This window comes from Altererythrobacter chaiwopuensis (assembly GCF_054957755.1).
Map to the genome: position 1 here is coordinate 1,991,017 of NZ_JBTXJG010000001.1, position 57,005 is coordinate 2,048,021.

At 61.6% G+C, this 57,005-nt stretch carries 52 protein-coding genes (2 of these 52 only partly in view); 19 read left to right on the top strand and 33 right to left on the bottom strand.

All coding sequences use genetic code 11. The features are described from left to right. Both ACX2DJ_RS09825 and ACX2DJ_RS09830 read left to right on the top strand, forming a co-directional pair. Positions 1-463, top strand: the final stretch of a protein-coding gene (locus ACX2DJ_RS09825; protein WP_462572335.1) for a lytic transglycosylase domain-containing protein. 1,307 nt of this gene lie to the left of the window's left edge; the window shows 463 of its 1,770 coding nt (coding positions 1,308-1,770); its start codon lies beyond the left edge, outside the window; its stop codon occupies positions 461-463. A gap of 86 nt (positions 464-549) precedes the next feature. Then, a complete protein-coding gene (locus tag ACX2DJ_RS09830; protein WP_462572336.1) occupies positions 550-1,635 on the top strand; it encodes a PA0069 family radical SAM protein in 1,086 nt (361 codons plus the stop codon). Positions 1,636-2,170: 535 nt separating this feature from the next. Here the strand turns inward: ACX2DJ_RS09830 and ACX2DJ_RS09835 are convergent. From ACX2DJ_RS09835 to ACX2DJ_RS09870, 8 genes are all read right to left on the bottom strand, one after another. Then, positions 2,171-2,605, bottom strand: coding sequence for a DUF1330 domain-containing protein (locus ACX2DJ_RS09835; protein WP_462572337.1), 435 nt, complete (start codon positions 2,603-2,605; stop codon positions 2,171-2,173). Positions 2,606-2,607: 2 nt separating this feature from the next. Continuing rightward, positions 2,608-4,206: a long-chain fatty acid--CoA ligase gene (locus ACX2DJ_RS09840; RefSeq protein ID WP_462572338.1), complete on the bottom strand. Its 1,599-nt coding sequence runs from the start codon at positions 4,204-4,206 to the stop codon at positions 2,608-2,610. 140 nt (positions 4,207-4,346) lie between these two features. Further along, positions 4,347-5,168, bottom strand: coding sequence for a DUF4019 domain-containing protein (locus tag ACX2DJ_RS09845; RefSeq protein ID WP_462572339.1), 822 nt, complete (start codon positions 5,166-5,168; stop codon positions 4,347-4,349). Further along, positions 5,165-8,653, bottom strand: coding sequence for a DNA polymerase III subunit alpha (dnaE, locus tag ACX2DJ_RS09850; protein WP_462572341.1), 3,489 nt, complete (start codon positions 8,651-8,653; stop codon positions 5,165-5,167). Before dnaE ends, ACX2DJ_RS09845 begins: the two co-directional genes overlap by 4 nt. 148 nt (positions 8,654-8,801) lie before the next feature. Continuing rightward, positions 8,802-9,281 carry a glutathione peroxidase gene (locus ACX2DJ_RS09855; RefSeq protein WP_462572343.1) on the bottom strand — a complete coding sequence of 160 codons (480 nt, stop codon included), beginning with the start codon at positions 9,279-9,281 and terminating at the stop codon, positions 8,802-8,804. Continuing rightward, positions 9,278-9,820, bottom strand: coding sequence for a hypothetical protein (locus ACX2DJ_RS09860; protein ID WP_462572344.1), 543 nt, complete (start codon positions 9,818-9,820; stop codon positions 9,278-9,280). The genes ACX2DJ_RS09855 and ACX2DJ_RS09860 overlap by 4 nt, the downstream gene beginning before the upstream one ends. 96 nt (positions 9,821-9,916) lie before the next feature. After that, a complete protein-coding gene (locus ACX2DJ_RS09865; protein ID WP_462572345.1) occupies positions 9,917-10,603 on the bottom strand; it encodes an ABC transporter ATP-binding protein in 687 nt (228 codons plus the stop codon). Continuing rightward, the gene (locus ACX2DJ_RS09870; RefSeq protein ID WP_462572346.1) at positions 10,596-11,837 is read right to left on the bottom strand and encodes a lipoprotein-releasing ABC transporter permease subunit; all 1,242 of its coding nucleotides are present in this window, start codon (positions 11,835-11,837) and stop codon (positions 10,596-10,598) included. Before ACX2DJ_RS09870 ends, ACX2DJ_RS09865 begins: the two co-directional genes overlap by 8 nt. A gap of 217 nt (positions 11,838-12,054) precedes the next feature. Here ACX2DJ_RS09870 and purF point away from each other — a divergent pair, with 217 nt between their 5' ends. The 3 genes from purF (at position 12,055) to ACX2DJ_RS09885 (ending at position 14,764) form a co-directional block, all read left to right on the top strand. Next, positions 12,055-13,527, top strand: coding sequence for an amidophosphoribosyltransferase (gene purF, locus ACX2DJ_RS09875; protein ID WP_462572585.1), 1,473 nt, complete (start codon positions 12,055-12,057; stop codon positions 13,525-13,527). Positions 13,528-13,530: 3 nt separating this feature from the next. After that, a complete protein-coding gene (locus ACX2DJ_RS09880; RefSeq protein ID WP_462572347.1) occupies positions 13,531-14,247 on the top strand; it encodes an SDR family NAD(P)-dependent oxidoreductase in 717 nt (238 codons plus the stop codon). Positions 14,248-14,416: 169 nt separating this feature from the next. Further along, entirely contained in the window at positions 14,417-14,764 is a 348-nt protein-coding gene (locus ACX2DJ_RS09885) for a PilZ domain-containing protein (RefSeq protein WP_462572348.1), read from the top strand. 47 nt (positions 14,765-14,811) lie between these two features. Here ACX2DJ_RS09885 and ACX2DJ_RS09890 read toward each other — a convergent pair whose 3' ends face one another. The 5 genes from ACX2DJ_RS09890 to ACX2DJ_RS09910 form a co-directional block, all read right to left on the bottom strand. After that, complete coding sequence (locus ACX2DJ_RS09890; protein WP_462572349.1) at positions 14,812-15,999, bottom strand: serine hydrolase domain-containing protein; 1,188 nt, start codon at positions 15,997-15,999, stop codon at positions 14,812-14,814. A 61-nt stretch (positions 16,000-16,060) separates the two neighbouring features. After that, entirely contained in the window at positions 16,061-17,446 is a 1,386-nt protein-coding gene (locus ACX2DJ_RS09895; protein ID WP_462572350.1) for a cryptochrome/photolyase family protein, read from the bottom strand. Positions 17,447-17,561: 115 nt separating this feature from the next. Beyond that, positions 17,562-18,464 carry a metal-dependent hydrolase gene (locus tag ACX2DJ_RS09900; RefSeq protein ID WP_462572351.1) on the bottom strand — a complete coding sequence of 301 codons (903 nt, stop codon included), beginning with the start codon at positions 18,462-18,464 and terminating at the stop codon, positions 17,562-17,564. Between the two features lie 15 nt (positions 18,465-18,479). After that, positions 18,480-19,514: a 2-oxoacid:ferredoxin oxidoreductase subunit beta gene (locus tag ACX2DJ_RS09905; protein WP_462572352.1), complete on the bottom strand. Its 1,035-nt coding sequence runs from the start codon at positions 19,512-19,514 to the stop codon at positions 18,480-18,482. Beyond that, complete coding sequence (locus ACX2DJ_RS09910) at positions 19,511-21,397, bottom strand: 2-oxoacid:acceptor oxidoreductase subunit alpha (RefSeq protein WP_462572353.1); 1,887 nt, start codon at positions 21,395-21,397, stop codon at positions 19,511-19,513. The genes ACX2DJ_RS09905 and ACX2DJ_RS09910 overlap by 4 nt, the downstream gene beginning before the upstream one ends. A gap of 173 nt (positions 21,398-21,570) precedes the next feature. Between ACX2DJ_RS09910 and ACX2DJ_RS09915 the strand changes: the two genes are divergently transcribed. Next, a complete protein-coding gene (locus ACX2DJ_RS09915; RefSeq protein WP_462572354.1) occupies positions 21,571-22,533 on the top strand; it encodes an alpha/beta hydrolase in 963 nt (320 codons plus the stop codon). Then, on the top strand, positions 22,530-23,003 hold the full coding sequence (locus ACX2DJ_RS09920) for an RNA pyrophosphohydrolase (RefSeq protein WP_462572355.1): 474 nt from the start codon (positions 22,530-22,532) through the stop codon (positions 23,001-23,003). The genes ACX2DJ_RS09915 and ACX2DJ_RS09920 overlap by 4 nt, the downstream gene beginning before the upstream one ends. Positions 23,004-23,026: 23 nt before the next feature. Here the strand turns inward: ACX2DJ_RS09920 and ACX2DJ_RS09925 are convergent, their stop codons facing one another. The 5 genes from ACX2DJ_RS09925 to ACX2DJ_RS09945 all read right to left on the bottom strand — a co-directional run bounded on the left by ACX2DJ_RS09925 (position 23,027) and on the right by ACX2DJ_RS09945 (position 28,675). Further along, entirely contained in the window at positions 23,027-23,569 is a 543-nt protein-coding gene (locus ACX2DJ_RS09925) for a tetratricopeptide repeat protein (protein ID WP_462572356.1), read from the bottom strand. 11 nt (positions 23,570-23,580) lie between these two features. After that, positions 23,581-24,765 carry an RsmB/NOP family class I SAM-dependent RNA methyltransferase gene (locus tag ACX2DJ_RS09930; protein WP_462572357.1) on the bottom strand — a complete coding sequence of 395 codons (1,185 nt, stop codon included), beginning with the start codon at positions 24,763-24,765 and terminating at the stop codon, positions 23,581-23,583. A 105-nt stretch (positions 24,766-24,870) separates the two neighbouring features. Then, positions 24,871-26,325 (bottom strand): IMP dehydrogenase, encoded by a 1,455-nt coding sequence (gene guaB / locus ACX2DJ_RS09935; RefSeq protein ID WP_462572586.1) that lies wholly within the window; start codon positions 26,323-26,325, stop codon positions 24,871-24,873. Positions 26,326-26,429: 104 nt separating this feature from the next. Continuing rightward, positions 26,430-27,923: a M28 family peptidase gene (locus ACX2DJ_RS09940; protein WP_462572358.1), complete on the bottom strand. Its 1,494-nt coding sequence runs from the start codon at positions 27,921-27,923 to the stop codon at positions 26,430-26,432. Continuing rightward, positions 27,920-28,675 carry a 3-hydroxybutyrate dehydrogenase gene (locus ACX2DJ_RS09945; RefSeq protein WP_462572359.1) on the bottom strand — a complete coding sequence of 252 codons (756 nt, stop codon included), beginning with the start codon at positions 28,673-28,675 and terminating at the stop codon, positions 27,920-27,922. The genes ACX2DJ_RS09940 and ACX2DJ_RS09945 overlap by 4 nt, the downstream gene beginning before the upstream one ends. Before the next feature lie 158 nt (positions 28,676-28,833). Here ACX2DJ_RS09945 and ACX2DJ_RS09950 point away from each other — a divergent pair, with 158 nt between their 5' ends. Together ACX2DJ_RS09950 and ypfJ are read left to right on the top strand one after the other, a co-directional pair. Further along, positions 28,834-29,436, top strand: coding sequence for a hypothetical protein (locus ACX2DJ_RS09950; RefSeq protein ID WP_462572360.1), 603 nt, complete (start codon positions 28,834-28,836; stop codon positions 29,434-29,436). Between the two features lie 73 nt (positions 29,437-29,509). Next, on the top strand, positions 29,510-30,373 hold the full coding sequence (gene ypfJ / locus ACX2DJ_RS09955; protein WP_462572361.1) for a KPN_02809 family neutral zinc metallopeptidase: 864 nt from the start codon (positions 29,510-29,512) through the stop codon (positions 30,371-30,373). 71 nt (positions 30,374-30,444) lie between these two features. Here the strand turns inward: ypfJ and ACX2DJ_RS09960 are convergent, their stop codons facing one another. Both ACX2DJ_RS09960 and ACX2DJ_RS09965 read right to left on the bottom strand, forming a co-directional pair. Continuing rightward, the gene (locus tag ACX2DJ_RS09960) at positions 30,445-31,986 is read right to left on the bottom strand and encodes a M56 family metallopeptidase (protein ID WP_462572362.1); all 1,542 of its coding nucleotides are present in this window, start codon (positions 31,984-31,986) and stop codon (positions 30,445-30,447) included. Then, on the bottom strand, positions 31,983-32,372 hold the full coding sequence (locus tag ACX2DJ_RS09965; RefSeq protein WP_462572363.1) for a BlaI/MecI/CopY family transcriptional regulator: 390 nt from the start codon (positions 32,370-32,372) through the stop codon (positions 31,983-31,985). Before ACX2DJ_RS09965 ends, ACX2DJ_RS09960 begins: the two co-directional genes overlap by 4 nt. A 137-nt stretch (positions 32,373-32,509) precedes the next feature. Here ACX2DJ_RS09965 and ACX2DJ_RS09970 point away from each other — a divergent pair, with 137 nt between their 5' ends. Continuing rightward, positions 32,510-34,039 (top strand): esterase-like activity of phytase family protein, encoded by a 1,530-nt coding sequence (locus tag ACX2DJ_RS09970; protein ID WP_462572364.1) that lies wholly within the window; start codon positions 32,510-32,512, stop codon positions 34,037-34,039. Here ACX2DJ_RS09970 and ACX2DJ_RS09975 read toward each other — a convergent pair. Continuing rightward, a complete protein-coding gene (locus ACX2DJ_RS09975) occupies positions 34,036-34,485 on the bottom strand; it encodes a hypothetical protein (RefSeq protein ID WP_462572365.1) in 450 nt (149 codons plus the stop codon). The two genes, ACX2DJ_RS09970 and ACX2DJ_RS09975, sit on opposite strands and share 4 nt — an antisense overlap. Further along, positions 34,478-34,963: a group III truncated hemoglobin gene (locus ACX2DJ_RS09980; RefSeq protein ID WP_462572366.1), complete on the bottom strand. Its 486-nt coding sequence runs from the start codon at positions 34,961-34,963 to the stop codon at positions 34,478-34,480. Before ACX2DJ_RS09980 ends, ACX2DJ_RS09975 begins: the two co-directional genes overlap by 8 nt. 82 nt (positions 34,964-35,045) lie before the next feature. On the opposite strand from ACX2DJ_RS09980, the gene ACX2DJ_RS09985 reads away from it, so the two are divergent. Continuing rightward, a complete protein-coding gene (locus ACX2DJ_RS09985) occupies positions 35,046-35,477 on the top strand; it encodes an RrF2 family transcriptional regulator (protein ID WP_462572367.1) in 432 nt (143 codons plus the stop codon). Positions 35,478-35,589: 112 nt separating this feature from the next. Here the strand turns inward: ACX2DJ_RS09985 and sdhA are convergent, their stop codons facing one another. From sdhA to sdhC, 3 genes are read right to left on the bottom strand one after another with little or no spacing between them, the layout of a single operon-like run. After that, positions 35,590-37,410: a succinate dehydrogenase flavoprotein subunit gene (gene sdhA / locus ACX2DJ_RS09990; RefSeq protein ID WP_462572368.1), complete on the bottom strand. Its 1,821-nt coding sequence runs from the start codon at positions 37,408-37,410 to the stop codon at positions 35,590-35,592. Then, the gene (gene sdhD / locus ACX2DJ_RS09995) at positions 37,410-37,796 is read right to left on the bottom strand and encodes a succinate dehydrogenase, hydrophobic membrane anchor protein (protein ID WP_462572369.1); all 387 of its coding nucleotides are present in this window, start codon (positions 37,794-37,796) and stop codon (positions 37,410-37,412) included. The genes sdhA and sdhD overlap by 1 nt, the downstream gene beginning before the upstream one ends. An 11-nt stretch (positions 37,797-37,807) precedes the next feature. Next, a complete protein-coding gene (gene sdhC / locus ACX2DJ_RS10000) occupies positions 37,808-38,200 on the bottom strand; it encodes a succinate dehydrogenase, cytochrome b556 subunit (RefSeq protein ID WP_462572370.1) in 393 nt (130 codons plus the stop codon). A gap of 118 nt (positions 38,201-38,318) precedes the next feature. Here sdhC and ACX2DJ_RS10005 point away from each other — a divergent pair, with 118 nt between their 5' ends. The 4 genes from ACX2DJ_RS10005 to ACX2DJ_RS10020 are packed head-to-tail and all read left to right on the top strand — an operon-like array spanning position 38,319 to position 41,488. Beyond that, positions 38,319-39,029: an SDR family NAD(P)-dependent oxidoreductase gene (locus ACX2DJ_RS10005; RefSeq protein WP_462572371.1), complete on the top strand. Its 711-nt coding sequence runs from the start codon at positions 38,319-38,321 to the stop codon at positions 39,027-39,029. Beyond that, a complete protein-coding gene (gene bla, locus ACX2DJ_RS10010) occupies positions 39,019-39,930 on the top strand; it encodes a subclass B3 metallo-beta-lactamase (RefSeq protein ID WP_462572372.1) in 912 nt (303 codons plus the stop codon). Before ACX2DJ_RS10005 ends, bla begins: the two co-directional genes overlap by 11 nt. Continuing rightward, positions 39,927-40,823 carry a 50S ribosomal protein L11 methyltransferase gene (locus ACX2DJ_RS10015; RefSeq protein WP_462572373.1) on the top strand — a complete coding sequence of 299 codons (897 nt, stop codon included), beginning with the start codon at positions 39,927-39,929 and terminating at the stop codon, positions 40,821-40,823. Before bla ends, ACX2DJ_RS10015 begins: the two co-directional genes overlap by 4 nt. Continuing rightward, positions 40,802-41,488, top strand: a complete 687-nt coding sequence (locus ACX2DJ_RS10020) for a DUF2459 domain-containing protein (RefSeq protein ID WP_462572374.1) — start codon at positions 40,802-40,804, stop codon at positions 41,486-41,488. Before ACX2DJ_RS10015 ends, ACX2DJ_RS10020 begins: the two co-directional genes overlap by 22 nt. Here the strand turns inward: ACX2DJ_RS10020 and ACX2DJ_RS10025 are convergent. Both ACX2DJ_RS10025 and ligA read right to left on the bottom strand, forming a co-directional pair. Then, a complete protein-coding gene (locus ACX2DJ_RS10025) occupies positions 41,485-41,976 on the bottom strand; it encodes a CinA family protein (RefSeq protein ID WP_462572375.1) in 492 nt (163 codons plus the stop codon). The two genes, ACX2DJ_RS10020 and ACX2DJ_RS10025, sit on opposite strands and share 4 nt — an antisense overlap. A gap of 4 nt (positions 41,977-41,980) precedes the next feature. Continuing rightward, positions 41,981-44,047, bottom strand: coding sequence for an NAD-dependent DNA ligase LigA (ligA, locus tag ACX2DJ_RS10030; RefSeq protein ID WP_462572376.1), 2,067 nt, complete (start codon positions 44,045-44,047; stop codon positions 41,981-41,983). Positions 44,048-44,134: 87 nt separating this feature from the next. Between ligA and ACX2DJ_RS10035 the strand changes: the two genes are divergently transcribed. Further along, the gene (locus ACX2DJ_RS10035; protein ID WP_462572377.1) at positions 44,135-44,620 is read left to right on the top strand and encodes a DUF2165 family protein; all 486 of its coding nucleotides are present in this window, start codon (positions 44,135-44,137) and stop codon (positions 44,618-44,620) included. Positions 44,621-44,706: 86 nt separating this feature from the next. Beyond that, positions 44,707-45,006, top strand: coding sequence for a GIY-YIG nuclease family protein (locus ACX2DJ_RS10040; protein ID WP_462572378.1), 300 nt, complete (start codon positions 44,707-44,709; stop codon positions 45,004-45,006). 81 nt (positions 45,007-45,087) lie between these two features. On the opposite strand, the gene recN is transcribed toward ACX2DJ_RS10040, so the two are convergent. Next, on the bottom strand, positions 45,088-46,752 hold the full coding sequence (gene recN / locus ACX2DJ_RS10045; RefSeq protein ID WP_462572379.1) for a DNA repair protein RecN: 1,665 nt from the start codon (positions 46,750-46,752) through the stop codon (positions 45,088-45,090). A 100-nt stretch (positions 46,753-46,852) separates the two neighbouring features. After that, the gene (locus tag ACX2DJ_RS10050) at positions 46,853-47,668 is read right to left on the bottom strand and encodes an outer membrane protein assembly factor BamD (protein WP_462572380.1); all 816 of its coding nucleotides are present in this window, start codon (positions 47,666-47,668) and stop codon (positions 46,853-46,855) included. A gap of 207 nt (positions 47,669-47,875) precedes the next feature. On the opposite strand from ACX2DJ_RS10050, the gene ACX2DJ_RS10055 reads away from it, so the two are divergent. After that, a complete protein-coding gene (locus ACX2DJ_RS10055) occupies positions 47,876-48,046 on the top strand; it encodes a Flp family type IVb pilin (protein WP_462572381.1) in 171 nt (56 codons plus the stop codon). Positions 48,047-48,113: 67 nt separating this feature from the next. Next, a complete protein-coding gene (locus tag ACX2DJ_RS10060) occupies positions 48,114-49,028 on the top strand; it encodes a hypothetical protein (protein WP_462572383.1) in 915 nt (304 codons plus the stop codon). Between the two features lie 1,046 nt (positions 49,029-50,074). Here the strand turns inward: ACX2DJ_RS10060 and ACX2DJ_RS10065 are convergent. From ACX2DJ_RS10065 to ACX2DJ_RS10080, 4 genes are all read right to left on the bottom strand, one after another. Further along, positions 50,075-51,118, bottom strand: coding sequence for a GmrSD restriction endonuclease domain-containing protein (locus ACX2DJ_RS10065; RefSeq protein ID WP_462572384.1), 1,044 nt, complete (start codon positions 51,116-51,118; stop codon positions 50,075-50,077). Positions 51,119-51,549: 431 nt separating this feature from the next. Next, entirely contained in the window at positions 51,550-53,367 is a 1,818-nt protein-coding gene (lepA, locus tag ACX2DJ_RS10070; protein ID WP_462572385.1) for a translation elongation factor 4, read from the bottom strand. A gap of 84 nt (positions 53,368-53,451) precedes the next feature. Beyond that, positions 53,452-55,683, bottom strand: coding sequence for an EAL domain-containing protein (locus ACX2DJ_RS10075; protein ID WP_462572386.1), 2,232 nt, complete (start codon positions 55,681-55,683; stop codon positions 53,452-53,454). A 114-nt stretch (positions 55,684-55,797) separates the two neighbouring features. Then, positions 55,798-57,005 carry the 3' portion of a putative bifunctional diguanylate cyclase/phosphodiesterase gene (locus tag ACX2DJ_RS10080; RefSeq protein ID WP_462572387.1) on the bottom strand. The gene runs 1,009 nt beyond the window's last position, so only the last 1,208 of its 2,217 coding nucleotides appear in the window; its start codon lies off the right edge, out of view; the stop codon is at positions 55,798-55,800.

A 57,005-nucleotide genomic window follows, 5' to 3' on the forward strand; every position in this document is an offset into this window, starting at 1 on the left:
AACCAAGGCGGTAAGCCCGGCCAACGCCCGCGGCCTCATGCAGATCACGCCGATTACCGTGCAGCAGCACGCGCCGCGGCTGGAAATGAACGCCAGCTACGTCAATCTCAATGATCCCGAGGTCAACCTAGCTTTCGGTCAACGCAATCTCGAGATGCTGCGCGACAGCCGCGCAACCCAAGGGCTGCTGCCCAAGATCATGGCCGCCTACAACGCAGGTCTCACGCCGGTCACTCGCTGGAATAGCGAAGTCCGCGACCAGGGCGATCCGCTGCTTTATATGGAGAGCATCCCCTATTGGGAAACGCGCGAATATGTGAACATCGTAATGCGCAATTACTGGATGTATGAGCGGCAGTCGGGCGCCCCTTCGGCAAGCCGCCTGGCGCTGGCACAAGGCATGTGGCCGGCGTTCCCTGAAAGCGGCGGCCCCAGCGGGGTGCGGCTGACCCGTTCGAACTAGGTGATGCAAGCCGATCAAGCTGGCACCACGACTTAAAGCGCAATAAACGCTTCCACAACGGCTTTGTTCTATATATGTTCTGGACCATGTTGGCCGAGAACAGAAAGATAGCGCGTGGTCGCGGGGCGCAGTCTGCCTCGACTCCCACGCGTTTCGGCCTCGCCGAACGTGAGGTGGACGCCGACTGGCGTGACGCGTTGGAAAATGTCGATGGCCAGCCGGTGAAACTGCGCACCGCGGTGGCCGAGGAACACCCCAGGACTATTATCAGCTTCAATCGTTCGCCCGACATTCCGTTTGACCGCTCGATCAACGCCTATCGCGGGTGCGAGCATGGCTGCGTCTATTGCTATGCCCGCCCGACACATGCCTTTCATGACCTTTCGCCGGGGCTGGACTTCGAGACGCGGCTGTTTGCCAAGCCTGATGCGGCGGAATTGTTGCGCGAAACGCTGGCGAAACCCAAATACCGCCCTGCCCCGATCGCCATGGGCACCAATACAGATCCCTACCAACCGATCGAGCGGCGCTACCGGATCACGCGGCAGGTGCTGGAAGTGTGCCTGGAAACACGCCACCCGGTAACGATCACTACCAAGTCTGACCGCGTGCTGGATGATCTGGACCTTCTGGCAGAGATGGCGCGGCACAAGCTGGTGGCGGTGGCAATCTCGGTAACCAGCCTTGATGCAAAGCTATCGGGCAAGCTCGAACCGCGCGCTGCTTCACCTGCCAAGCGGCTTGCAGCATTGGAAAAATTGGTCGAAGCGGGCGTCCCGGCGCATGTTTCGGTCGCGCCGATCATCCCGGCCATCACCGATGAGTTCATGGAGCGCATTTTGGAGGAAGCAGCAGTGCGCGGTGTGCGCTCGGCCAGCTGGATCATGCTGCGCCTGCCGCATGAGGTCGCCCCGCTGTTTCGCGAATGGCTCGAAGTGCACTACCCGGATCGTGCAGGCAAGGTGATGCACATTGTCCAGTCGATGCGCGGCGGGAAGGACAATGACGGACGCTTCTTCGAACGGATGAAGCCGCATGGTGTGTGGGCCGAACTGTTCCGCGCCCGCTTTCACAAGGCGCGGGCGCGTTACGGCATCGACAATCCCGAGTTAGAGCTCGGTTGTTCGCAGTTCATACCGCCGGAAGTCGGCGGGCAGTTGCGGCTGCTTTAGGAAACCACTGCTTTCTTCGTCCGAAATTCAGGGTAATCCTTGCGGAAGCATCGCTGTCCTTCTGCGAGTGGGCGGTCAACAACCTCGCGCACCTTTACTAGTCCGGCTGCCTTGAGTTCGCGCTCTTCCGCAGTGAGGCATTGCTCGAACAAGGCCCGCATCGCTTCGCCGTCCAAATAGGTGAGGTGCCATAATCCTTTGCCTGCTATTGCCGCCATCTCCTTGCTCGACCCGTGCTCAAGAAGACTTTGAATGATCGCAGCCCTGTACCCACTGTAGATGTCGGTTCGAACAAGCTCGTAACTAAGACAATCGACTGATTGGCTCGCCTCGCACTCCTTTCGAGCCGATCCAAGGTATGCTTCCGCTGCCAGGACGCAATGCTCCGAGCGCTCGGCATGCGTCCATTGAACGTCTTGCATGCAGCGGACAACATCCTCTTTGATCGTCCCAAGCTGAGGCGGGACATAACTGAGTTCTCGGCTATCACCGCAAGCGGTAAGTACGAGAAGCGAGCCCCAAAAAGCGAGGATTCTCAACCAAACCCCCCGCCCGCTTCTCCCGGCTTGAAGCGGATCAGGCGGCTATCGACCAAGGCAGCGGTGCGGTTTACGACGGCGAGCTGGTATTCAGGGTCCTTGATCATTTCGAAAAAGGCCCCGGCATGGGGATATTGCGCGATAAAGCCATCATGCCATTGCTTGTCGGTCGGCCCGGTCACCATCGTCTGGAACGCGCCGCGCCACACGATGCTGCCGCCCACCCGGCGGAAGATCGGGCCGCTGGTCTTGCCATATTCCTCATAGGCCCGCCGCCCGCTCCAGCCATTGCCGTGGTGCTCATGCCCTTCGGGATATTCGGCAAGCTCGCGATAAAGCAGCAGGTTGAGCATGTGGATCGGCTCATCGCGCGGCAGGGCCTTGAACGCTGCGAAATTGGCTGGCGAAGGATCGATATAGATTTCGCTCACGCTTATACCTCCAGCTTGTAGTCCGCGAACTGGTCCCGCAAATTCTTCTTGCTGATCTTGCCGGTTGCGGTGTGCGGGATCTCGTCGATGAATTCGACCGCATCGGGCAACCACCATTTGGCGATCTTGTCAGTGAGGAAATCGAGCACATCCTGAGCGGTCAAATTGGCACCCTCCTTCTTGACCACGAACAGCACCGGGCGCTCGTCCCACTTCGGGTGGTACATGCCTACCGCGGCCGCCTCCGCAATATCGGGATGGCCCATTGCCGCGTTTTCGAGCTCGACCGAGCTGATCCATTCGCCGCCGGATTTGATCACGTCCTTGGTCCGGTCGGTGAGTTGCAACGTGCCATCCGGGTGGAGGATGCCCACGTCACCCGTGTCAAACCAGCCTTCGTTGTTCGCCGCGTCCTTCTCGGCCTTGAAATAGCGCTTGATGATCCACGGCCCGCGGATTTGCAGCGCGCCTGACGATTTGCCATCGCGCGGCAGCTCGGTCATCATGTCGTCAAGATCCACAGTGCGCAACTCTACACCGAAGATCGGGCGCCCCTGCATCGCGGTCTTTGCGACTTTCTCTTCGAAGCTGAGTTGATCCCAATCCCAGGTTGGCCCGCCAACCGTGCCAATCGGCGAAGTTTCGGTCATGCCCCATGCGTGCTGCACGCGCGTGCCGTTCTTCATCAGTCGCTCGATCATGAACTTCGGGCAAGCCGAGCCCCCGATGGTCGCGGCCCTCAAGGGGGGCAGTTCGATGCCTTCCCTGTCGCAATACTGGAAATGCGCCAGCCAGACTGTGGGCACGCCCGCGCTCTCGGTTACACCTTCGCGGATCATCAGCTCATGCAGCACCGCCGGATCGTTGACTGCGGAAAATACGAACTTGATCCCTGCCATCGCGCCGGCATAGGGCAGGCCCCAGCTCGCAGCGTGGAACATCGGCACCACCGGCAGCATTACCGAGGAACTGCTGAAGTTGAACGCGGCGGGCTGCAACCCCGCCATGGCGTGCATCATGGTTGAACGATGTTCGTACTGCACACCCTTGGGATTGCCGGTGGTTCCCGAGGTATAGCAGATCATGCAGGGATCGGTTTCACTGCCCGTAACCCATTCGAAACCGCCGTCCTGCTCGCCGATCCAGTCTTCGAAGGCTGGCGAATGTTCGCCCGAATCGTAACAGATATAGTGCTCGACCGTGGTCCAGCGGGACCGCATCCGGTCAACGATAGGCTGGAATGCCGCGTCATAGCACAGCACCCGGTCTTCGGCGTGGTTGACGATATATTCGAGCTGATCGTCGAACAGGCGCGGATTCACCGTGTGGAGCACCCCGCCCATGCCCGCAACGCCATACCAGCTGACCAGATGCCGCGAATGGTTCATTGCCAGGCTGGCGACGCGATCGCCCTTTTTGATACCCATCGCCTGGAGCGCCTGAGCCATCTTGAGCGCGTCACGCCGGATGCCAGCCCAGTTCGTGCGCGTCTCGCTGCCATCGGCCCACCGGGTCACGATCTCGCGTGTACCCGCTTCGCGCGCCGCGTGATCGATCACGTGGGTAATGCGCATGGTCCAATCCTGCATGGCTCCGAGCATCGGTTCTCTCTCCTCCTACCGATCGATATTTCCCCCTCATGCCGAGGGTTGCCGCGCTTGGCAATCACTCAAAAATGCGGCTGGCAAACTGAAAAAGGGGGCAGATCGCTCCGCCCCCAAGTCCATAGACTTATGGTTGCTTATTGCGGCGAGTTTGCATGGCTGTTGACGAAATATCCGACGACCTCCCAGCCATCTTGCCCCCACAACATCACCACCGTTTCCACTACAATCCCTTCGCGACCGGTAAACTCGGTCTGGAATTGCAGGAACTGGTAATCACCTTCAGGTGCGCCGGGCACTGTGCTCGCGCGCTGGACCGTGGTGAGCCGTCGTTCAACCACCTTGCCCAGCGGTGTGCGCACCGGATCGACAACGCTGGCCCATTCCTCGGCGCTGGCCTGTGACTGGAAGTAAGCTCCTGCAGTTTCCCAGCTACCTTGCCAATCGCCGGCATCGACGTATTTCAGGAATTCTTCCGCGCGGCCAAGCGCAACGGGATCATCCGCGCTGGCTTTTGCAGCCGTTTCGCTGCCCGCTTGGGCCGGTGGATGCGACGCAGTCGTGCCGCCATCCCCAAGGTAAACGACGCCGACAATGGCGGCTGCGATCAAAACAGACATGATAAGCATTCCTCCTGCAAACCACGTGAGGCCAAATGGTCCACGCGGCTGTTGATTGGTGAGGTCTGCATTGTCTGTCTCAGCACCCGATATGGGTATCCCGAAAGATGTGTGTGCAGGATATTGCGGGGTCGCTTCCTCAGCATCTCCCAAAATTCTTGCGGCCTCACGGCTGCTCGACACACCCAATTTGCGGCGTGCATTGCGCAGGCGGTCATTGACGGTATGGACCGAAATATCGAGCTCGATTGCACTCGACTTGGCATCGTGGCCTGCCAAAAGCAGGCGCAGCACTTCCTTCTCCTTGTCGGTAAGATCGGCGATCTGTTCGCTTATCATGCGACCAGCCGCAGGTTCGCACGGCCCCGCACAGGCTGAAGCTGGACGTTTTCGATGCCCTCGATCGCCGTGAGCCGCTCTGCCAGTTCGCCATCCAGCGCAAAGTGATGCCCCAACCGGACACTGGCAAATTCTTCCTGGCTAATCAGCAGCCTTGCAATGGCCTCGCCCTGCCCCTCATCCCCCGGCGCCAGTTCAAGCCGCAGATCGGCCAGCGCCTCGCGGCTGAGCACGTCAAGCGTCAGCATCATCCGCGTACCGCCCTTCACCTCGTCAAGCGGGCGGGCCCCTCGCACGGTAATGCGCGGCGGCTCGCTGGGATTGGGAGAATCCAGCTCTACCTGCAGCAGCAGGCAGGTGGCCTCGGCCGCCCAACGCTCGAACTGGGGCACCAGGCTCTCTTCGAAGCAGGCCGCTGAAAACTGGCCCGACGCATCGGAGAAATCCCCGCGGATGAATTCTGCCCCGCGCTTGGTGCGGCCCTTGCTGAAACCTTCAACCATCGCCGCCATAACCGCAGGTGCGCGGCCCCCAGCGGGCGCACCGGCTTCCATGATGCTTTGATAACTGCGCGCACCATTGGCCGAGGCAAGGTGCCAATATTGCTGCACCGGATGGGCGGCGAAATAGAAGCCGAAATTTTCGCGCTCCTTCGCCATCTGCTCGATGCGCGACCATCGCGGGGTATCCACAAGGTGCAGGCTCTCTTCCGAGGCATCTTCGCCGCCGAACAATGCGGCCTGCCCGCTGGATCGCTCGCGCTCCGCCGCATCCGCCACCGCCAGCAGCATATCGGCATTTGCGAATAATTTCGCACGGTTGTCATCCAGGCAATCGAGCGCTCCCGCGCAGATCAGCCCTTCGAGCTGACGCGAATTCATCGCCCCCTTGGGCATGCGTTCGAACAGGTCCTTGAGGCTGGTAAACGGGCCTGCATTTTCACGCTCGGCCACCACGGCTTCCATCGCCTTGTCGCCGACATTGCGGATGCCGGCCAGCGCATAGCGCACACCGTAGCCGCGATCGGTCTGTTCCACCGTAAAGCGCGATTCCGAATGGTTGATACAAGGAGGCAGCACCTCCACACCGCCATGCGCGCCGGGATAGCGCCGCGCATCGTCGACAAATACGGCGAGCTTTTCCGACTGGTGCATGTCGAAACACATCGAGGCCGCGTAGAATTCTTCGGGGTAATGCGCCTTGAGCCAGGCAGTCTGGTAGGCGAGCAGCGCATAGGCGGCAGCGTGTGACTTGTTGAAGCCATAGCCCGCGAATTTGTCGATCAAGTCAAACAGCGTGTTTGCTTCGCCCGCCGGTATGCTCGAAACCGTGGCGCAGCCGTCGATGAAGCGCTGGCGCTGCGCGTCCATTTCGGCCTGCACTTTCTTGCCCATCGCGCGGCGCAGCAGGTCCGCTTCGCCTAGCGAGTAGCCCGCCAGGATCTGCGCCGCCTGCATCACCTGTTCCTGATAGACGAAAATGCCGTAAGTCTCTTCGAGAATGCCCTTGAGGCTCGGATGCGGATATTCAATCGGCACTTCGCCCGACTTGCGCTTGCCGAACAGCGGGATGTTGTCCATCGGGCCGGGGCGATAGAGCGAGACGAGCGCGATGATGTCTTCGAACTTGGTCGGCTTCACTGCTGTCAGCGTGCGCCGCATACCCTCCGATTCCAACTGGAACACACCCACGGTATTGCCCGATTGCAGCAGGCCGTAGACCGCTGGATCATCCCATTCGAGCGCCCCAATGTCGATCTCGACCCCGCGTTTGGCCAGCAGGTCCACTGCCTTGCGCAGTACCGAGAGCGTCTTGAGACCGAGGAAATCGAACTTCACCAGGCCCGAGCTTTCGACATATTTCATGTCAAGCTGCGTCACCGGCATGTCAGAACGCGGATCGCGGTAAAGCGGTACCAGCTGTGACAGCGGCCGATCGCCAATCACCACACCGGCAGCATGGGTAGAGCTGTTGCGCGGCAGCCCTTCGAGCTGCAGCGCAAGATCGACCAGCGTCTTTACCTCACCGTCATTGTCGTATTCGCGGCGAAAATCAGCCGCGCCGTTAAGCGCGCGCGGCAAGGTCCATGGATCGGTCGGGTGGTTGGGCACCATCTTGCACAGCCGGTCGACATGGCCATAGCTCATCTGCAGGATGCGCCCGCAATCGCGCAGAACCGCACGCGCTTTCATCTTGCCGAAGGTGATGATCTGCGCGACCCTGTCGTGACCATAGCGTTCCTGCACGTAGCGGATCACTTCGCCGCGCCGCGTTTCGCAGAAATCGATATCGAAATCCGGCATTGAGACGCGCTCTGGGTTCAGAAAGCGCTCGAACAGCAACCCCAGCCGGATCGGATCGAGATCGGTGATGGTCAGCGCCCATGCGACCAGCGAGCCTGCGCCCGATCCGCGCCCCGGCCCCACCGGAATCCCGTTATCCTTGGCCCATTTGATGAAGTCGGCAACGATCAGGAAATACCCCGGGAAACCCATGTTGACGATGATCTCGACTTCATAGTCCAACCGGTCGAAATAGGTCTTGCGCTCCGCATCAGACAGTTCGCCATAGGGCTCGAGCCGGGCCTCCAGCCCCTTGCGCGCATCCTCGGCCAGCATTCTCGCTTCGCCTTCAAGATCGCCCGCAAGGCTGGGCAGGATCGGCTTGCGATCGGGCGGCAAAACGGCGCAGCGCTGCGCGATGACCAGCGTGTTGGCGGTCGCCTCGGGCAGGTCGGCGAACAATTCCTCCATCATCGGAGCCGATTTGACCCAGGCATCGCGATTGGTATGCGGGCGATCCTCGGCATCGATATGGCTCGAATTGGCGATGCACAGCATGGCATCGTGCGCCTTGTGGAAATGCGGCTCCGCATATTGCGCCGGGTTGGTCGCAACCAGCGGCAGATTTCGGGCATAAGCCAGATCGATCAGCGCTTCCTCCGCCGCAGCGCAAACCGGATCGCCATGCCGCGCCAGCTCGATATAAAGCCGCTGCGGAAACAGGGCTTCCAACCGGTCAATCAGCGCCTCGGCATGGCTCTGCTGCCCTTCGGCCAACAGGCGTGTCAATGCGCCCTCACCCGCACCGGTGAGCGCGATCAGCCCCGCAGTATGTCCCTCAAGGTCAGCCAGCTGGACATGTGGTTCGAATTCCAGCGGACGGTTGAGGTGAGCCCTGGAGACAAGGTGGCAGAGATTGTCATAGCCAGCTTCGTCCTGTGCGTAGAGCGGCAGGAAATCGACCTGACGGCCTTCTTCGTCCCGCGCCACGCCAAGCAATGTGCCAATGATCGGCTGCACACCCTCACCCAGGCATGCGCTGCCAAAAGCCACCGCGCCATAAAGCCCGTTGCGGTCGCAAATCGCGATGGCGGGAAAGCCGCGTTCCCTGGCAAGCTTGGCAATCGCCTTGGGATCGATCGCCCCCTCGAGCATCGAATAGGAAGACTGGACACGCAGTGGGACAAAGGGAGCAAAGGCCATGGGGGTACTATGCGTACCACGGCCGGATTCGCCAAGCTTCGAAGGTAGCCTATCCCCTAATCGTCATTGCGAGGAGGCCAATAGGCCGACGCGGCAATCCAAATTCAGAACTCGATTGCTTCGCTACTCTCGCAATGACGAAGCGCGGTCACAGCAGCTTCTCGATATCCTTGGCAATTCGATCGGGCGTATCGGTCGGCGCATAACGCCGCACCACATTGCCTTCACGATCGATCAGGAATTTGGTGAAGTTCCACTTGATCGCGGTCGAGCCCAGCAAGCCCTTCGCTTCGCCCTTCATCCAGCCATAAAGCGGCGATGCATCTGGCCCATTGACGTCGATCTTCTGCATCAGCGGGAATGTCACCCCGAAATTGAGTTTGCAGAACTCCTGGATTTCATCGGCATCCCCCGGCTCCTGATTGCCGAACTGGTTGCAGGGGAACCCCAGCACCTCGAAGCCCTGATCCTTGTATTTCTGGAACACCTTTTCCAGCCCGTCATATTGCGGGGTGAAGCCGCATTTGCTGGCGGTGTTGACCACCAGCAGCACCTTGCCCTTCTTTTCGGCCAGGTTCAGTTCTTCGCCGCGATTGGTGGTAACGGTGAAATCGGCGATGCTGGTCATTGGTCCGGTCCTTCCTTGCGGCGGTAGATGAAGTCATAGCGTGTCTGCCACGTCAGACCCTGATCCGTCGAGGCCTCACCATGCTGGCGAACCGTATTGCTGTCGATTGCGGTGAAAGTCTGCCGTACCAGCGCATGCTTGCCCGGCCCACCGAAGTCGCGCCAATAGCCGGTCAGCACCATCGCGCCATTCGCAGGCCCGCCGACGAACTCGACCCGGCCCGGCGATGACCCGATCCAGAACTGGTGCCACTGGCCGGTCGATGGTTCATAGCCGTTGAGACTGCCGCCGCCCGTTCCGTTCAGCGGCATCCAGTTCTCGCGCACCGCGCAGCCAGCATAGAGCCGTTCGATCCTGCTGTCGGCAACTTTGTCTGCGCCGTCGCGGTTGGGATATACGTCCCACTCGCCCACCCAGAAGTCGAAAGCGGCGTGCTGTTCGCTGTCGCAAGCTGGTGGGGCCGGAGAAGGAACTGGTGCTGGCGGCGCGCCGGCAGGATCGGCCTGTAACAGCGCAAGTGCGCCCAGAATGACTATCATCGCATTTCTCCCCCAATGTCCCCGGTCAGGAACTACGCGGAGAGCCGGCCGTCAAACTCGCATCCATCAACGGGGCACGGCGTTCTGCGAAATTTGTTATTCGAGCACACCCTCATGCAATTGCACCACGCGGTCCATCTTGGCGGCCAGCCTTTCGTTGTGGGTCGCCACCAAAGCCGCGCTGCCCTCATCGCGCACCAGCTCAAGGAATTGCGCAAGAACCCGTTCGGACGTGTGTTCGTCAAGATTGCCGGTCGGTTCGTCAGCCAGCACCAGCATCGGGCGGTTGGCCAGCGCCCGTGCCACCGCCACCCGCTGCTGCTCGCCGCCCGAAAGCTGGCTCGGGCGGTGATCCATCCGGTGGCCTAAGCCCAACGCGACAAGCAGATGCTCGGCGCGGGCATTGGCATCGGCACGCGGCACGCCGGCAATCATCTGCGGCATCACGACATTCTCGCGCGCGCTGAAATCGGGGAGCAGGTGATGGAACTGATACACAAACCCCAGGCGTTCGCGCCGCACCCGCGTACGCTCGTCGGTAGGCATGCTGCCCGCATCCTCGCCCGCGATTTCGATCGAGCCCTCGAAGCCGCCCTCCAGCAAGCCAACCGCTTGGAGCATGGTGGATTTGCCGGTTCCTGACGGACCAAGCAGCGCGACAATTTCACCCGGCATAACATCGAGATCAACCCCGCGCAGCACTTCGATGGTCACATCGCCCTGTTGAAAGCTGCGTTTCAGCCCGCGCAACCGCACTACCGGGCGGGTCGAAGTTTCATTCATAACGCAACACCTCGACCGGATCGGTGCTGGCGGCCTTGATCGCAGGATAAAGCGTAGCAAGGAAGCTCAGCACCAGCGCCAGTGCAATGATGCCGGCAACTTCGATTGGATCGGTGCGCGATGGCAAGGTGGAAAGGAACCGTACTTCGGGATTCCAGATCTCCTGCCCCGTAGCCCAGGCAATGAAGGTCACAATGTTTTCGCGGAAGTAAAGCACGACGAATCCCAGCACGAGGCCTGATACGGTGCCAAGCGCGCCAACGGTGAAGCCGGTGGTCACGAAAATCTTGGTCAGGCTGCGCCGCGTCGCCCCCATGGTGCGCATGATCGCAATATCGCGCGTCTTGGCGCGAACCAGCATGACCAGACTTGAAAGGATATTAAAAGCCGCAACCAATACCATGAAACTCAATGCAAAAAACATTGCCACTCGTTCGACTTGCAAGGCTTCGAACAGGGTTGCGTTCATGGTCTTCCAGTCTGCTATCACCGCCCGCCCGGCAAGCTTTTCCTGAACCGGAGACAGAATTTCACCCACTTTGTCAGGATCGTCCACAGTCACTTCGATCATGCCAACCGAATCGCCCATCAACAGCAGGGTTTGTGCATCGCTCATCGGCATCATCACGAATTTCGCGTCATAGTCGTAGATACCGACCTCGAAGATCGCTGAAACCTGATAGCCGACCTGGCGCATCGACGTGCCGAACGGCGTCGCCCTGCCTTGCGGGTTGATGATGGTAATCGTGTCGCCCACCCGCGCCCCGATATTCTGCGCCAGGCGTGATCCAATCGCCACATTGCCCGCATCGGGCTGCAATTCGGACATATTGCCCAGCAGCACGCGGTCTGCCAGGCCCGCAAGGTCTTTCTGGGTCTGGCCGCGCACGAATATGCCCTCGACCCGTCCGTTGAATGTGACCAGCAGCGGCTGTTCGATCAGCGGAGAGGCATCGACGACCCCGGGCGTCGACTTCACATCGGAAAGCACCTCTTCCCAATTGTCGAGCCGCCCGCCGTATGCCTGCACGATTGCATGGCCGTTGATGCCCACAATCTTGTCGAGCAGTTCGGCGCGAAATCCGTTCATCACGCTCATCACCACGAGCAACATGGCGACGCTGAGCATCACCACGCCCACACCGATCCCGGCAACGAGCGCGATGAACGCCTCCCCCTTGCCCGGCAAGAGGTAGCGTTTGGCAATCATGCGTTCAAAGGGAGACAGGATCACGATGGCCCGATCATTGTGTCAGAAGCGATGAATGGGGGATTTAGGGGCATGGCGCGCAGCACGCAATGGAGCGGGACCGTACTTTCCCTAGCAAAAGCTTGTGGCGGGGCAGGCTGCGTACCGGAGATCGGGCTTGTAATCGGGCCGTAACATCGCCATTGACCCGCCCACAGACAGGGCACGCTTCAGCAGGCAGGCGTTTAAGATGACCAGGGCGATGAATTGGACTCACCCTTTCCTCGACGTAGATGGAGACAAGCTGCGTGAGGAATGCGGCGTCTTTGGCGCGATCAACGCGACGGATGCGGCTGCGCTAACCGCGCTGGGGCTGCACGCATTGCAGCACCGCGGGCAGGAAGCCGCCGGAATCACAAGCTTCGATGGCAGGGAATTCTATTCCCGCCGCGGCCTTGGCCATGTGGCGGAGAATTTCTCCTCGCCCGGAGCGATCGCCGAATTGCCTGGCTCGATGGCGGCCGGTCATGTGCGTTATTCGACAACAGGGGGTGCCGGGCTGCGCAATGTACAGCCGCTCTATGCCGATCTTGCCAGCGGCGGCTTTGCGGTATCGCACAATGGCAATATCTCCAACGCGCAGAAGCTGCGCAGCGAACTGGTACAGAACGGCGCAATCTTCCAGTCGACCTCCGACACGGAAGTGATCATCCACCTCGTCGCCACCAGCCGTTATCCGACGATGGTCGATCGCCTGATCGATGCGCTGAGACTGGTGGAGGGTGCCTATGCGCTGGTGGTGATGACGCCAGAGGGCATGATGGCGTGCCGCGATCCGCTGGGCATTCGCCCCTTGGTGATGGGCCGGATGGGCGATGCAGTCGTGTTCGCCAGCGAAACAGTTGCGTTTGACGTGGTAGGCGCAGAGTTCGTGCGCGAGGTTGAGGCGGGCGAGCTGATCCGGGTGGATCTTGATGGCGCGATCCACTCGCTGCATCCGTTCGGGCGGCACAGCCCGCGCCCCTGCATTTTCGAGCACGTTTATTTCAGCAGGCCCGATTCGATATTCGCAGGCCATACGGTCTACGAAGCCCGCAAGGCGATCGGCAAACAGCTTGCAATCGAAAGCCCGGTAGAGGCCGATTTCGTGGTTCCTGTGCCCGACAGCGGAGTTCCCGCAGCGATTGGATATGCCCAGCAATCGGGCGTACCGTTCGAGCTTGGCATAATCCGCTCGCATTATGTCGGGCGCACTTTCATCCAGCCATCCGACGGCGCACGGCATTCAGGCGTCAAGCGAAAGCATAATGCCAATCGCGGTCTTGTGCAGGGCAAGCGGATTGTCCTGATTGACGATTCGATCGTGCGCGGAACCACCTCGATGAAAATTGTCGAGATGATGCGCGAGGCTGGCGCAAGCGAGGTGCATTTCCGGGTGGCCAGCCCGCCCACTGCCCACAGCTGTTTCTATGGTGTCGATACCCCCGAGCGCAGCAAGTTGCTGGCGGCGCGGATGGACCTCGAGCCAATGCGCGAATTCATCAAGGCGGACAGCCTCGCCTTCGTTTCGATCGATGGGCTTTACCGGGCAGTGGGCGCGAAGCGCCGCGACAATGGTTGTCCGCAATTCTGCGACGCCTGCTTCACCGGTGATTACCCCACTTCGCTGACCGACCGGGCCGCCAGCGAAAGTGAAGCGGCGCAGCTCTCGTTCCCAGATCACAAGGCGGCTTGACCGATGGCAACCAGCAAGGTTTTCGACGGCAAGCTTGCGCTTGTCACCGGCGCAAGCAAGGGTATCGGCGCTGCTGTGGCCAGGGGGCTGGCCGCGCAAGGCGCGCATGTCGTTCTGGTCGGGCGTGACGTCAAAGCGCTGGAAGAGGTTGAGGATGCGATCCATGAGGATGGCGGCACATCAACCATTGCCCCGCTTGACCTGACCGAACCCGATTCGATCGGACGCCTTGCCTCTGCCATCTCCGGGCGGTGGGACAAGCTTGATATCATGGTGCTTGCCGCTGCCTATCTGCCCACCCTGACGCCGATGACGCAGATTGACGCCAAGCAGTTCAACCAGGCACTCAACCTCAATGTCCTGGCGACCCAGGCGCTGCTGGCGGCATTCGACCCGATGCTGAAACGCGCAGATGCCGCGCGTGTCATTGGCCTTACCAGCAGCGTTGGCGCCGCGCCCCGGGCTTATTGGGGCGCTTATGGATCGACCAAGGCAGCGTTCGATAATCTTCTGAGCTGTTACGCACAGGAAGTTGAAAAGATTTCGAAAATCCGTATCGCTATCATTGATCCAGGCGCCACTCGAACTGCCATGCGCGCCAAGGCTTATCCGGGTGAAGATCCCGAAACGGTCAAGCCGCCGGAAGACGTCGCGGCGCATCTGCTGTCATTGCTGCAAAGCGACTTCCCGACCGCGCATCGTGAACGCATAGAGCACTGAAATTACTGAAAAACCAGGTGTTAAAGGCCCGGTAACCATGCCCCGAAACGGCTTGGTAACCGCGATCGGTCAACGTGTGTGAAGCCTGACGCCAGGAATGCGCCGCAAGGTGCGGGTTCGTTGCATTCTGCCGGGGTCAGGTCAGATACGCTGATTGAGGAATTTCGTGATGCAAACGACGCAAGATCGCTACCATCTCGCAGCGCAGGAAGATCGCTGCGCGCCCCGCACCAAACTCACCATTCCCGCAACGCTGCGCGCGTCGGGTGGCCGCGCCTTTCAGAGTGTGGTGCATGACCTTTCGATATCCGGCTTTTCGGCCGCTTCGATCAACCGCATGCACGAAGGCCAGATTTGCTGGCTGACCCTGCCCGGGCTCGAATCGCTTCAGGCACAGGTCGTCTGGTGGGACAATTGCATTGTCGGCTGCGCATTTAGCGAACTGCTGAGCCCGATCGTGCATGACAACATCATGCAACGTTACGCGAACACGGGCATGTACCGCAGCGCCAGCTAGGCCGGTGCCGCCAGATTATTGCCTAAAATAATCGCCGCCGCTGACACCTAGTCGGCTGCGGCGATTTTCCTTGTCAGCGCCAGCCATTCTGCGCGGTACGGCGGATTGCTGGCGACAGGCCAATTGCTGACAACCGCGAGCACCATTCGCTCTTCGGGCAGAATGGTTATCGCCTGGCCAAAGATCCCCTGCGCGCCATAATCCGCCCCTGGATAGGCCCACCACTGATAGCCATAGCCAAAACCGCCATTGCCGAAATCTACCAGAGCGCTTCCTGCACTCGTGAACCATCCTTCGGGCACCACGCCATTGCCGCCCTCGAGCGCGAACTGCCCCATCCGGGCATAATCGGCCAGCCGCAATGATATGCAGCAACCGCCGATGTTGCCCCCACGCGGGTCGGTCATCCAGAACATGCCGCCTGCAAACCCCGCCGGATCAACGATCTTGTCCTTGGCGTAATCGGCCATCGGCAATCCCACGGCGTTCTCAACCAGCATTCCAAGCAGGTTCGTCTCACCGGTCTTGTAGACCCATTTTTCGCCGGCCGGAGCCTCGCGCTCCAGCTCGCGCATCTGCGCCACGATCGCATCGGGCCCGTACTCGAGCACAAAACGGTTCATTTGCGCGACGTCGCTGTTTGGATCGGCGTAATCCTCGTTCCACTTCACGCCCGAGGTCATGGTGGCAAGCTGCTCCACCGTCACGCCGTCATAGCCCGAGCCTTTGAGCGCGGGGATATAGCGCGTCACCGGGTCGTCCATGCTCGCAACAAAGCCGTCCCGCACCGCTGCCCCGAGCAATGTCGAGGTGAAGCTCTTGGCGACGGAGAAGCTCGTCCAGCGTTGTTTGGGGCCAAAGCCAAGGCGATAGGCCTCAAAGCGCTTCTTCCCGTCCTGCAGGACCATCACGCCCGCAGCATCGGTTCTTTGCATGAAGGCGCGGATGTCGCCCGCGATACCCGGACTAAGCGGCGGGCCATCGGGCAGAACGCGCGGCTCTGGCGCGGGCACAATTTCGTGGCCGGGGAACCATTCCTCCATCGCGCGAAAACGTTTGGAGCGCTGCTCGTCGTTCCAGAACAGCACCTGCAATTCAGAGGGATCACGCGGCGGCGGGCTCACCAGGGTGACCGCATCGGCAGCGGGTGCTGCCTGCCCTGCCTCGCCCACATAGCTTGCCGTACACCCCGCCAATGCCAGCGCGATGGCGGCGCTGCTTACCCAAACCCGCATTCTTCTCTCCCCTATTGCATTTTCGGCCCGACCCTATTGGGCGAACCCATGGCAGGCAAGCCTAGCCATCCTTCATTTTGCGGTATGCCGCCAGTGCGCGTTCGCGCCCCTCCCTGTGGCCGATGATCTTCGCCGGATAGCGTCCGCGCATATCGTCGGGCGGGTCATGGATGAAGGGTTCATCCAGCCCGCCCAGCTCGGGCACATAGGTGCGTATATAGCCCGCCGCATCGAACTTCTCGCTCTGGCTGAGCGGGGCCATGATCCGCACGAACATGTTGGCATCAACCCCGCTGCCCGCCACCCACTGCCAGTTGCAGGCGTTGCTGGCGTAATCGGCATCGACCAGCGTGTCCCAGAGCCACTTTTCGCCCTCGCGCCAGTCGATCAGCAGGTGCTTGATGAGGAAGCTCGCCGCGATCATCCGCACGCGGTTGTGCATCCAGCCGGTCTGCCACAGCTGGCGCATCCCGGCATCGACGATGGGATAGCCGGTCATGCCCTGCCGCCAGGCCTTGAGGTCGGCGGCGGCATGTTCATCTTTATCAGGATCGCGCCATTCGAGCCGATGGAACTCCTCACGGTAGCTTTGCGTCGCATAGGCAGGGAACTGGCAGATCGCGTTCTGGGCATAGTCGCGCCAGATCAGCTCCTTTTCATACGTCGCCCAGCCGTGCCCGCTCTTATTCTTGAGCGCATGCCACACCTGCACCGGGCTGATCTCGCCGAAATGCAGGTGCGGCGAAAGCTGACTGGTCTTGTCGACCGAGGGAAAGTTCCGGCCTTCGTCATAGTCGGCGACGTGATCGGCCCACCACTCGAGCCTCTCGTGCGCCGCCGCCTCGCCCACCTGCCAGAAATCGCGCATCCCGCCGGCCCAGTCGGGACGGGTCGGGAGGAGGTTCCAGTCCTCCAGCGCCTCGCTGGCGGGACGTCGCTCGGGCGCGGACAGGGTCTCCGGCTCGGGCAATTCGCCGCGCGGGGGGAGTTGCTCCAGCGTCGCCTTCGCAAACGGAGTGTAGATCTTGTACGGCGTGCCCGATCCGGTCGTCACCGCGCCGGGAGGGAGCAGGTAGTTCGCGTCGTGGAGCTGGAGGTCGAGCCGCTCCGCCAGCTCGCCCTGCGCCTTGCGCCACCATGGTTCGTAATGGCGGTTGGCGTGGACGGCGATAGCGCCCACTTCCAACGCTAGCTTGGCCAGTTCCTCCACCGCATCGCCGCGCCGCAGGATCAGGCGGCTGCCCCGCTCTGCCAGCGCGCGCCCAAGGCTTTTCAACGAATGGTGCAGCCACCAGCGCGAGGCACCGCCATAGGCATGGCCCTTGGCCCGCGCGTCATCGAGCACGTAGACCGCGATCACCGGGCCAGCTTGCGCGGCATGATAGAGCGCGGGATTGTCCGCCATGCGCAAATCGCGCCGCAGCCAGACGATCTGGGGGTTGGTCATGATCTCATATCTCGCAATCCCCCCTTACGTCATTGCGAGGCGACGCAGTCGCCGCGGCAATCCAGAGCGGAGTGCGAGACGCACTGGATTGCTTCGCTTCGCTCGCAATGACGGCTCAATTGGCGGAAAGTTCCTCACACTTCACATCCGGCAGCGTGACCGAAAACCGGCCCCGCGCGCGCGGATCGTAGAAGCGGGCATCGCGGAGGATCACTGAACCGTCCCCCGCGCGTTCGGCAAAGGGTGCCCGCGACCAGAAGAGGAAGGCTTCGGCCTGTGAATTGCCTTTTGCGCCTTTGACCACAGCCTCAAGCGCACACTCGCCGACCACTTCGCCATCAATCTGCCATTTCCCGGCGCGATAGGGTTCGATCACTTCGCGTTGCCATGAAGTTACCGGCCTCGGGCTCGCAATGGCTGGCTGGCCTGATGCCATCGCGCCAACGAGCGAGGTGACCACTGAGTTTGCGGCAATGTAGAGGATGCCAATGCCAAGCGCGCAACGTGCCGGCTCCTCATAGTCCCCGCCCTCTTTCTCCCGCCGCAGCGAGAACCACGTCGCGAAGCCCATCAGTGCCCACAGCCACACATCGATGATGAACAGCGTATCGCCGTAGAACCACTGGCTGGAAAACGGCTCCAGCAGGCGGATGCCGTAGACGTTGAGCCAGTCGAGCGCCGGGTGGGTCAGGCAGCCGATGAAGGCAAGGCCGTAAAGCCAGCCGAAATGCACCGGCAGCCGCCCCTTTGGCCGCGTACCTCGCTTTGCCTGCCAGCGGTCGAAACCATACAGCAGCCCCGCCAGGATCAGCGGCAACAGCACCAGCGCGGGCGGGCCATGGGTGATGCCGCGGCGGAAGCCGAGGTGCTCCACCCCCTCCAGCCAGAAGAAGCAGGCCGCATCGACATCGGGCAGGTTGGCGCCCACGATGAGCGCGGGCATCGCCAGCCCCGTCTTGCGCTTGAGCCCGGCCTGCCCGATCAGCGCGCCGACAAGGCTATGGGTGATATTGTCCATTGCGTGGCAATGGAATCAGATCGGATCCTGCGCCGTCCCGCTCACCGTCCAGGTCTGGCCAGAGCCAAGCAGCTTGGCGAGGTTCGCCTGTTTGCCGGATGTCGCACGCTCGCGTTCTCCGGCCACGCCCATCTCGAAGGTCGGGCGCGGATCGTCATAGAGCACGCCCAGCGCCATCGGGAACGGGCCGAACGGCAGCTCGACCAGCATATGCGCGATCGAACGGTTGGTGACGTCGTGCACGATCACACCCGCCGCTTCCCAATTGCCGTCTGCCACATCCACTACCTTGAGGCAGAGATTGTCCTTGTCGAGCGCAATTCCCTTGGTGCCGCCGTCGAACAGCATCGGCTGCCCGTTCTCGAGCCAGAGCTGGCGATCCTCCGCCCCCTTGGGCGCGGCGAAATCGTTGAACACGTCCTTGTTGTAGACGATGCAGTTCTGGAAGATCTCGATGAAAGCGGCGCCCTGGTGGGCATGCGCGGCCTTGAGCACGTCAGGCAGGTTCTTCGATACGTCAAACCCGCGCCCGACAAAGCGCGCGCCCGCACCCAGCGCAAAGGCGCAAGGGTTGGCGGGCCGGTCCACCGATCCAATCGGGGTCGAGGGGCTGCGCGTGCCGATACGGCTGGTGGGCGAATACTGCCCCTTGGTGAGACCGTAGATCTCATTGTTGAACAGCATGATCTGCATGTTCACATTGCGGCGCAGCACATGCAGCATGTGGTTGCCGCCGATCGACAGCCCGTCGCCGTCGCCCGTCACCAGCCACACGTCGAGATCGGGATTGGCCAGCTTCACCCCCGTGGCAACTGCAGGTGCGCGGCCATGGATGGTGTGGAAACCGTAAGTCTCCATGTAATAGGGAAAGCGGCTGGAACAGCCGATCCCGCTGATGAAGCAGGTGTTGGAAGGGTCAGCGCCCAATTGCGGCAGCGTGCGCTGCACCGCCTTCAGGATCGCATAATCCCCGCAGCCGGGGCACCAGCGCACTTCCTGGTCGGTTTCCCAATCCTTGAGCGTGGTCTCGATCTTGGTTGGAGCGTTCATGCCAAAGCCTCCTCGATCGCTTCTTCTAGCTCATGGATATAGAATGGTTGCCCGCTCGTTTTATTGAGCGGCTGTGCATCGACCAGATACTGGTCGCGCAGCACGGTTTTGAACTGGCCGGTGTTCATTTCAGGCACCAGCACCTTTTCATAGCTCTCGAGCAGCTCACCCAGATTGCCGGGAAGCGGCCAGATATGGCGCACATGGATATGGCTGACGTCCAGCCCCTTGGCCCTCGCCCGGCGCACCGCCTGATGGATCGGCCCATAAGTGCTGCCCCAGCCGACCACCGCCAGCTTGCCACCCGCTTCGCCCAGGCTCACCGCCTGATCGGGCACCGAAATGTTCAGCACTTTCGCCTGGCGCGCATCGGTCATCGCCTGGTGGTTGTCAGGCGAATAATCGAGATGGCCGGTGTCGACCTGCTTCTCGATCCCGCCAATGCGGTGCATCAGGCCTGGCGTGCCTGGCTTGATCCAGGGCCGCGCGCCCTTGCTGTCGCGCTTGTAGGGCAGCAGAGTGGCATCCCCACTCTCATTGGCAGGCCCGTTCTTCTCCGCCAGGAAGTTGGCGGGGAACGGCTCGAAACTGGTCGGATCGGGCACTTTCCACGGCTCGGCAGCATTGGCGATATAGCCATCGGTCAGCAGCATCACCGGCGTCATGTACTGGGTCGCTATGCGGCAGGCCTCGATCGCGCATTCGAACGCATCGCTGGGGCTGCACGCAGCAATCACCGGCATCGGCGCATCGCCATTGCGGCCATAGACGGCCTGGTAGAGATCGCTCTGCTCGGTCTTGGTCGGAAGGCCGGTGGACGGCCCGCCGCGCTGCGAATTGACGATCACCAGCGGCAGCTCGGTCATGATGGCAAGGCCCATTGCCTCACCCTTCAGCGCAATGCCGGGGCCCGATGAGCTGGTTACGCCAAGGCTGCCGGCATAGCTGGCGCCGATCGCGGCGCAGATCGCGGCGATCTCGTCTTCTGCCTGGAAGGTGGTGACGTTGTATTCCTTGAGCCGGGCAAGATGGTGCAGGATCGCGCTGGCAGGCGTGATCGGATAGCCGCCGAAGAACATAGGCAGACCGGCCAGCTGTGCCCCTGCGACGAGGCCCAGCGAAACCGATTCCGCCCCCGTTATGGTGCGGTAGAGCCCGGCCTCCGTTGGCACCGGCGGCAAATGCAGCTGCTTTAGCGGGCCGGACAGCTCAGCCGTCTCGCCATAGGCATGGCCGGCGTCGAGCGCGGCGATATTGGCGTCTGCAATATCCGGCTTTGACTTGAACTTTGCCCGCAACCACTCGTGGATAGGCTCCCGCGAACGGTCGAACATCCACAGCGCCAAGCCCAGCGTCCACATGTTCTTGCTGCGCAGCGCATCCTTGTTGCCCAGCCCAAACGGCTTGACCGCTTCGATCGTCAGCGCGCTGATATCGAAGGCCAGCAAGTCATACTTGGCCAGGCTCCCGTCTTCCAGCGGGTTGGCCTTGTATTTCGCCTTGTCGAGATTGCGCTTGGTGAATTCGCCGGTGTCGGCAATGATCAGCCCGCCCGGCTTCAGCGCGGAAAGATTGGTTTTCAGCGCCGCCGGGTTCATCGCCACCAGCACATCGGGTGCATCGCCCGCAGTGTCGATCTCGCGGCTGCCGAAATTGATCTGGAACGCGGATACGCCGAACAGCGTGCCTTGCGGCGCGCGGATCTCCGCCGGAAAATCGGGAAAAGTGGCGAGATCATTGCCTGCCAGCGCGGTCGAAAGCGTAAATTGCCCGCCAGTCAACTGCATCCCGTCGCCGCTATCGCCCGCAAAGCGGACCACCACGGCATCAGGTTGTTGGTGAAGTGCCGCTTCGGGCGGCGTATGAGCGGCCTGGGTCGCCATGTGCATTCCTTGTCGCGCGCCCGATTGCGGGCGCTTGTGCATTGCTAAAGGCCACCTATTCCTCGGTTCCTTCTCCCGCAATGAAGTTTTTCTCTTCGTATGACAAATGTCGAGTAGAAATGCACCGCACACGCCACTAACCTGTCGAAAAGAACAACTGGAGAGCGCACCGGATGGCCGCTGAAAAAACGACTAAAACACCATTTGTCCGCCCTGATGTGAAAGCCTTTATCGAGGCTCTTGCCGGAATTGGCGGACCTACACTCGCTGAAATGTCGCTCGAGGAGGCGCGCCAGAGCTATGTCGCGCTGCACGCAATGGCCGATGCGCCGCCCCGCGATCTGGCGGTGATTCGCGAGCTTTCATGCCCTGGTCCGGCGGGCGAGATTCCCCTGCGGCTTTATGACAGCCGCGAAAACCGCGCGCCTGGCCCGGTAATCTGCTTCTTCCACGGCGGCGGATTCGTGATCGGCGATCTTGATACACATCACAATTTGTGCACCGAGATTGCACACCAGATGGATTTGCCGGTGGTGGCGACTCACTATCGCCGCGCGCCCGAACACCCCTTCCCCGCCGCGATCGAGGATTGCGAGGCCGCTGCCCGCTGGATTGCCGGTTCGCCTGAGGCGCTTGGACGCGGGGCGACCGGTATCGTGCCGATTGGCGATAGCGCGGGCGGCAATGCCGCGATCGTGGTGTCGCAATTGCTCGGTGCAAGGCCCGACGCGGTGCCAGTGCTCCTGCAAGTACCGATTTTCCCGCTTGCCAGTGATGCCTTCGGTTCGGCGAGTTTTGAGCAATTTGCCGACGGATTTGTCCTGACAAAGGCATCGATCGAATATTTCGACGCTGCCTATGCCCCCGAGCGCAGCGATCCGCGCGCCATGCCAATCCTGGGCGATCACTCATGCACGCCGCCAACGGTGCTGGTTACCGCCAGCCTCGACCCGATCCGCGATTCGGGCCGCGATTATGGCGCCGCATTGAGCAATGCAGGGGTCGATCATGTGTTCATCGAGGTCAAAGGCGGAACGCACAGCTTCACCAATCTGCGACAGGCCGTGCCCAGCTACCAAAAGGACCTCGAACGCGTGTTCGCTGCAATGAAGCTGATGCTGGCGGCACAGGAATGAGCCAGCTGCCATACCGGCCCTGTGCTGGCTTCATGCTCGCCAATCGGCAGGGGAAGGTGTTTGTTGGCCAGCGGATCGATTCGCAGCACCTTGGCGCCTGGCAAATGCCGCAGGGAGGGATCGATCCAGGCGAGGATACGGCTATGGCCGCGCTGCGCGAACTGGCGGAGGAAACCGGGATCGGCGCACATCTGGTCGATATTATCGCCCGGACCAAAGAGCCGCTGCGCTATGACCTGCCCGAAGATCTGATCGGCAAGCTGTGGGGCGGCAAGTATCGCGGGCAGGAACAGCATTGGTTCCTGGGCCGGTTCAAGGGCAATGACGAGGATGTGGACCTGGAAGCGCACAACCCGCCCGAATTCGCGACCTGGCAATGGATCGAGCCGCAGCAGCTCCCCGATATGATCGTGCCGTTCAAACGCGACGTTTACCGTGCGGTGGTGCGGGAATTCGCCGCGCTCATCTAACGCAGCTGGACTGGTGCGAAAGGTCAGTTAGGCGTGCCGCCCTCGGCTTCGCTGGCGGCCATGCGCGGCTGCGGAACGCCGCGCGAAATCACGCTGGCAAGCTCAACCGCTTCGGGGCAGCTTTCGCCGCAGATGCTTTCAAGCTGGGCGAGTTTGCGCTTGGCCTTCTCCAGCGCGCCCTTTTCCACCAGAGCTTCGCCCTCGCCCGAAAGCGCGGCGAGATTGCCGGGATCGCGGGCAAGCGCTTCGCGGTAATAGCGGATCGCCTTGCCCTGCATTTCCTCGGTCCGCGCAACTTGCGCCAGCTCCAGGAATATCGGCGTATGGCCCGGATCGAGCGCCAATGCCGCCTCGAACGCGTCAATCGCCGCTTGCGCATCGCCTTGCGCCAATGCCGCCCGCCCCTGTTCGACCATAGCGGCAGCGCGCGGATCGGGCACGCGCTCTCCGGCATGGCTCATGCTCGCGGTGATCGCGAATGCAAGTGACAAGGCAGCGGCGGCGGGCGCGAAACGCATGATCAGCTCCTTCAAGGCAGCGTGCTTCAAGACCGAAGGTTCAGCCATAATCGATTTGGCTAACATGCTAAACCCAGCAAGGCGACAAAAAATCCATCCGTGCCGTCTTGATACGGCGTCAGCCGGGCGCCTTCACCATGTTGGCGGCCGCCGTGCGGCATGGTTAATTCGAGCGGCCTGAAATCCTTATGCCGATCCAGAAATGCGCTGATCCGATCCTTGCCTTCGGCGTCGAGCAGCGAGCATGTAACGAAACCGATCCGTCCACCCGGCCTCACTAGCCGCGCAGCTATCTCCAGCAACCGGTCTTGCGTCTCCATAAAACGCTGCAACCGCTCCGGAGTGAGCCGCCATTTCGCCTCGGGCTTGCGCCGCCAGGTGCCTGTGCCCGAACACGGCGCGTCAATCAGGACGAGATCAGCCCCCGCGTGAAATTCTGCCAAGCGGTCAAGCTCATGCCCTGGATCGAGCAGCAGCGTCTCGATCATGCCTGCACCGGCCCGCCCGGCGCGCGGGGCAAGGCGCGAAAGGCGGCCCCGATCGATGTCGCAGGCGAGCAGGCGCCCCTGATTCTGCATCGCCGCAGCCAGCGCCAGCGTCTTTCCGCCCGCCCCGGCGCACAGGTCAATCACGGTTTCGCCCGGTTTCGCATCGCAGGCGAGGCAGACGATCTGGCTGCCGTGATCCTGCACCTCGATCTGGCCGTCCTTATACTGCGCCCACTGCTCTACCTGCGTGCCGCCGTCAAAACGAAGCGCTTGCGGCGCCGCGAGCCATTCGCCGGCCTCAGGCAGATCAAGCCCGGCACGATCCGCCTTCAGCGTGTTGACGCGAATATCGAGCGGTGCGCGATCCATCAGTGCTGCTGCCTCGCCTTCCGAAATGCCTGAGGCGGCAAGGCGCTCCATCAGCCAGTCGGGCGCAATCCCGCCTTGTGCCGGCTCATCACTTTCGCCAATCGGCGCCGGGCCATAATTGGAGCCATCGAAGCACTCGCGAAGTGCCGTATCTCCCTCCGCCAATCGCAGCACAGCCGCGCGGCCATTTTCAGGCACCGGCCCACAAGCGCGGATCGCAGCATAGACCAACTCGCGCACGGCACGGCGATCCTTCGATCCGGCATAGCGATTGCCGCGCGCCCAGTCCGATATCAGCCGGTCGGCCGGCGCGCCTTCTCGCTTTGCGGCATCGATAATCGCATCAAGCAGCTCGATCGCCGCCTGGACTCGTGCAGCGGGGGTCACTGCAAATCCCGTGATCTCCGGCGAAAGCCGGAGTCCAGCGCACACAAGCACCCATGCGTCGCAACGGGTTCCTGCTTCCGCAGGAACGCACGGTCCCTCAAGGCCCTAGCGCGTCGGATAATTCGGTGCCTCACGCGTGATCGCCACGTCATGGACATGGCTTTCCGATAGCCCGGCATTGGTAATCCGCACGAATTGCGCCCGCGCCTGCAGTTCTTCGATCGTTGCCGATCCGGTATAGCCCATCGCCGCCTTGATCCCGCCCACAAGCTGGTGAACCACAATTGCTGCGGGGCCCTTGAACGGCACCTGGCCTTCGATCCCCTCGGGCACCAGTTTCATGGCAGAAACATCGGCCTGGAAATAGCGGTCAGCACTGCCGCGCGCCATCGCGCCCACGCTGCCCATGCCGCGATAGGACTTGTAGCTGCGCCCCTGGTAAAGAAAGGTTTCGCCCGGGCTTTCCGCAGTTCCCGCGAGCATCGAGCCGACCATGATGGTTGAAGCCCCGGCGGCCAGCGCCTTGGCTGCATCGCCGCTGGTACGAAGCCCCCCATCAGCGATCACCGGTACGCCAGATTTGGCGGCCTCGGCCGCGCAATCCATGATCGCGGTCAGCTGCGGCACGCCCACGCCGGCCACTACACGCGTGGTACAGATTGAGCCTGGTCCGATGCCCACCTTGATCGCGTCCGCCCCGGCATCAATCAGCGCGCGGGTTGCCTCGGCAGTGGCGACATTACCGGCAATAACCTGCACCGAATTGGACAGCCGCTTGGCCCGCTCGACCGCGCGCGCCACGTCCTTGTTATGTCCATGCGCGGTGTCGATCACCACCACGTCAACCTCGGCGTCAACCAGCGCTTCAGTCCGGGCAAAGCCCTTGTCGCCCACAGTGGTGGCCGCCGCAACGCGCAGTCGCCCGGCGGCATCCTTGGTCGCATCAGGGTAGGTCACGGCCTTTTCCATGTCCTTGACCGTGATCAGTCCGATGCAGCGGTAATTCTCGTCAACCACCAACAGCTTTTCGATCCGCCGCTGATGCAACATGCGGCGCGCCTCTTCCTGCCCGGTGCCAAGCGGCACGACCGCCAGGTTATCGGTTGTCATCAGTTCGCGCACGGGCTGCATCGGGTTTTCGGCAAAGCGCACGTCGCGATTGGTCAGGATTCCCACCAGCTTGCCGTCGCGGTCAGTTACCGGAATGCCGCTGATGCGATGTTGCAACATCAATGCCTGGGCATCGCCCAGCGTTGCATCGGGGCTGATCGTGATCGGGTTGACCACCATGCCGCTCTCGAAGCGCTTGACCTGGCGCACTGCCGCGCACTGCTGATCGATCTCGAGATTACGGTGAAGTACACCGATGCCGCCCATCTGCGCCATGGCGATCGCCATGTCCGCCTCGGTCACAGTGTCCATTGCAGCCGAAATTACCGGAATGTTGAGCACAATATCGCGCGTCAGCCGCGTTGCTGTGTTGGCCATGCCCGGCAAGACATCGCTTTCGGCCGGACGCAGCAACACGTCATCGAAGGTAAGACCGAGCGGGATATCCATAGTCGCCACTTTCATCGCAGGGGGAGATTCGTGGCGGCCCATGTAACCGCATGTTGCCGCAGGGGCTAGAGGGGGGAGCGCGCTTTTTTATACGGCTTTGCCACTCAGGGATATTTGGCCGGGTCCGCGATGCGGCGGATCAGATATTCGTGCAGCAGCAGATCATCCACCGCGCCGCCCAATTCGAGCGCGCCTGGCTCATCCGTTGCCTGGTGATATTTGGTCGCCAGGAAGGCCATCATCTTCTCTTCATCACCAAACGCGTTGGACAGCAGCACCGTTGGAACATCGCGTTGCAAAAGCGCCCAGCCATCCTGCCGCTGGAGGAAGGGTTCGGTCAGCTCGCGCGGGGCCAGTTCACGCCTGGCTTTCTTAACCGCTTCGAACACCAGCGGGTCAAGCGGAGTTAGGCCCTCGCCGATATAGCCCACCGCGCTGCCGCGCGGCGCGATCGCCACGGTGTCGAAATTGAATGCGGCTACGAAGCTTTCGAGCGGCACCGGCGGCTCTTCGGCGAAAGCGCGCGCGCCAAGCAATCCCCATTCCTCCGCCGTCGTGCCCAGCACATAGATATCGCGCGCCAAAGGCTTGCCCTTCGCCAACCGCTGCGCCAGCTCGATCATCAGCGCAATCCCGCTGGCATTGTCGACTGCCCCATTGCACAGCCGGTCTTCGGCATCGGGCGGGCCGCATTCGCCAAAATGGTCCCAATGCGCGAGCAGCAGGATCGCACCCGCGTTGCTGTTTGTGCCGGGCAGGCGGGCGATGAAATTGTGCGACATAACCTCGCGCCGGGTCGAGCGCGTGTCGATATTGATCCGGGCGTCGAGCAGCTTCGGGGCAAAGCCGCCTGCAGCATGCCCTTCGGTCGCGGCATCACGCAGCTTCTGCCACACAGACCCGCCCAGCGCATCGCCCATCGCATCGTCAGTGACAAAAACCAGCAGATCGTCAGCGCCTTCACTGGCCAGGACGAGCCGCTCGCGGGCGCGAAGCTGGCGCATTTGCTCGACTGTCTCAGCCCCCTCAACCACAGTGATCACTGCGGCAGGGCCAGCTTCGAGCAATTGCGCGCGGCGCGACGGGCTAACGCCCGGCTCGCTGAGCATCACCACCACCCGCCCGCGCACCAAATCAGGCGGGACATTCTCTGACTCATGGCCGACAAACACCATTTCGCCGCCTTCAACCAGGCCCCGGCGGCGATCGGTAAAGCCGGTTGCAGTCGCCGGATCGAGCGTAACCCGGCGCTTGCCATTGACGATTTCGATGCGGCTTTCACCGCCGGTTACACTGACAAGGCGGACCGGCGCATTCCAGGGATTGGCCGGATCATTGGTGCCGGAAACATAGCCCGCGCGCTCCATCTCTCCGCGCATGTATTCCAGCGTCCTGGTTTCGCCGGGCGTTCCGGGCCTGCGGCCGGCAAACTCCACGCTGGCCAGCACATCGACATGACGCGCCATGGAGTTTTCAAGCGCGACAAATTCCGACTGCTTGATGCGGATACCGGCCGAGCTGGCGCATGCCGATAGAACCAGCACAAGCGCAAGCGCGCAAAGCCGCCTTGCTACCCCCACTGCCCCCTGTCCTTTCATTCAGCCGTCCAGCCTCCGTCGATGCTCCAGTTTGCACCGGTGACATTACCTGCTTCTTCGCGGCAGAGGAACACGGCAAGCGCGCCGACTTCATCGGGCTGTACGAATTTCTTGGTCGGCTGCTTTGCGAGCAACACATCGTTGATAACCTGATCGCGGGTGAGCCCGCGCGCCTTCATCGTGTCAGGGATCTGCCCTTCGATCAGCGGCGTCCAGACATAGCCGGGGCTGATGCAATTGGCGGTAACCCCCGTCTGCGCCAGCTCCAGCGCAATAGTCTTGGTGAAACCGTCGATCCCGTGCTTCGAGGCGTTATAGGCGCTCTTGAATGGCGAAGCTGTCTTGGAATGCGCCGAGGCGGTGTTGATGATCCGCCCCCAGCCCTTCTGCTTCATGCCCGGCACGGCCAGCCTTGTGGTGTGAAACGCGGCGGTGAGATTGAGCCCGATGATCGCATTCCACTTGTCGACGGGAAATTCATCCACGGGGGCGACATGCTGCATCCCGGCATTGTTGACGAGAATATCGATCGCACCGGCTTCCGCCATCATCGCCTCGATCTCGCCCACATCGAGCAGGTTTGCGGCGGAATGCGTGGCACCCAGCTCTTCGCGCAGTGCCGCGATCATCGCTTCGTCGCCGAAGCCGTTGAGGATGATTTCAGCACCTTCGGCCTTCAGAGCCCGCGCAATAGCGAGCCCGATACCTGAAGTGGAGCCGGTGATGAGCGCGCGTTTGCCTTCAAGAAACATCTGATTACCCTGTGGCTGGATTCGTGGCAGGCGCAGTATTCGCCTTCACGCATCACTGTCCAGCGCAAAGCGATTGCGCGCCGGGGTTGCGGATGCGAACCCGGAAGCTGTATCGTGTTGCGCCCTACCCGGTTCGACTGTTGGTGGAGACTGCCGCTATGCCGATCAGACAAGTTGCAATGCCCGCACGCCTGGCTCTGGCCTTTGCATGCGCCCTGCCCGTTGCTGCCTGTGTGGGCGGCGCCGGGTCACAGGATGAAAGGCCGGTGGGCAAACGCGACCCCGACGTGGGCAATATAGCGTCGACGCCCGCCGATGACCTGAACCTGTCGACCGAGGATATTCCCGAAGTGCTGCAACGGGCGGTGGTAGATGCCTATAGTCGCGACGCAATCGGATCCTGCAGCCAGATTTCCGCCCAAATCACAGAACTCGACAGCGTTCTGGGCCTCGATTTCGATGAATATTCAGGCGAGCAGCGCCGGGTCAGCGCCGGTCGACTGGCGAAAAGCGCGGTCGGCTCGCTCATGCCCTTCCGCGGCATTGTGCGCGAACTCAGCGGTGCAGCCAAGAACCAGCGCGAGTTTGAGGAAGCGGTTATGGCTGGTGCGGTGCGGCGCGGTTATCTGAAGGGCATGGGTGAAACCATGGATTGCCCCTATCCCGCCCGCCCGGTTGACCCGCAAACGCGTGCGGCAGCTGCCGCCATCGTCGCCGCGCAGGAAGACGGCGACGAACAAGAGACCGATCCCGGCAATTGAACGCCCGCATCCGAGCTGGGTGCATTTATAGCCTGGTCGGCCAGCAATGATGGTGACGAGGAGGCATGATTCGATGAAACTGCGCAGGTTCGACACCAGCAACATCAAGGTCCGCTCAAGCGATGGCAAATCGCGTATCCCTGGCGGGCCCGGCGGCATTGGTATCGGTACGCTGGTCCTGGCCGCGATCGCCTATTTCGTTTTCGGTGCAGACCCGATGCAGACGATCACCGCGATTGAGGGCGGCCAGCAAACCGCATCCGGGCAAGCGCAACAGGACCAGCTCAGCGAAGAGCAGGTCTGCAACCAGGGGCCCTATGCCGTGGAAGCATGCAACGCGCTGCAATCACTCAACGAAACATGGCAACCGGAATTCGCCCGCGCGGGTATGCGGTTCGAACAACCGGTGCTTGATCTGTTTCGCGGCGGTCAGGTCAGCACTCAGGGTTGCGGCAGTGCCACATCCGCAGCAGGCCCGTTCTACTGCCCGGCGGATATGGGTATCTATATCGACACCGGATTTTACGATCAACTCGCGCAGATGACCGGCGAGGCCGGCGATTTCGCCCGGCTCTATGTGATTGCGCATGAATACGGGCACCACATCCAGAACCTCACCGGACTGGCAGAGCAGGTTCGCAGCGCTCAGCAGCAGAACCCCGCCTCCGCGAACGAGTTGCAGGTGCGGATGGAGCTGCAGGCGGATTGTTATGCAGGCGTTTGGGCGGGCAAGAACCGTTCGCTGATCGAGCCGGGTGACTTGCAGGAGGGTATGAGCGCGGCAAGCGCGATTGGCGACGACACGCTTCAGCGTAGCGCCGGCCAGCGGATCAACCCCGAAGGCTTTACGCACGGCAGCAGCGCACAGCGTATGGAAGCGCTCAATGCGGGGCTGGAAAGCGCCGACGATGCCGTGTGCGATCGCTATTTCGCATAGGGCAATGAAAAGCCGGGGCGACCACATAGATCGCCCCGGCGCTGTTCATTAAGCTGGTCCTTTGCAGCAGGTCAGCTCTTCTTTTCGTTCCAGCGCTTGATCTGCTGATCAAGCTCGCGCAGCACTTCCTCGCGCACATCATCAGGGATATTCTTGTCTTTGGCGACTGATGCCCGCGCCGATTCAAGGCCGCTGATCGCGCTCGCCATGATTTCGGCGGTGCATATTTTCACCACCTTGGTACCCTCGCCCTCCTTGCTGACCCATTCCTGAGCGTTGTCCTTGTCGCACGACACGATCACATGCGGCATCTTGCCTTCGGCATCGCGCATCGTGACCATGGTGAGGCGGTGCTGCTTCATCGCTTCGGCCAACTCGCGGCCGGCCTCGGCCAGCCCCTCGCGAACCTCGAACATGATTTCGCGCATCTGCTCTTCGGAGATGTCCTCGCCATGCTTGATCATGCGGATCTTGCGGACTTTCTTCACGTCCTTCCCGTCGGCGCCCTGTTCCACGTCCTCGGAAATCACGCGTTCGATCACAGCTGTCTGGCCATCCGGAGCGATTGGTGCCTCCGCTGCTGCCTGCACCGCCATGGGTGCCGGTGGCACAGGCGGTACCGGCGGTACAGGTGGAAGCGGGGCAATTGGCGCGACTTCGGGCGCAGGGGCAGGTTCGGCATAGCTGATGGTGGCCGAGAGCGGCATCGCAAGCAGCGCCGCCGCCAGCACGCCGCGACCAAGCCAGCACTGGCTATTGGAGTGGTTGTTCATTTTTATGCTCCTTAGTCGTTGTATGATCGATTTATCGCCCAGCACCGGGCAGGCCATGGGGGCGGCCAGCGCAACATTGGGGCCGGCCGCGAAACTCGCGATAACCTTGGCATAGGCGGCGCGCTTTGCGGGACCGCAGGCTGCGAGAACACGGGCGTCGCAAGCCGCCTCCTGGTCGCGCCGCATGGCCAGCCAACCCAGATGGCCGAGCGGGTTGAACCAGTGCAGCGCGAACAGCGGCTGCGCAGCCATATTGATCAGCAGATCCTGCCCCTGGTGATGTGCCAGCTCATGTGCCAGCGCCAGATCGCGCGCTTCACGGTCCCAATCGGCAAGGAAACCTTTGGGCATCGCCACCACCTTGTCGATCACGCCAAAGGCAAGTGGCGCACCGGTCAAAGGGGTTTCGACCAGGCGCACCTTGCCCGCGCGGCCAACCTCGCGTGCTTCGGCCAGCAGATCCTGCCGCATCCGGTGATAGGAGCGGAAGCGCAGGAACAGGAATATCGCGGCCCCGGTCAGCCAGGCCGCCAGCGCGATTTCCTGAAGCGAATAAGGCAGCATTTGCGGAGCGGCAGGCTCTACGAATGGCGCTGGCGCGAACTCGACCAGCATAAATGAGGTTGAATCGCTCGCAGGCGCTGTAGTTGTCGCGGGCTCAACCGGGGCCAGCCAGGCGGGCAAGGTCAACGGGGGCATTAACAGCCTCAGCAGCGGCAGTGCCCACAGCGCATATGCGAACTGCGGCCCGAACCAGCGTGCCACCGGGCGGCGGATGAGCAGGACCAGCGCAATCAGCGCAGCAGTCCAGACAAGGGTATCAAGCAGCCAATCCATCATTGCTTGAGCTCCTTCAGCAGGGCTTCGATCTCATTCAGGTCATTTTCGGTGAGCGCTTCCTGTTCGGCCAGATGAGCCACCAGCGAGGCAGCCTTTCCGCCAAACAGCCGGTCGACCAGCCGTTTGCTCTCGCCGCCAATGTAATCGGCGCGGGCGATGAGCGGAGAATAGAGAAAACGGCGGCCGTCAGGCGCGGCGAAAAGCGCCTGTTTCTGCACCAGCCGCCCGAGCAAGGTCTTGACGGTGGCCTGGCTCCACCCGCGCGCAGTGCAAATCTCGTCGCAAACTTCCGCTGCGGTGAGCGGGCTTTTCGCCCACAGCGCTTCCATTACCGCAAGTTCGGCTTCGCTGATCCTGTCAGGCTTGCGGTCTTCACTATTCGCCAATGCAATCCTCCTGGCACGCTTCGCTCACGTTATGATTACGCATGTAGTCGTTGCGACTACGTCTGTAAACATCGTGTCTGCATAAACTTGCGTCCAAGGTGCTTGCTTCTCGACCGGTGACATATCACGATGGACGAATGACATGGAACTCCGCTCTGGCTGCCGCGATCGCAGCGGTTCTGGCCTCCCTTTCCGCCAGCGCCGGTGCCAATGACGAGATCATGCCTTTCACGGCGCCTGTCGCGCTCGATCCCGGCAAGCCGGACAATGAAACCCTCGGTGAACTCTCCTATCGCGGCGGGCTTGAGCTTGAACCGGGCGAGGCGGAAATCGGCGGCATTTCGGGCCTCGAATGGCACGGCGGCCAGCTTTATGGCGTGATGGATGACGGGCGCTGGCTGGTGATGACGCTGGATGAGCTTGGCGACCGGCTGATCGACATCCGCTCGATCACCACTGGCGCATTGCTCGATACCGACGGCAGGAAGCTGCGGCGCAAGGACGCGGCCGATGCCGAAGCTATCGCGCGTGGTCCATCGGGCGAATGGCTCATCAGTTTCGAACGCGATCACCGCATCTGGCGCTATGATGACCTGGATGGACCAGCCCGACCCGCCGACATTGCGGCGGCGGATCTGCTTGCCGGGGCAGATTCGAACAAGGGACTGGAAACGCTGGCCGCCGCACCGGACGGCTGGCTCCTATGCGGCGAATGGGCTGGCACCGAAACGCCCAATTGCCTGCGCCAGACAGGTTCCGAAATCGCCGCTCTCGAAATTGCCGCGCCGCCCCCACTTGACGAACGATCCAGCGCGCCGACCGATGCCGACTGCACCAGCAATGGCGTGTGCTATGTGCTGTTCCGCAGCTATTCGCGCGAATGGGGCAATGCCGCTTCGGTTGTCGCGATCGGTCCAGATGGCGAGCGCGAAACGCTTGCGACCTGGACGCCGCCACTCACCATCGACAATTTCGAAGGACTGGCGGTGCGCGAGGATGGCCAGCGCACCTATCTCTATCTTGCTTCGGACAACAACTTCTCGGCCAACCAGCGCACATTGATCATGAAATTTGAAGTCAGCGCGCGTGCGGCGGCCACGCCCGGCGTGCCCGATCCGGTGTTCGAGACAGTCAATGTCGTGATCGAAACCACCATGGGCGAGTTTACCGTCGCGCTCGAGACTGAGCGCGCGCCGATCACCGCGGCCAATTTCCTGCGCTATGTCGACGAAGACCGCTTCGACGGCACGCAATGCTACCGCGCGATGCGGGTTGCGGGCGGCGAGCAGCCCGCAGGCTTCCTGCAATGCGGGGCGCAGAACCATCCCGATCGCATCCTGCCGGGAATTGCGCACGAGCCGACCAATGTAACCGGGCTGAGCCATACCGATGGCGCGCTGTCGATGGCGCGCTTCGAACCCGGGACGGCGACGGGTGACTTCTCCATCATGATCCGCGACCAGCGCGGGCTCGACGCCCGGCCGGATGCCGAAGATCCTGCGCTGCGGCCCGGATTTGCGGTGTTCGGTTATGTGGTGGAAGGGATGGAGGTGGTCCATGCGATCCATGCCCAGCCAATCGCCCCGAATGAGGGCGAAGGCTTCCTCAAGGGGCAAATGCTGGCGCAGCCGGTCAAGATATTGGACGTGCGGCGGGTCGATCCCTAAGCCGTGAAGTCAATGACGGCGATGATGGCGGCGATGCCGATTCCGAACAGCGCGATCACCATGGGAACCACCAGCACCTGTGCATAGGCCGAGCGTGAATCCATCGGCCCTGTCCATGTCTGAAGCGGCTGCCCCCGATCCAGAGGTGAAAGCCGTTCCGGCCCGCCAATACCCGCTCCGATCCGCGCAACCCCGAAGAACATCGCTGTGTAGAGCACGGAAATGACAATCGCGAAGCGTGCGTGGCCGCTTCCGCCGGTGGCAGCGAAAATCGCCACGAAGAAAACGGCATAGGATGCCAGCATCAAACCCCACACACGCGGCGGGAACTGAAAGCCCGGCTTGGCCTCAGGTCGGGGCGAAACACCGACCTCACTGCACGCGACCTCCTGGGTCAGAACTTCGTGTTCGACCTGTTCGGCCTGATGAAGATTGAAATCAAACATGGGGAAGGTTTCCTCCTGCGCGAGATCCCGCCAGCCCGCTGCGGCGAGTGGCAATTCCGGTAAGCAGACTGTCGGCGATCATCCGGGCGCTCCGGCCAACAAGCGGGGCCGCACCGGGAGTGGATTCGAGCGTGCGCAGCTGCGCATAGAACAGCTCCAGCCAGCGGGCGAAGTGGCGCTCTTCAAGGCCCGGAATCGCCATGTGCTTGAGCATCGGATTGCCTGAGAATTCGCCGCTGTTGAACAGGATCGAGCGCCAGAAACGCTTCATCCGATCAAGGTGCTGCGGCCAGTCAGCGATGCGCTGATCGAATATCGGGCCGAGCAGCTCATCATCCCGCACCGCCGCGTAGAATCCGTCGACCAGCTGCGAAACGAAGGCCTCATCCACTCCGACGGCAACAGCCTTGGCGCGCTTTGCTGCACGGATGCGGGCGACCTGATCGCGGGTGCGTTCTTGCGTGGCGGAGGTGTTCATGATCCATCGACTCGTAAAGAGGTATTTCAATTACCTGCTTAATCGCCTTGCGGATAAAAGCAATACTTCATATACCCCTTTTATGCAGCTGAGCCTCAAAACAGACTACGCCCTGCGCATCATGCTGATGCTGGGCGCGACCGAGCGACAAGCGACAATTGACGAGATTGCCGATCGTTACCGGATTTCGCGCAACCACCTCGCCAAGGTGGTGCAAGCGCTTCAGGCCGAAGGGTTGATCGAAACCACGCGCGGGCGCGGCGGCGGCCTGCGCCTGGCACGCGATCCGCGCGACATCAACCTGGGTGGCGTTGTGCGGCGGCTCGAACGGTTCGAAGGTTTCGTGTCATGCATGGGGGGCGATGCCGACTGTTCGATCGACGGAGCCTGCCGCCTGAAGCCGGCGCTGGCGGGCGCGCTTGATGCGTTCCTTTCGCATCTTGACGGCTTTACGCTTGAAGACCTGCTCAACAACAGGCGCCAAAACCTGCTGGAGAAACTGGCCATCGCCTGAACAGCCGGGCCGGTTCACGCCGCGCAGCCCGGCCTGCGATCAGGCCAGGGCGAAACGGTCAGATCAGGTCAAATCGCCTGCATCGTGCCCGAAGCAGACCGATCCCGCGCGCTCAATACACCCGCTTCTTCGGCTTGATGTATTCGATATCGTCAGTGAGCGTGTAGTTGTGGACGTCACGATAACTCAGCGTCACCTTGCCACCATTGCCGCCCCAGCCATCGAAATGGCTGAGCGTGTGCTTCATCCAGTTGGCATCATCGCGATCCGGGAAATCCTCATGCGCGTGCGCGCCGCGGCTTTCCTTGCGGGCATGGGCGCCGTGCAGCGTGACCGATGCCTGGCTGATCAGATTATCCAGCTCAAGCGTCTCGATCAGGTCCGAATTCCAGATCAGGCTGCGATCCGTAACCTTGATGTCCTGCATCCGCTCATAGGCCTTGGCCAGCTTGACCTTGCCCTCCGTCATCAGTTCATCGGTGCGGAACACCGCCGCATGCGCCTGCATCGTCCGCTGCATTTCAGTGCGCACCTCGGCCGTTGGCGATCCGCCATTGGCGTGGCGGAAATGGTCGAGCCGCCCCAGCGCCTGATCGGCCGAATCCGCCGGCAGCGCGGCATGCGCCGTGCCCGGCTTGACAGTCTCTTTCAGCCGGTGGCCTGCGGCACGGCCAAACACCACCAGATCAATCAATGAATTCGATCCAAGGCGGTTCGCGCCATGAACCGAAACGCAGGCAGCCTCGCCCACGGCAAACAGGCCGGGCACAGTGGCATCGGCGCTTTGCGCTGTGGGATTGAGCACTTCGCCCATGTAGTTCGTGGGAATGCCGCCCATATTGTAGTGAACCGTGGGGCACACCGGCAACGGTTCGCGTGTCAGGTCGACACCGGCGAATATCTTGCCGCTTTCGGTGATGCCCGGCAGGCGCTCGGCCAGCACCTTGGGATCGATATGATCGAGATGCAGGTAAATATAGTCGCCATGATCGCCAACGCCGCGCCCTTCGCGCATTTCCAGCGCCATCGAGCGTGATACCACGTCGCGGCTGGCAAGATCCTTCGCAGAAGGCGCATAGCGTTCCATGAAACGCTCCCCCTCGCTATTGGTCAGGTAGCCGCCTTCGCCGCGTGCACCCTCGGTGATGAGCACGCCCGCGCCATAGATGCCGGTGGGGTGAAACTGGACGAATTCCATGTCCTGCAGCGGCAGCCCTGCGCGCAGCACCATGCCGCCGCCATCGCCGGTGCAGGTATGCGCGCTGGTGCAAGTGAAATAGGTGCGCCCGAAGCCGCCGGTTGCCAGGACCACGGCCTTGGCCTGGAAGCGGTGGATCGTGCCATCGTCAAGGCACATCGCCATCACGCCCACGCACCTGCGATCAGCCCCCTCGCCCGCCATGATCAGGTCAATGGCGAAATACTCGATGAAGAAATCCGCATCATATTTGAGGCTCTGCTGATAGAGCGCATGAAGCATGGCGTGGCCAGTGCGGTCAGCCGCAGCACAGGTGCGCTGCACCGGCGGCCCTTCGCCCATATTCTGCATGTGCCCACCGAACGGGCGTTGGTAGATCGTGCCATCCTCATTGCGGCTGAATGGCACGCCGGCATGTTCAAGCTCGTAAACCGCTGCGGGCGCCTCGCGCACCATATATTCGATCGCGTCCTGATCGCCCAGCCAGTCAGACCCCTTGACGGTGTCGAACATATGCCACTGCCAGTGATCCGGCGTGTTGTTGCACAGCGAAGCGGCAATACCGCCCTGTGCGGCGACCGTGTGCGACCTTGTGGGGAAGACCTTGGTGATATTCGCGGTCTTGAGCCCGGCCTCGGCTGCGCCCATGGTGGCGCGCAGGCCCGAACCGCCCGCGCCGACGACCACCACGTCATAAGTGTGGTCGATGATCTTGTAGGCTGAGGTGTCGGCCATCAGGCGGCTCCTCCAAAGGCAAGGCTGGCAACAGAGAAAATGGCGAAGGCCCCGCCCCCGATCACGGCAAGGTTGAGCGCGGCAATGCAGGCAAATTTGCTGCCGGCATTGTGGACATAATCCTCGATCAGCACCTGCAGGCCAAGCCGGGCGTGCCAGAAGGTGCTGATCACCAGCAGGATCATGGCCGTGGCGGAAACCGGCTGGGCCAGCCATTCACTGACGGTGGCATGGCCAAGATCGGGCAGCCACAAAATGCTGCCCGCAAGCCAGATCATCAGCACCAGATTGCCGATCGCGGTAAAGCGTTGCAGGAGCCAGTGATGCGCGCCTTGATGCGCGGAGCCAAGCCCGCGCACTTTACCGAGAGATGTTCCATTACCCATTGCGAATGTCCTTAGCGCAGCAGCAGGGCCCAGAAGCCCGCTGTCAGCAGAATGGCGATGATTGGCGATGCAATTGACCAGAAGCGATTGGTGCCCAGCTCATACCCCGCACCGATATCGAGCACGAAGTGCCTGAGGCCGCTCATCATGTGAGTGAAGAAGGCCCAGCTAAGGCCCACCAGCACCACCATGCCAACTGGCGAAGCCATCATATCCGTGAAAGCGGCGTAATATTCGGGGCCGCTGGCGAGAGCGCCCAGCCACCAGACCAGCACGAACAGGCCCACCAGCGCCATCCCGTCACCGGTTACCCGGTGCAGGATAGAGACCAGCATGTGCGGCCCCCATTTCCAGTGCAGCCTGGCTCCATCGAGGAGGTGCGGCGATAATGGTCTGTTGGGCATGGTCAAATATCCGATTGTCGCGGTTGGCACCCCACTTAGCGTGCGTGGCGCGTGTGACAACCCGCGTTTCAGTGAGTTCCGCTCGACTCCGCTTGCAAAGTTTCGGATAGAACCGTGCATGAAATGCATTTTACTCACCGGATCGAGCCGGGGAATCGGCGCGGCGGCGCGAGACGCGCTCGAGTCGCGCGGCGCAAAAGTGATCGGCCATGCCAGCAGCGCCGCAGACGCGATGACCGTAGCGGCCGACTTTACCCAGCCTTCGGCGCCTCAGCTGCTGTGGGAATCGGCGCTCGAGCGCGCAGGCGGGACGATCGATATACTCATCAACAACGCCGGACTGTTCAAGGCGGCAGCACTTGATTCGTCCGACATCGAATGGCTGGATAGCTGGGAAGAAACCTTGCGGATCAACCTTACCGCCGCCGCACAGCTCAGTCGTTTAGCGGTGATGCACTGGCTGGAACGCGGTGTGCCGGGCCGCATCGTGCATGTTGCCAGCCGCGCCGGATATCGCGGAGATTCGCCCGCGCACTGGCACTATGCTGCGGCAAAGGGCGGGATGCTGGCGATGCACAAGACAATCGCCCGCGGTTACGGCGCCCAGCGGATCGTCAGCTTCGCCATAACGCCGGGCTTTACCGACACCGCCATGGCGGGCGACTATCTTGCCAGCCGCGGCGGGCCGGAATTGCTGCGCGATATTCCGCTCGGGAGGGTGGCCTCTCCCGATGAAATAGCGCGGATTATCGAGTTCTGCGCGCTCGACGCGCCCGAAAGCATGACCGGCGCCGTGATCGACGCCAATGGAGCAAGTTATGTTCGATAAGATAATCCCCAATGCTGCACCGTTGATCGCACTGGTTTGTGCAGGCTGCGCCCATGCAAATGCCTCGGCACCGCTTGCCCCGGAACAAAACCGCGCTGCTTGGGCCGCTACCTGCACCGATTGGGACGAATGGGACAAGCCCGCCCCGCCATACCAGATCCACGGCAATGTCTATTACGTGGGCACCTGCGGCATTGCTGCGATCCTGATTGTCGGCGATGCGGGGATCGTGCTGATCGACAGCGGGACCGAACCGGGATCGCAAGTCGTGGAAACCAATGTCGCCGCGCTTGGCCACTCGATCGCCGAAGTGAAGGCCTTGCTCACCAGCCATGAGCATTATGACCATGTCGGCGGCCTCGCGCGCTTGCAGCAATTGAGCGGAGCACCGGTCTATACCAGCGCCGACGCCGCCCCCGTCCTGCGCAGCGGCAAGGACAACCCGCGCGATCCGCAAGCAGGCTTGCATGACCCGATGGCTTCGGTGGCTGGTGAAATCCGCACCGTCCGTGATAGCGAAGAAATCACACTGGCTGGCGTCACTATTACAGCTGTCGCTACGCCCGGCCACACACTTGGAGCGATGAGTTGGCAATGGCAAAGCTGCGACAGTGCCAAATGTGTCACCATAGTGTTTGGCGACAGCCTTACCGCAGTCAGCAGCGACGAGTATCGCTTCACCGACCATCCTGAATATGTTTCAGTGTTTCGCCGCGGCATCGCGCGGCTGGCCGCACTCGATTGCGACCTGCTGCTGACGCCGCACCCATCCGCCAGCAATATGCCCGCGCGACTGAAGGGCGAGGCGCCATGGATCGATCCCGGTGCCTGCCAGGCTTATGCCGCCTCGGTCACCGCCCGCCTCGACGGACGCCTCGCGAAGGAAGCGGACGCCAAGTGACCAGCTGGAAACTCTTCGCCTTTGCGCCAAAGCAGGTCGTCCAGGCCGCGCTGCTCGCGCATGACGAGGTGTGGGACTGGGATCCCGAACTGGTCATTTCAGGCAGCGAAGTGGCGCAAGATCGCCCGGACGACTGGGTGCTGGAGGCATGGTATCCCCACAAGCCGGGCCCTGCGCAAAAACGTGCCGTTGCTGAATTGTTTACAGGCAAAGCGCCCAAAATCACTGCCGAGCAATTGCCTGATGAAGACTGGCTTACCCTGAGCCAGCAGGGCGTCGAGCCGATCCGCGCGGGCCGGTTCCATGTCCATACGCCCGAGCATGCGCCTGCCAAGGATGCCGTCAATTTCGTTATTCCCGCCAGCCAGGCTTTCGGCACCGGCCAGCACGAAACCACGGCCGGTTGCCTCGCCATGCTTGATGCAATGAAACGCCGCGGCGTGATGGCGCGCAATCTGGCTGACATCGGCACGGGCACCGGCCTGCTGGCCTTTGCGGCCATGCATCTGTGGCCGCGCGCGCTGGCGACGGCATCGGATATCGATGAGGTGTGCACGGGCGTAGTAGCCGACAATGCCGATCTCAACGGCGTGAAGCTAGGCGCGCGAGCGGGCGAACTGACCATGGTGATCGCCGATGGGATGCAGCACCCGCTACTCGAAGCACGCGGCCCCTATGACCTGCTGATCGCCAATATCCTTGCCGGGCCGCTGGTTGAACTGGCGCCCGACTTTGCCGCAGCCGTTGTGCCGGGCGGGCATGTGCTGCTGGCGGGTCTGCTCGAAACGCAGGAAGCGCGCGTGCGCCGCGCTTATCGCGCGGCAGGATTCCGCCTGGCCGAGCGCATGGTCAATGGTGACTGGTCGATCCTGTGGCTGCGCAAGCGGCAGTGAGGCGCTGGATCAAGCGCCTGCTGCTTTGGCCACTGGCCATGCTGCTGGCGTTTGCCGCGCTGTTCCTGCTTTCGGCATGGATCGGTTCGTCCATTCCCCGCAACGGCAATTGGCAAGAGCCCGCCCGCGGCGTCACCATCATGGTAGAGACCAATGGCGTGCACACAGCGATCGTGATGCCGGTGGTCACGCCGCAAAAGGATTGGCGCGAGGAATTCCCGGTTGATGACGTGCTAACGCCGCGCCGCCCCTACACCCATGTCTCGGTGAGCTGGGGCGAGCGCGAAGTGTTCCTCAACACACCGAGTTGGTGGGATCTTTCGCTGGGCACGGTATGGAGCGCGGCAAGCGGCGGCGATGGCCTGTTGCATGTGGCGCATTATGTCCGCCCGGCACCCTCGCCCGATCACCGCGAGCTGACCATCAGCCATGCGGAATATGCGCTGCTGGTGGGGCAGATCGAGCAGCTGGTGCTGCCACGCGGCGAGCGCACAAGCCATCCCGGCTATGAAGATTACGACATATTCTACGATGCGCCGGGCAGCTATCATCTGGGCAAGACCTGCAACCAGTGGACCAGCGACACGCTGGCGGCGGCGGGGATCAAGACGGGATGGTGGACGCCGATGGCAGGGGGCGTGATGAAATGGGTGCCCCAGCGCTAGGCTGAAAGCGCGTCTTCGAGCAGGCTCAGCGCCGCGCGGGTAAAGGTCTGCATGTTGGCGATGCGATCGTCACTGCCGGTTTCCGTGACACGAGTGCATTCGAAGCCGCCCGGGCCAACCACCGCGGCGCAGCTGCGCCCTGAGGCAACGCCCATCGGGTGTTTGCTCGATCCGGCCGAACCGCTTTCGGCAATGCCCCAAGCCGCACCGAAATTGTCGCGGATCGCGCGCGCCTGCAGCAGCGCGTAATCCTCGCTGGCAGAAGTCATCCCCATGTAAGCCTCGCGCGGGAGGGCGAACAGCACGTCGCGCGCGCGGAAGGAATAGACGATCCCCCCGCCGACATAGAAATCGAGTGCACCGGGCACGGTGAGCAGCGCAGCGCCGATCAGCCCGCCGGTCGCACCGTCGGCAACCGCGATCTTCTCGCCGCGATCGCGCAGGTGAGCGGCGATACGAAGTGCCTGCGGGTGGAGTTCCTCGAGCATCGCCCTACCCCGCCTGCGCCACGATTTGCGCCCAGCCCGCCTCGTCGATCACTTCGATCCCCAGTTCGGCCGCCTTCTTGAGCTTGCTGCCCGCCCCCGGCCCGGCCACCACCAGATCGGTTTTGGCGCTGACCGATCCCGCTGCCTTCGCGCCAAGCCGTTCGGCCTGCGCCTTGGCCTCGTCGCGGCTCATGGTTTCGAGCTTGCCGGTGAACACCACGGTCTTGCCGGCCACGGGAGAATCGAGCGTTTCCACGACATAGGGCGGCGGACGCACGAGGCCCAGCAGGTCTTCCCACACCGCGACATTGTGCGGCTCATGGAAGAAATCGCCCAGCGCCTCGACTACCGCGCCGCCGACACCATCGATCGAGGTGATCTCGGCCAGCGCTTCATCGTCACCCTCACGCGCACTTTCCGCGGCGGCACGCAATGCGGGCAGCTCATGGAAATTCCTCATCAGATCGCGCGCGGTCACTTCGCCGACGTGGCGGATGCCCAGCCCGAACAGCAGCCGCGCAGCATCGGGCTCGCGTTTGTTATCCACAGAAGCCAACAGATTATCCACAGACTTGTCCTGCCAGCCTTCCAGCGCAAGGATCTCCTCGCGGCGGTCCTTCAACCGGAAGATATCGGCCGGGCTCTCAAGCCAGCCTTTGTGGAAGAACTGGTCGATGGTTTTCTCGCCCAATCCTTCGATGTCCAGCGCCTTGCGGCTTACGAAATGCTTGAGCCGCTCGGTCCGCTGCGCCGGGCAGATCAGCCCGCCGGTGCAGCGCACGTCAACCTCGCCCTCTTCCGCCACCGCTTCGCTGCCGCAGTCGGGGCAGTGATCGGGGAACAGGAAGGGCGCACGCTCTGCATCCGGGGTAAGGTTGCGCACTACCTGCGGGATGACGTCGCCCGCGCGCTGGACCAGCACCCGGTCGCCGGGGCGCACACCCAGTCGCGCGATCTCGTCGCGATTGTGAAGCGTGACATTGGTCACCGTAACCCCGCCCACCATCACCGGGGCGAGCCGCCCGACGGGGGTAAGCTTGCCGGTTCGCCCCACCTGGATATCGATGGCTTCCAGCGCGGTTTCAGCCTGTTCGGCGGGGAATTTATGCGCCAGTGCCCAGCGCGGCGCCTTGGCCACGAAGCCGAGCCGCGCCTGCCAGTCGAGCCGGTCAACCTTGTAGACCACGCCGTCAATTTCATAGGGCAGATCGGGCCGCTTGCGGCCAATCTCCGCATAATGCGCCAGCATGGCCTCGACATCACTGACCACCGCCAGGAAGGGCGAGACGGGAAAGCCCCAGCTCTCGATGCGCCGCATCACCTCGTGCTGCGTCTTGCCGGGAACCTCGCTCGCCGCCCCCCAGCCATAGGCCCAGAAGCGCAAGGGCCGCTGCGCGGTGACGCCGGCATCCTTCTGCCGCAGCGATCCCGCTGCCGCGTTGCGGGGATTGGCGAACAGCTTGCCGCCCGCCTCCTGCTGCGCAGCATTGAGCGCAGCAAAGTCCTGTTTGGACATGTAAACTTCGCCGCGCACCTCGAACACATCAGGCACACCTTCGCCCGCCAATTGCTGCGGAATGTCGGCGATATGCCGCACATTGGCGGTCACATCCTCGCCCACCTGCCCGTCACCGCGCGTCGCCGCGCGCACCAGCTTTCCGCGCTCATAGCGCAGCGAGCAGGACAGGCCGTCAATCTTGTCTTCGGCAGTAATCGCCACCGGCTCGCTTTCGGGCAGCGACAGGAACCGCCGCACCCGCGCCACCCAATCGCGCACTTCATCAGCGGCAAAGGCATTGTCGAGGCTCATCATGCGAACCTCGTGCGTCACCTTGCTCAAGGGCGAAGAGGCCACCGCATGGCCAACCTTGCGGGACGGCGAATCCTCCCGCACCAGATGCGGGAACGCCTCCTCCAGCTCGGCATTGCGGCGCACCAGCGCATCATATTCCGGGTCGCTGATCTCGGGCGAGTCTTCCGCATGATAGAGCTGGTCGTGATGCGCAATTGCCTTGGCCAGCCGCATCAGCTCATTGGCGGCTTCAGCTTCGGAGATTTGCTCGATTCCCATGGATTACGCTATGCATGAGACGTTGCGCGGGGAAAAGCCCGCGCCATCGGGTCGCACCGGGTCATTTGGCTTTTGAGGGGGATACCGATGATCGACCGCGTTCTGAAATCCGTAATCACCGCAAGCGTTGCCTTGATGGCGCTGCTCTATGTTGCGCACAATTTCGCAAATTTGCAGCAGGCCTTCGACTTCTTCATCTACACCACCAGCCACGCCGATCAGGAAGCCTATCCGGTCACACTGCTGCCGGTTCCGCCAAAATTCCTGATCGTGATAGCTATGGTCTTGGTATTCTCGCTGGAACTGGTGGCAGGAATTGGCGGCCTGTTCGGCGCATGGAAGCTGTGGTCGCTGCGAGCGGCCGATGCCGCCGATTTCGAGGCAGGCAAGAAATGGGCGAAGATCGCCATGGGCGCCGCAGTGGTGAACTGGTGGGGACTGTTTCAGGGTGTGGCCATCGCCGGATATCAACTATGGCAAATGCCATTGGGCCAGGGCCCGTTCGATGGCTCATGGATATATGGCGCAATGGCCATGATGACGCTGATCTATCTGAGTATGCGCGAGGACTAGGTCAGAAAATGGGTGTGGGCGGACGCTATTCCCATACCCGTCACCCCGGGCTTGACCCGGGGTCCCGCTTTCTATTCCTTATCGCCATGGATCGCGAGAAGTATGGCGGTTGGGTCTACATCATGGCGGACCGTTATCGCGGAACACTCTATGTTGGACTAACGGCTGATCTGGCAGCGCGTATCCATCAACACCGTAGCGGGAAAGGTTCGGATTTTTGCGCAAGATACGGGTTGACCAAGCTTGTATGGGCCGAGCACGGCGATACCATCGATGACTGCATTGCACATGAAAAGCGTATCAAGCGCTGGCGTCGTCCATGGAAAATCGAAATGGTCGAGCGCAACAATCCCGCCTGGGATGACCTCTATGAGCGGCTGATTTGAAAGAGTGAAGCGGGACCCCGGGTCAAGCCCGGGGTGACGAATATCGGAGTAGCCGCGGGCAGCACGACCGCCAGTCAGTGCCTAAACACCCTCCAGCAGCCGGTCCGCCTGTGCGCGCGCCTCGGGCGTAACCTCTGCGCCGCTGAGCATCCGCGCGATCTCTTCCTGCCGCCCGGCACTGTCGAGCAGGGCCACACTGGTCTTCGTCACCGTGCCGCTGGATGACTTGGCGATCACGTAATGCGTATTTCCGCGCGCCGCGACTTGCGGACTGTGCGTCACCGCGAGCAATTGCCCACCAGCTGCCAGCCGCGCCAGCCGCTCTCCAATCGCACTCGCCACCGCGCCGCCCACGCCGCGGTCAATCTCGTCGAAGATCACCGTCGCCGCGCCGCCCTGTTCAGCCAATGCCACTTTCAGCGCCAGGATGAAGCGCGACAGCTCGCCGCCTGAGGCGATCTTGTTCAAGGGCGCGAAATCGGCCCCCGGATTGGTGGAAATGAGGAATTCGACGCTGTCGATCCCCGATGCGCCCCATTTGTCCTGTGGCAGCTTGCCGATCGAAGTGAGGAAGCGCGCCGCGTCAAGCTTGAGCGGCGCAAGCTCCGCTGCCACTGCCTTGTCAAGCGCCTTGGCCGCCTTGATCCGCGCCTCATGCACCGCCTGGGCGAGCGTGCGATAGGCCTCACCTGCTTCGCGCGCGGACATCTCCAGCGCGTCAAGCTCTGCCTCGCCGCCTTCGATCGCGTCGAGCGCGCGGCGCATCTCACGCATCTTGTGCGGCAGTTCATCGACCTCGCAGCGATGCTTGCGTGCCAGCGCGCGCAGCTCGAACAGCCGCGTTTCGGCGGCATCGAGCGCGGCGGGATCATGCACCAGCGCCTCGGCAGCGGCGCCAAGCTTGTCTTCGGCCTCGCCCGCCTCCACCAATGCGCGGTCAAGCGCCGCAAGCGCCTCGGCCAGCAGCGGGTGTTCGCCCGCGATCCGGTCAAGCCGCCGCGCCGCGACCCGCAAGCTCGCCAGCGGCGAATCCGATCCGTCCCAGATGTGGCGCAGTTCTTCCAGGTCTCCGCTAAGCCTTTCGCCCTTCTGCATCGCTGAGCGGGTTTCAGCCAGCCGGGCCTCCTCGCCCGCTTGCGGTTCAAGCGCGGTCAGTTCGGCAAGGTGGGCGATCAACAGGTCCTGATCGGCCTTGGCCTGCTCCACTTCCGCGCGCGCCTCTGCCAGCCGGTCTTCAGCTGCACGCCAGTCTCGCCACGCACCGCCCAGCCCTTCCGTATCGGTGCCGGCATAGCGATCGAGCAGCGCCCGATGGCCGCGCGGGTTGACCAGCCCCCGATCGTCATGCTGGCCGTGCAGTTCGACCAGCGCACCCGAAATCTCGCGCAGCAGCGCCACGCCCACCGGCTGGTCGTTGATGAATGCCTTGCTGCCGCCATCTGCCTTGAGCTGGCGCCGGATGATCAGCGGCTCGCCCGTCTCGATCTCGATATCGGCATCTTCAAGCGTGTCGGCCACCGGGCCAGGCAATTTGGCGAACTCGAAACTGGCGCTGACGCTCGCCTTGCTTTCACCGCCGCGCACCAGCGCGCTGTCCGCACGGTCGCCCAGCACGAGCCCCAGCGCATCGAGCAAGATCGACTTGCCCGCGCCTGTCTCCCCCGTAAGCACGCCCAGCCCGCGCCCGAAATCCAGGTCAAGCGCTTCGATAAGCACGATGTTGCGGATCGAAAGCCGGGTCAGCATCACAGAAGGTGTTAGCGCATGGCGCAGCGCCAGTCACCGCCCATGGCAAAGCTTAGATGTGGAATTATACGCTGCGAGCAAACGGCGTGTAATGCGCGGCTCAGCTGGCCGTCACACCAGGGGCGTGCTTGCCGATCAGCTTGTAGGCCTTTTCATACCATTTGCTGCCGGGATAATTCGCGCCCAGCACAGCGGCATATTTCACCGCTTCATTAGGTACGCCCAGCGCCAGGCTGCTTTCCGTCAGGCGAAACAGCGCTTCGGGCGTATGGCTGGTGGTGTCGAATTCCTCGATCACATTCTGAAAGCGCAATTGCGCCGCCAGCATCAGGCCCGATTTCTGGTATAAGCGCCCGATCTCCATTTCCTTGCCGGCCAGGTGATCGTTCACCAGGTCAAGCTTGAGCCGCGCATCGGCGGCATATTGAGTGGTGGGAAAGCGCCGGTCGACCTCGCGCAGCGCGGTGCGCGCCTGCTCGGTAATCTTCTGGTCGCGCTGCACATCGCTGATCTGCTCGTAATAGCTCAGCGCCACTAGATAATAGGCATAGGGCGCGTCCTTGTTGCCCGGGTGGATCGACAGGAAGCGCTGCGCGCTCTGGATCGCGGCGTTGTAATCCTGCGCGACGTAATAGCTGAACGCGCTCATCAGCTGCGCCCGGCGCGCCCAGGGCGAATAGGGGTGCTGGCGCTCCACCTCGTCAAACAGCGCCGCCGCGAGCTTGGTATTGCCGCGATCAAGCCGCCGCTTGGCCTCCCAGTAAAGCGATTCCACATCCCGCGCGACATAGGCCACATCTTCGTTTGCAGAGCCTGCCCCGCCCCCGCATCCGGCGGTCAGCAGGGTGGTTGCGGCCATCGCGGCTGCGATAATGGGCTTGGGAGTGAAGGCGATCACGCGCGAAATCCTCGTCATGGGAAGAGCCTATAGCCAGCACCCGGCTGAACGCCAAGTGAAGTTCTGCGCATATTCCGCAGCCTTGGTCCCTGCCCGCCGGTTTATGCCTTCGATCAGGTTAACCAGCCTCGCAACATCGCGTGTTAACTGCCCCGCGCCATGATGGGCGCAACAAGAGCCCTGCGTCCGGGTCGCATCGGACGTTAATGCAACTGGAGTGGAGCGATGCTGCACGCAATCTGGAATGACGACACGGGTGCCACCGCGATCGAATACGGCCTGATCGCGGCGCTGATTGCGGTTGCGATCATCGTGGCGCTGGAAACCACCGGCAACGAGATCTCGGCCACGATGACCACGGTCAGCGACACGATGGCGTCCAGCAACACGGTCTGACCGGAGCCATCGGCCGCCCACGCCCGCGCATTTTCCTACTTGGCGAATTTGTGCTCCACGCTCGCCAATGACGAGACGTGCCGATCCCCGCGCCGCCCGCTTGCCCGTGCCCACCGGCGAGCTGCCCCCATTTGCCCCTGTCCCGCGCCAGACGAGCCGCCATGACGGCTGGACCGAAGCGCGCCAGCGCGCCTTTATCGAGGCGCTGGCCGACACCGGCTCGGTCGCCGCCGCCTGCAAGGCGGTGAACATGAGCACCGTCGGCGCCTATTACCTGCGCCGCCAGCCCGGTGCGGAAAGCTTTCGCGCCGCGTGGGAGGCCGCGCTGCAGCTGGGCGTGCAGCGGATCGAGGACGTCGCGATGGAGCGCGCGCTCAACGGCGTCGATGTGCCGGTCTATTCCTATGGCAAGCTCGTCGGCATGCGCACCAGCTATAATGACCGGCTGCTGATGTTCATGCTCAGGAACCGCGCGCCGGATCGCTTTGCGGATGGGCGGGCCAAGGCCATGAACGCGCTCGACCGCGCACAGCTCAAACGGCTGAAGAAACAGTGGCGCAAGGAGTGGGAGGCCCAGCTGCCGCAGCGGCAGGTGGAGGATGCGGCGCAGGCCCGCAAGTCCATCGCCGAGAAGCTGGAGCGATTGCGCCAAACCGTGCTCGCGCAGAGGGCTCGCGAGTGGGAACTTCTGTCAAGCGAAGCCAGGGCCGCGCATGCGGAATATGAGCGGCTGCGGGAAAGGGATTTGCGCGCGCTGGGCCTGCCCGGAAGTGCTGATACGCAGCCGCAGGCTGCCAAAGGGCGACCGCCCGTCGCGCCTTATGGCGCGCAGCCAAGCGAGCCGGATGGCTCGCGCCCGGCGCTTGAGGGGCCAGGCAAACAAAATCGCGAATATATCGAATATTCCCAGCCGCCTGAGAAAGCGCCCCCGCCCGAGCCATGGGACGGGATCAGGCGGCTCAAGGATGAGGGGTGGGATTGACCATTTTCCTTTCCCCTCGCGGGAGAGGAAGGAGCGCCGCAGGCGCGGAAGGTGAGGGGGCCAACAACAATTCGCCGCGAAGCGGCGCCCCCTCTCCCTAACCCTCTTCCACAAGGGGAGAGGGCTAGGGGTGGAGCCTTGCTTATTGAGTAAACTGTCCCCGGAATGCACCGGCATTGTGAAAATCACGATGCCATGTCACGAAGGCCGGATGCGGACACTGCTTGGGCTATTAGGCGGGCTCCCCAATGCGGCGTTGGATTTGATTGAGCGAGCGGCGAGGTAATTAGTATACTGCCCCCGGAATTCCCTGTCCCCGGAATTTGCCGGAATTTGGGGAATTATTGCGGTGATGCGCTGGAGATGGTCGATGCTGACCCGAAGGCTGCGCTGGCGTTGATTGAGTAGGTGGCGGAGTAGTTTTCATACTGGCCCTGGAATTCTAAAGCCGTCATGTTTGTTCGCATAGATACCGCATTATCCCGCCCAATTCCGCCAAATGATGGTCGAAGTACGTAAGGGAACTCGTTAGCGAACTTCTCAGATAGAAGCCAACGGCCTGACGATTACTTGGAAGCGTAACGTGATCGAGCACCCGTTTTTTGAATGTTCGTTTACTATCGGGACTGTTGTGGGCAATGTGGTTCCTAATCGCGTGGGATTTGGAGATGGCGTCCTTCTGCGAAGCAGTAAGTGTGGTGAATGGCCTTCCGTCTTTAAGGTAAACTTTTGCGATCTTCTCCATTTGCTCCACGGGAAGAAGCTGAAAGTATCGCTGTGTGCCGACGAGCAATCTTTGCGCGTCTGCTCGGTTTGAAGGGACAAACATACTTCTCACTCGCCCATTTGAACCAATGGCCAGCAACAAGTTGGTCTTTAGTAGCTCAGTAAGCTCGTTCTCAAAGGCTACGAAGGCGTTGAGGAAAGCGAGCTCGAAAATCGAGTCCAGCTCAGTCTTCGGCAGCCGCCCGCTATCATGGAAGGTAACCTGACGAGCGAGCAGCCCTCGGCTACGCCGAATCTTGTTGCGAAACGCAACAAGGTGGTCATTCGGCTGCATTGTTGAAAAGAAATGCCGCGACGGTCTGCTGATTTCTGAGGCGGTTGAACCGGCTGGCCAATGCGACCAATACATTCTCAGGCAGATTTTCCCGAGCGCGGATACGATCCCCGACGTCCAATATCCGCCGAGCACGCGCCTTGCTCAGAGCAACATTCTTCTCACGTAACCGCCTCACAAGATTAAAAAGCTGGATGAACATCCCTGTATTACTGTAAACACTTGGCGCCAACGCATCCCCAAAAGCTTCTTCAATCGCGCCCATCACCTCTGAAAACTCTTTTACAACCTTTTCCTGCTCAGTAAAATCATCGTCTTTTTCGATATAATATCTATCGATGTTTTTTTGAGTTCTTTCAAACAAACCGCTCATGATCTGTATAAAAAGAATACTAGTGAGCTCAACTTCATTCATACGAGCTATTTGTTGTTCACTAAATATCTTCCATTTCCTCCAACGCTCTAAATTCGCATGAGCGATATCATAAGAGGCTGTTTTAAATTCTCCAAAGTACTCTGCATTCCTAAGTTCTTGTGCATTAAGCTTCGAACCAGTTGAATTCATTCTAGCAAAAATACTTAGTACTTCAGAGTCACTCGTATCACTTGGCAAAACATGAACGCTAAACTGATATGATACTATCCTTTCCTTGGCATCCTTACTAAGGCTTGCGAATTTCTTACCCTGTATATCTTTATTGTGCTTCTTACGAACGGTGAAATCGTCCGATTCCTTGAGGTCAGGAATGCAGTCCGGATCAATAAATGAAAGGAGGGTGCGCAAGCGCTGCTGCCCATCAACGACCTCTCGCATCGTGCTGAGCGAGTCGATGTCGGTACGCTCACGCAAAAATATGATGGGAACAGGTAGCCCGCGATAGACAGTGTCGACGAAATATGACTTTTGCGGTTTTGTCCAAACGGCGCGCCGCTGAAAGCTGGGACTGAGTTCCAAAGCGGACGCTCTTTGCCAACTAAGGAAATCGCCAACCGAAAAGGTTGTCCGTTTGATGTCCCATTCACGTATCATGGTTGAAACAGATCAGGCATATTAATTGTTTTGGCAAGCCTCATCGCGCGCGCCAACTCCCCCCATCCTCATTTTGGTACTACGCCCAGCTGCGCTTCCGACAGGCTCAGCGCGAGCGGAGCGTGCTTTGCGTCTTTGCGGCTTTGCGAGAGAAAATTTGGCGCTGCCAGTTCACAAGGCGTTATGGATCCCGGATCAAGTCCGGGATGACGAATGGGGTTAGGTGCCCCTCCACCATCCTTCGACAAGCTCAGGATATTCCCCCTCCCCGCTTCGTGGAGGAATCAGGTAAGTCACCACCCCCAACCCCCTCCTATGAAGAAGAGGGGGCTTCGTGTCTAAGTGTCTTAGTGCGAGTCAAAAACAGCCAGGGCCAGCGGCGGGTGCCCCTCCACCACCTTCGGTGGTCCCCCTCCCCGTGCCGGGGAGGATTACTCTTCGCCCATCCGCAGCGCGGCAATAAACGCCTCCTGCGGAATGCTCACATTGCCATATTCCCGCATCCGCGCCTTGCCCTTTTTCTGCTTTTCCAGCAGCTTTTTCTTGCGGGTGATGTCGCCGCCATAGCATTTCGCGGTCACATCCTTGCGCAGCGCGGCGATGGTTTCGCGGGCGATGATCTTGCCGCCGATCGCGGCCTGGATCGGGATCTTGAACAGGTGCCGCGGGATCAGGTCTTTCAGCCGCTCGCACATGCCGCGCCCGCGCTCTTCCGCCACGCCTGCGTGCACGATCAGGCTCAGCGCGTCGACCGGCTCGTTATTGACCAGGATGTTCATCTTCACCAGGTCGCCCTCGCGCATGCCGATCTGCTCGTAATCGAAGCTGGCATAGCCTCTGGAGATGCTCTTCAGCCGGTCATAGAAATCGAACACCACCTCGTTCAGCGGCAGCTCGTAGGTCACCTGCGCGCGCCCGCCCACGTATGTCAGGTCGGTCTGGATGCCGCGCCGGTCCTGGCACAGCTTCAGGATCGCGCCGAGATATTCATCCGGCGTGTAAATCACCGCCTTGATCCACGGCTCTTCGATCACATCGATCCGGTTGACATCGGGCCAGTCCGCCGGATTGTGGATCTCGATCGTCTTGGCATTCTCGTTCTTGGTATGCGCAAGCTGGAGCCGGTAAACCACGCTGGGCGCGGTGGTGATGAGGTCAAGATCGTATTCTCTGGATAGCCGTTCCTGGATGATCTCCAGGTGCAGCAGGCCCAGGAAGCCGCAGCGAAAGCCAAAGCCCAGCGCGGCGGAGCTTTCCATCTCGTAGCTGAAGCTGGCATCGTTGAGGCGCAGCTTGCCGATGCTTTCGCGCAGCTTCTCGAAATCGGCGGCGTCGACGGGAAACAGCCCGCAGAACACCACCGGCTGCACTTCCTTGTAGCCCTTGAGCGGCTGGGCCGCGCCGTTCTTGACCGTGGTGATGGTGTCGCCCACGCGGGCCTGCTCCACCTCCTTGATCTGCGCGGTGATGAAGCCGATCTCGCCCGGGCCAAGCTCGGCCAGATCGGTGCGCTTGGGGGTGAAGCAGCCGACCCGGTCAACCAGGTGCTGCGTGCCGCCCTGCATGAATTTGACCTGCAGGCCCTTCCTCAGCACCCCGTCAATCACGCGCACCAGGATCACCACGCCCAGGTACGGATCGTACCAGCTGTCAACCAGGCTGGCCTTGAGCGGCGCGTCGCGATCGCCCGTGGGAGGCGGGATGCGGGTGACGATCGCCTCCAGCACATCCTCGATGCCGATGCCGGATTTGGCGCTGGTGAGCACGGCGTTGCTGGCGTCAAGGCCGATGATGTCCTCGATTTCGGCGCGGACCTTGTCAGGCTCGGCCGCGGGCAGGTCGATCTTGTTGATGACGGGCACGATCTCGTGGTCATGCTCGATCGACTGATAGACATTGGCGAGCGTCTGCGCCTCCACCCCCTGTGCGGCATCGACGACGAGGAGCGCGCCCTCGCAGGCGGCAAGGCTGCGGCTGACTTCATAGGCGAAGTCGACGTGGCCGGGCGTGTCCATGAGGTTGAGCTCGTAGGTCTCGCCATCCTTCGCGGTGTAGTTGAGGCGCACGGTCTGCGCCTTGATGGTGATGCCGCGTTCGCGCTCGATATCCATGTTGTCGAGCACCTGCTCGCTCATCTCGCGCGCGGTCAGCCCGCCGGTGAACTGGATCAGCCGGTCAGCCAGGGTCGATTTGCCATGATCGATATGCGCAATAATCGAAAAATTGCGGATTTTTGAAAGGTCAGTCATTTCCCGCGCCCTTAGCGGCAAGCGTGGTGACTGTCAGCCACTATAATCGCGCATCGATCCGGCGCGGTCGCGCCAGCCCGCCAATCAGGCCGCGTCGGAATACCCCACTGGCGCATAGCTGAATTTGGGAATGCTGGTTGGCGAATTGAGCCCGCCGCCCTGCATGGTCTTGTAATCGCCGGGCGCCAGCGCAGAAAGCGGCGCACCGGCAGCGGCGAGCTCGTAGGGCGAGACACGATACCGCGTGCACAGGCCGCCCGCACCGTCATCCACCAGCGGGTTCTCGAATTCCAGTCCCTGGGTATCCCCCGCGCTGCGCACGACTGTGGCCACAGCCAACTGCCCTCCGCCCAGGTCAACCACAAACTGCGTGCCATTCGGCACATCGGCCAAGCCCTGGATCAACGCGCCCGAACGCGAGAGATTACGCAGCGTTACTTCGTAGGAATAGTCTTCATGGATGACCTGGATCTTGCGCAGCACGGTGCGGCGGCGCGCGCGCGCCAGATGGTCTGCGCTCGGCTCGATCGACCATGCCCCGCCGCTCGCCAATTGCTTGTGCACATCGTCGATGCGGACAGCTTCGGAATAGAGCGGCCCCTGAACACAGCCCACGCCGCTATCCTTCAGCGCGTTGTGCTGCGCCAGGGTTTCAACACCGCAAGCGATCGTCGTCATGTTGAGCGCACGGGCAAGTGCGGCCACGGCAACCATCAGCCCGTGTTCGCGGCTGCCACGTTCGAGACCGGGGGTACAGATTGCTTCGCCGATCTTGATACTGTCAAACGGCGCGCGGCGCAGGTAGCTAAGCGAAGAATATCCGGTGCCGAATTCATCAAGCGTCAAGCGCACGCCGAGCTTGAACAGCTGCCCCAGCGTCTTGTCCACCACATTGGTGTCACCAAAGAAAACCGATTCATTCACTTCGAGTTCGAGCCGCGAGGGATCGAGGTCCGATTTTGTCAGCGCATCGCGAATGCTCTCCACAAAGCCACTCGACATGAATTGCTTTACCGGCACATTCACCGTTACTCGCAAAGTTGCGGGCCACTCGCTTGCTTCGGCGCAGGCGCGTGCAATCGCCCATTCGCCTACCTCGATCAGCTGAGGGGAGTTTTCCACGATCGACTGGAATTCTTCCGCATCGATCTCGCCGCGTTGCGAATGGCTCCAGCAAACCTGTGCTTCCAGCCCGACAACCTTGTGTGTCTCGACCGACAGAATCGGCTGATACTGCATGAACAGCTGGCCTTCACGCACCGCTTCGAGCAGGTCACCCTCAAGCCGGCGGCGGAAGATCGCTTCATTGGCGAGGTCGCCCGAATAGAAGCGGAATTGCCCGCGCCCGCCGTTTTTGGCGGCGTAAAGCGCAAGATCGGCAGAACGATTGATCTCTTCACGGGTCACCCCGTCATGCGGAGCAACCGCGACGCCAATGGAGGCACCGATGACACAGCGCCCTTCGTCGAGCGAATATGGCTGCGTGAGCATGGCAATGATCTTCGAGGCGATTTCGCCCAGCTCGCCGCGGTCATCCATGTCGGGCAGCATGATCTGAAACTCGTCACCGCCCAACCGGCCGATCTCGCAATCCCTGTCGACCGCTCGTTTGAGCCGGCTTGCGACCTGCCTCAGCAATTCGTCGCCCGCCGCATGGCCCAAAGTGTCATTGACCTGCTTGAAGCGGTCGAGGTCCATCATCATAATGGCACAATTGCGCTTGGCAGCGCGAAACGCGGTAAGTGTCGTCTCGATCGAATGCGACATGCGGTGGCGGTTCGACAGGCCGGTTAGCGAATCGAAGCGGGCCAGACGTGCGGTTTCTTCCTCACGGTGGTATTCTTCTGTAATATCAGCGCCGGTGCCCCGGAAGCCGAGGAAAACGCCCGAATCGGAACTTGCCGGACGTCCCGACAACCGGATGACGACCTCACGATTGCCATCGGACGGCGCGACCGCAAAGCCGGAGAAGGGCTTGCGCGCGCCCATCTTGAGCGACAGCGACTGGGTACGCCCGTCGCCATCCTTGGATTCGAATACCGATACAAGCGGTTGGCCGATAAATTCCTCAAGCGGCAATCCGATCCGTTCGGCAATTGCCTCGCTGACGTAGGTCAGGTTTCCTGCTGCATCGGTCGACCAGAACCAGCCGAGGCCGGAACGTTCGAGTTCGACCAGCATGGTGAGCTTCTCGGTATCGCCAAGCGCAATCGAGCCAGTATGGCCCGACGCAATGGAGGGAGCATCCTTGCCGCCAAGACCCATCGCGGCGAGAACACCGTTTTTCCTAATCGACAGGAGACCCTTCAAGGCCACGCAGCCGCTCTCCTTTCATCACTGCAAACTGGCCGGATTGGCCACCTACGAAGCTGTAAAGCCGGTTGGTTATTTTTGTCCTAATGGGCTGAACCGATAGGTCGCTTGCAGCCTTCAGGCAGCCACATCGCGATAAGTGATATCGGCCTCGATAAACGCCTTCGGGCCAGCGCCGCCTTTAGACAGTCCGGTCATGGCGGAATAGGCATCGTGCGGCAGCGCTGCGAGCGGGCGGCCCGCAGCTTCGATCTGGTACGGCGAGACACGGTGCCTTGTGCACAGCCCGTCTGCCCCGTCGCGGATCAGCGGGGTTTCGAACTCCAGCCCCTGGCTGTACCCTTCAGAGCGAGTCACGGTAGCGACAGCGAGCTGCCCGCCGCCAAGGTCAAGCACCACTTGCGTGCCTGTGGGAACATCGAGCAACCCGTCGATCAGCGCACCGGTCTTGGAAAGATTGCGCAACACCACATGGTAACGATAGTCATCGTGGATAAGACCGATGCGGCGGAATTCGGTGCGGCGCTCGGAACGGTATTTCTCCGGGCCGCGCGGTTCGTAAACCAGCTCACCGGTTTGGAGCCGTTCGATCAGCTCTTCCTGGCCTAAAGAAAGTGAGAAGATACGGCCCTGGAGGTGCGTGGCCCGGCGCTGCTTTACCAGTTGCAACTCATCCTTGGTCTCGATCCCTTCGGCAACGGTTTCCATGTCGAGTGCTTCAGCCAGGCTGACAATCGCCGCGATGATGGCGGAATTGTTGTTACCCTTTTCGGGCGAACCGCGCACAAAGCTCTGATCAATCTTGATCTTGTCGAAAGGCGCCTTGCGCAGATAGCTGAGCGAGCTGTAACCGGTTCCGAAATCGTCCAGCGCCAGGCGCACACCTACTGCCTTCAAGCGCTTGAAAATACGCTGTACTTCTTCGGGATCGCCCATGAACACACTCTCGGTGATTTCCAGTTCGACCCGTTCTGGCGCAATCCCTGTTTGCTTGATTACGCGCTTGACTGTCTCGGGAAAATCGGCCCGGGCAAACTGGATCGCGGAGACATTGATCGCCACCCGCAGTTCAACCGGCCATTCAACCGCCTGGCGGCAGGATTCCCGAAGCACCCACTCGCCCAGTTCCTTGATCAACCCACTATCTTCGGCAACCGGGATGAACGCCGCGGGAGAGATCCGCCCGCGTTCAGGATGCGGCCATCGCACCAGGGCCTCAAGGCACGCCACCTTGTGCGTCCTGGCATCAACAATCGGCTGGTATTCCATCCGTAATTCGCTGCGCATGATCGCATCGCGCAAATCTTCCTCGATTTGCCGACGCA

Bases quoted from the DNA above. Each gene is read 5' to 3' on its own strand.
- ACX2DJ_RS09830 (WP_462572336.1), top strand. From the start codon at position 550: ATGTTGGCCGAGAACAGAAAGATAGCGCGTGGTCGCGGGGCGCAGTCT.
- ACX2DJ_RS09840 (WP_462572338.1), bottom strand. From the start codon at position 4,206: ATGCTCGGAGCCATGCAGGATTGGACCATGCGCATTACCCACGTGATC.
- ACX2DJ_RS09845 (WP_462572339.1), bottom strand. From the start codon at position 5,168: ATGATAAGCGAACAGATCGCCGATCTTACCGACAAGGAGAAGGAAGTG.
- dnaE (WP_462572341.1), bottom strand. From the start codon at position 8,653: ATGGCCTTTGCTCCCTTTGTCCCACTGCGTGTCCAGTCTTCCTATTCG.
- ACX2DJ_RS09855 (WP_462572343.1), bottom strand. From the start codon at position 9,281: ATGACCAGCATCGCCGATTTCACCGTTACCACCAATCGCGGCGAAGAA.
- ACX2DJ_RS09860 (WP_462572344.1), bottom strand. From the start codon at position 9,820: ATGATAGTCATTCTGGGCGCACTTGCGCTGTTACAGGCCGATCCTGCC.
- ACX2DJ_RS09865 (WP_462572345.1), bottom strand. From the start codon at position 10,603: ATGAATGAAACTTCGACCCGCCCGGTAGTGCGGTTGCGCGGGCTGAAA.
- purF (WP_462572585.1), top strand. From the start codon at position 12,055: ATGAATTGGACTCACCCTTTCCTCGACGTAGATGGAGACAAGCTGCGT.
- ACX2DJ_RS09880 (WP_462572347.1), top strand. From the start codon at position 13,531: ATGGCAACCAGCAAGGTTTTCGACGGCAAGCTTGCGCTTGTCACCGGC.
- ACX2DJ_RS09885 (WP_462572348.1), top strand. From the start codon at position 14,417: ATGCAAACGACGCAAGATCGCTACCATCTCGCAGCGCAGGAAGATCGC.
- ACX2DJ_RS09890 (WP_462572349.1), bottom strand. From the start codon at position 15,999: ATGCGGGTTTGGGTAAGCAGCGCCGCCATCGCGCTGGCATTGGCGGGG.
- ACX2DJ_RS09895 (WP_462572350.1), bottom strand. From the start codon at position 17,446: ATGACCAACCCCCAGATCGTCTGGCTGCGGCGCGATTTGCGCATGGCG.
- ACX2DJ_RS09900 (WP_462572351.1), bottom strand. From the start codon at position 18,464: ATGGACAATATCACCCATAGCCTTGTCGGCGCGCTGATCGGGCAGGCC.
- ACX2DJ_RS09905 (WP_462572352.1), bottom strand. From the start codon at position 19,514: ATGAACGCTCCAACCAAGATCGAGACCACGCTCAAGGATTGGGAAACC.
- ACX2DJ_RS09910 (WP_462572353.1), bottom strand. From the start codon at position 21,397: ATGGCGACCCAGGCCGCTCATACGCCGCCCGAAGCGGCACTTCACCAA.
- ACX2DJ_RS09915 (WP_462572354.1), top strand. From the start codon at position 21,571: ATGGCCGCTGAAAAAACGACTAAAACACCATTTGTCCGCCCTGATGTG.
- ACX2DJ_RS09920 (WP_462572355.1), top strand. From the start codon at position 22,530: ATGAGCCAGCTGCCATACCGGCCCTGTGCTGGCTTCATGCTCGCCAAT.
- ACX2DJ_RS09925 (WP_462572356.1), bottom strand. From the start codon at position 23,569: ATGGCTGAACCTTCGGTCTTGAAGCACGCTGCCTTGAAGGAGCTGATC.
- guaB (WP_462572586.1), bottom strand. From the start codon at position 26,325: ATGGATATCCCGCTCGGTCTTACCTTCGATGACGTGTTGCTGCGTCCG.
- ACX2DJ_RS09940 (WP_462572358.1), bottom strand. From the start codon at position 27,923: ATGAAAGGACAGGGGGCAGTGGGGGTAGCAAGGCGGCTTTGCGCGCTT.
- ACX2DJ_RS09945 (WP_462572359.1), bottom strand. From the start codon at position 28,675: ATGTTTCTTGAAGGCAAACGCGCGCTCATCACCGGCTCCACTTCAGGT.
- ACX2DJ_RS09950 (WP_462572360.1), top strand. From the start codon at position 28,834: ATGCCGATCAGACAAGTTGCAATGCCCGCACGCCTGGCTCTGGCCTTT.
- ypfJ (WP_462572361.1), top strand. From the start codon at position 29,510: ATGAAACTGCGCAGGTTCGACACCAGCAACATCAAGGTCCGCTCAAGC.
- ACX2DJ_RS09960 (WP_462572362.1), bottom strand. From the start codon at position 31,986: ATGATGGATTGGCTGCTTGATACCCTTGTCTGGACTGCTGCGCTGATT.
- ACX2DJ_RS09970 (WP_462572364.1), top strand. From the start codon at position 32,510: ATGACATGGAACTCCGCTCTGGCTGCCGCGATCGCAGCGGTTCTGGCC.
- ACX2DJ_RS09975 (WP_462572365.1), bottom strand. From the start codon at position 34,485: ATGTTTGATTTCAATCTTCATCAGGCCGAACAGGTCGAACACGAAGTT.
- ACX2DJ_RS09980 (WP_462572366.1), bottom strand. From the start codon at position 34,963: ATGAACACCTCCGCCACGCAAGAACGCACCCGCGATCAGGTCGCCCGC.
- ACX2DJ_RS09985 (WP_462572367.1), top strand. From the start codon at position 35,046: ATGCAGCTGAGCCTCAAAACAGACTACGCCCTGCGCATCATGCTGATG.
- sdhA (WP_462572368.1), bottom strand. From the start codon at position 37,410: ATGGCCGACACCTCAGCCTACAAGATCATCGACCACACTTATGACGTG.
- sdhD (WP_462572369.1), bottom strand. From the start codon at position 37,796: ATGGGTAATGGAACATCTCTCGGTAAAGTGCGCGGGCTTGGCTCCGCG.
- sdhC (WP_462572370.1), bottom strand. From the start codon at position 38,200: ATGCCCAACAGACCATTATCGCCGCACCTCCTCGATGGAGCCAGGCTG.
- ACX2DJ_RS10005 (WP_462572371.1), top strand. From the start codon at position 38,319: ATGAAATGCATTTTACTCACCGGATCGAGCCGGGGAATCGGCGCGGCG.
- bla (WP_462572372.1), top strand. From the start codon at position 39,019: ATGTTCGATAAGATAATCCCCAATGCTGCACCGTTGATCGCACTGGTT.
- ACX2DJ_RS10025 (WP_462572375.1), bottom strand. From the start codon at position 41,976: ATGCTCGAGGAACTCCACCCGCAGGCACTTCGTATCGCCGCTCACCTG.
- ligA (WP_462572376.1), bottom strand. From the start codon at position 44,047: ATGGGAATCGAGCAAATCTCCGAAGCTGAAGCCGCCAATGAGCTGATG.
- ACX2DJ_RS10035 (WP_462572377.1), top strand. From the start codon at position 44,135: ATGATCGACCGCGTTCTGAAATCCGTAATCACCGCAAGCGTTGCCTTG.
- ACX2DJ_RS10040 (WP_462572378.1), top strand. From the start codon at position 44,707: ATGGATCGCGAGAAGTATGGCGGTTGGGTCTACATCATGGCGGACCGT.
- recN (WP_462572379.1), bottom strand. From the start codon at position 46,752: ATGCTGACCCGGCTTTCGATCCGCAACATCGTGCTTATCGAAGCGCTT.
- ACX2DJ_RS10050 (WP_462572380.1), bottom strand. From the start codon at position 47,668: ATGACGAGGATTTCGCGCGTGATCGCCTTCACTCCCAAGCCCATTATC.
- ACX2DJ_RS10055 (WP_462572381.1), top strand. From the start codon at position 47,876: ATGCTGCACGCAATCTGGAATGACGACACGGGTGCCACCGCGATCGAA.
- ACX2DJ_RS10060 (WP_462572383.1), top strand. From the start codon at position 48,114: ATGACGAGACGTGCCGATCCCCGCGCCGCCCGCTTGCCCGTGCCCACC.
- ACX2DJ_RS10065 (WP_462572384.1), bottom strand. From the start codon at position 51,118: ATGATACGTGAATGGGACATCAAACGGACAACCTTTTCGGTTGGCGAT.
- lepA (WP_462572385.1), bottom strand. From the start codon at position 53,367: ATGACTGACCTTTCAAAAATCCGCAATTTTTCGATTATTGCGCATATC.